Origin of the sequence: Hymenobacter montanus (assembly GCF_014699115.1) — a bacterium.
GTDB classification, from domain to species: domain Bacteria; phylum Bacteroidota; class Bacteroidia; order Cytophagales; family Hymenobacteraceae; genus Hymenobacter; species Hymenobacter montanus.
The window spans coordinates 57,672-115,342 of the sequence record NZ_JACXAD010000010.1 but is presented as its reverse complement, the minus strand read 5'-3'; the positions used below and the strand labels follow the sequence as shown (position 1 = coordinate 115,342).

Here is a 57,671-nt window from a genome sequence, read left to right as displayed (position 1 = left end):
CGCCGTTGTTGTTGCCGGTGGGCTCGTTGCTGCTGCCGTTCGCGCCATTGCCACCGCCGGTGGCGCTGCCGTTGGGCGAAAAGGCCACCGCGACTTTGCGGGCCGGCCGGGGGGTCGGTTTCACTTCCTCTTTGGGTGGCGCCGGCGTTTTGACGGGCTCTTCCGCAACGGGGCTTTCTTCCGCCTCACTCGTGATGACTTTCGCCTGCTCGGCGGGCGTGGGCGCGGGCGTGGCCGCCACGGGCTGGGGCTGCGGGTCGGGGCTGGCCACCGGCGGGCGGCTGTCGGCCCGGTTCGGCGAATTGTTGGCCGGGGCCCGGCTTTGCACATCTCCCGAGCCGGCCTCGTCGAGGCCGTAGTTTAGCTCTACGCCGTCGCCGCCCCCCAGCGCACTCAGTGGCGGGTTGGGCCCCTTAAATACGGTAAAGATGAACAGCAGCAGCAGCAGCCCATGAACCACGAGGGTTCCGATCAAGGCTTCGCGGCGGTGCGGTTCCGGATAGTCAATAGCCATTTTCGAGGTGCTGAATGGTTGAGATACTAAGATGCTGGACGCCGGAAGAATTGTTACGCTACCTACAAAAAAGAACCGTTTTCAAAAAAGAACCGTTTTCGCAGCGGCGGGTCGATCCGGCAGCCCCGCCAGAATCAACTCATTATTTACCCGCGGCCTGTTGGGCTTGGGTGGCCATCACCATTTTCAGCTTCAGGCGGTTGCCAATCTCCAGAATATCCACCAGCTTTTGGACGTTCAGGGAGTTGTCCACGCGCAGTACCACGGTGGGCTGCTCCGTGGTGGGCGCGGTGCCAATGAGGGCCACCAGCTCCGGCTCTACCGCCGCGGGATTAACGGGCTTCTTATTCACGAAATACGTGCCCGCCGCGTCGACCGAAATGGTAATGGGCTGCTTCATCACCTGCTTGCTCGACTTGGCATTCGGCAGCAGCAGCTTGATGACATTAGGATTAACCAGCGTAGAAGCAATAAGAAAGAACAACATCAGGAAGAACATGATGTCGTTCATGGCCCCGGTCTCGACGTGGGACGTGAGGCGATGACGGCGCGAAAGATTCATTTCTTATTGATGTGAAAATGTGGGTAATGTGGAGATGTGAAAATGAGCCAATGATTACTTATGTGCCTATATCAGCACATTTTCACATTACCCACATTTTCACATCTCCACATTATCCACATCAATTAATTATCCTGCAAAATATCCATGAATTCGATGGCCGAATTTTCCATCCGGAACACCATGCGCTCAACCAGGATGCTGAGCCAGTGGTAGCCGACGTGGGCAATAATGCCGACCACCAGACCAGTGGCCGACGTCACCAGCTTCACGTACAAGCCGTCGGCAACTTGAGGAATACCGAACTCTTTCGTGGCGGCAATGGAGTAGAAAATCTTGATTACCCCAATGATGGTGCCCACGAAGCCGATCATGGGCGCAATGCCGGCAATGATGCCCAGAATGCTGATGTTCTTTTCGAGGCGGGCAATTTCAATCTTGCCCACGTTTTCCACGCTGGTTTCGATTTCTTTCAGCGGCAGGCCGATGCGGCGCAGGCCTTTTTCGACCATCCGGGCCAGCGGCGAGGCCGTTTGAGCGCAGAGCAGCTTGGCCCCGGCCAGGTCGCCCTTCACCATCAGCGACCGGATGCCGTTCATGAACGAGTCGGGGTCGCCGGCGGCCCGGCGGATGGTGAAGTACCGCTCGATGATGATGTAGACGGAAAGAATGGACAGGGCCACGAGGGGCAGCATGATCCAGCCCCCCCGCATAATAAGATCAATAACGGGAACATCGGCTTGCACTACCGGAGCGGCCGTGACAGCGGTATTTACAGCATCGGCCTTGGGGGCTGCCACTTGCAAGAAGAATAGGGACATGCGAACAGTTAAAATTTCAAAGTATTATAGTCGGAATGCGTACTGACGCGCAAGCGCTGGGCTTCCCGCTGGGCCGAGGCCAGGTCGGGGTAATCAGCCGCCGTGACGCGGAAGAAGCGGCTGCCGTAGGGCGGCAGAATGATGTGCGCGGCGTGTCCGGCGCGGACTAATTCTTTACGGCCCAGCTCGGCGCGCGACAGGGTGCTATAGGCGCCCGCAATGACGTAATAACGCCCCGTGCGGGTTTTAATTGTCGTGGAGGCGTCGGCGATAGTGCTCGCCGCGGGCCGCGCCGCCCAACGCTCACCAGCCGCTTTTGATGCGCTAAGCGCTGGTTTACTGATTTTTGCTTTTGCACCAGCGCGAGCGGCAACGAGGGCCTTTTCGGTGGGTGCGGCCGCTACGGGAGTCGTTTCCGGATTGCCCGCGGCTTCGTCGGCCGGCACTGCATCGGGCTGAGTGCTGTTTTCGGGGGCAGGCACCGCCGCAGAGGCAGCCAGCGGGGTCGCTTCGGCGGAGGCCGCCGGGGGAGCGCTGGTAAAATCGTGCTGCCCCAAGGTAGCCTGCTGCGGCTCCGTTGCGGAAGTTGCCGGGGCAGAGTGGTTTTGGGCCCACACCAGCCAGGGCAGCTGCATCCGCCACTCGGCGGGCAGGTAGCCAGCAGTTGAAGCGAACTGGTAATTAACCAACAGTAACAAACTAGCAGCTAGCGTGATAACCCCCGCTGACGCCAGGCGGGCCCAGCGTGAGCGGCGCGTAGCCGCGCTCCGCAATAGCGGTTGGGAACCACGGGCGACGCTGGCGCGTACGGGGCGAACCGCTAATTCCGGCAAGCCAAAGGCGGAGGGTAACAAATTATCGGTACCGGTGTACTCAAACGCCAGGCCCCGGCCTTCGGCCCGCCGAAAAATGCCGATGCCGGGCAGCTCCGTGCGGCTGGTCTCCGCCAGCTCTTGCTGCAAGCTGGCCACGGCCGTCCGCACGGCCTCGCGGGCTTGCGCGGGAGCAAGGCCCAGTTGTTGGGTCAGGGCGTCCACCAGCAGGCCGTCGTTGCGGGTGAGGGCCTGGTTGAACGCCACCAGCTTGGTCGGCGGACTTAGCACCTGCCGGCCGGGCTGGGCCCGGGCCGGCGACATCTCGGTCACCAAGCCCCCAAATTCCGGAATAATGACGCAGTCGTGTTCACGGAGCAGGGGGCGGATGTGGTCAGCGAGGTGCATCGGAGGGTTGCTGGTTGATTATTGATGGTTGCTGGTTTGCGTAAGCCGGGCGGCCGAATCGGGGTAGTTAAGACCCCGGCGCGGTTGCCACCACCAAAATAAGGCCTTGGAAACTAGAAATCTAAAACGTAAAAGATGCTCCCCCTATCGCGTTGATGCCCTTTACGGGATATCCGTAAAAGCGCTGATACTGACGGTTGGCAAGGTTATTACCCATCACAAAGATGGATATTTTTGGCGTAATGCGGTAATCCGCGCGCAGGTTTAGGTCAATAATCGGGTCGGTGGCCCGGTAAAAGTCGGGCTGCCTGGTCGCCCCCGGGCTAGCGGCCGGCCGGTAGCTGATGCCGTAGCTGGCCGAGTAGAAATAGCCTTCCACCCCCAGCATCAGCTTATCGAACACGTTGTACGTGCCGAATACCGAACCCTGGAAGTCGGGGCGGTGGAAGGGCTCCGGCAGGTTCTTGAGCGCGTAGTTGTTGTAGTCCAGCCGCGTACCCAGGCGGAATTTCTCGGCCGCATTGTACAGTAGCTCGCTGTGGATGTTCAACACGCCCGTAGCGTTGCGGTCGTACACGAGGTCGAACTTGGTGGGGTCGAGCGCGTTGTTCAGATAGAAGTACAAGTTGCGGTCGCGGGCATAAGAGGCCCGCACGTTGAACTCCAGGCCCCGGGCCGGCGTCGACGTGAAGCCGGCGTATATGGTGGGCCCCCGGTGGGTGTCGGCCACGTTCAGGCCGCGGTTCAACCAGGGGTTTTCGGTGCTCAGGTCGTAGCGGCTCACCCGCTGCAAAGCTCCCCCTAACCCGGCGTATACCATGAATTTTTCCGGCTCCACGGTGTAGCCCAGGCGCACGGCCGGGTAAAGCACGGTTTTGCTCACGTTGGTGGTGGTATCGGAGGAGTGGCCCAGGGTAGCGCCCAGCACGAAGGCGATGCGCTTATGAATGAATTCATAGCCGGGCGTCAGCTGAATGAAGCTGCGGGTACGGGTAAAGTCGGGCGCGGCCGCCGGTCTCGCCTGAGTTCCTGGGGCGATGTCCTTGTCCGAGATAAACGAAGCGTCGGCCGCCAGGGTCACGCGGCTGGCCTCGCCCAGCGCGTAGCCTACCTTGGCATTAGCCATAAAGTTGTTCTCGGTGGCCTCGAAGCTGTCGGTCCAAAACTGATAGCCAATGCTCGCGTCGTAGGTCAGCACCTCGTCCGGGGCCCGGTTGTGGGCGTACGCCTTCGCTCCGAAGCGGTTGAAGACCTGCTTGATTTCTTTGGCTTCGGGCGTAGGAATTGGGGCCAACTGGTTGGCGGCTTTCTCGTAGCCGTAGAAGTTATACCGCTCCCGACCGAAATCCAGGGTGGCGCCGAAGGCCGCGGTACCCCGGTAGATTTCGCCCATGAGGTGGCCGCTGGTTTGGGAAACGCCGGAGTTTTTGCCGTCTATTGGCCCGTTCAGGGAGTTTACGTGCTTGATATCGAGGCCGTAGGCGTGGTCGGTATTGCGGGTGCTGTGCAAGTAGCCGCGCCCGTAGAACGTGCCGTAGTTGCCCAGGCCCAGCTTCACGAAGTTACCGGTCAGCGGCACGGGCTCTTCGGCTCGGATGGTCAGCACCTTCACCGAAGGAGCCAGCCGGTCGGCCGGCAGCTGGAAATCGGGAAAGGTATAGGTCACCTTCCGCTCGGGTTTGGGCACCGCGGGCAGCTTGATTTTATCGAAGTTGCGGGTGGCTTCGGGCAGCTGGTTCACCCGCTCCTTTACAACTTCAATCTCGGCTTCCTCAATCTGCCCGGTTTTGGGTTTGGGCTTGGTGGGCTGGGCCGTGGCGGGGGCGCCCGCCCCCACCAGCAGGGCAGCCAGCACCACCCCGGCCACTCCCCCCGAACGATGGCGGGCCGCCAGCGGGGAACTACTTATCGACAAACGCTTCATCAGCAAATGGTTTTCAGTTAAAAAATGCGCCCCGCTTAGCGTTGGGTGGCCGTATCGGCCGGGGCGGCCACGTTGCCGCGCAGGTTGGTGCGGGGCCCCGCCGGCTTGCCCTTGGGCGGCACTGGGGTGGCGGGCTTGCCGCTGGCCGGCGTTGCCGGGGCCGGCGACTTAGCGCCCCCTTTGGCCGGGGTAGCCTTGGGCGGAGCAGCCTTGGGTGGGTTGGCTTTGGGTGGAGCGGATTTGGGCGGGGCCGACTCGTCCGGCTGGTCAGCCCCCAGTGTTTTCAGGCGCTGCTTGGCTGTTTCGACAATCTCCGCCACCGGGAAGTTGTTGTCGACGATGGAGTTCAGCGTGCCGCGAGCCTGAAAGTTGTCGCCTTCGGCCGCGTAGATTTCAGCCACCAGCAGAAAGGCCCGCCCCTGCCACAACGCGTAGTTGCTGAAGTCTGAATTCACTTTCAGGGCCGCGGCCTTGGCTTCCTCGTTTTTCTTCAGCTTGAAAAGCGCTTCGGCCAGATAATACTGCGCTTCGGCCCCGTTTACATCGTTGGGGGCCGCCGTCGCGGCGGTGGTCAGCTCCGTGACAGCCTGGTCGAGGTTATTGGCTCGGAGGCTGGCCTTGCCCAGGTAGAGCAGCGCGGCATTCGTGGCATTGGCCGTGGCCCCGGCCTGGGTCCGCAGCTCTTCGGCTACGCGCCGGGTGCCGGGGTAGTCGCCGCTCTCGTACAAGCTGCGCATCTGCCCCAGCGTGGCATTGGCTACTTCGCGGCGGTTGGTGCTGGCGCCGCGCAAGCGCTCGTAGTATTTAGCCGCCGCCGTGTAGTTCTTGTTCTCGTATTCCAAGTCGGCCAGGCGGCCCACGGCACGGTTCACGAATTCGCTTTTGCCCTCGGTCACCACGTCGCGCAGGCGAGTCAGAGCCTGTTGCTTATTGCCGGTTTTCAGGTAGGAGTCCGCCAAGAAAAAGCGGGCATCGGGCCCCAGCGAGGTTTGCGGGTACTGCTTCAAGTAGGACTCTAAGCGTAGAATGGCCGGCTGGTATTTTTCAGCCAGATACAGCGATTTCGCCGCCTCGAATTCTACGCTCTCGGTGGCTTTGCTATCCGGGTTTTGAAGTTTGAAAGAGGCCAGCGCGGCGTCGAACTCCTCCGTCCGGCCCAGGGCGGCCAGGCTTTCTTGCAGGCTGTAGATGGCCTGCGAGGCGGCTTCGCTGCGCGGGAACTCGGTGAGCACGCGCTGGAAGTCGGCCACGGCTTGCTCCTGCTGCTGCAGGTTGGCATGGGCCACGCCCCGCTTCTGCAGGGCCGGCGGCACCAACGGGCTGTTGGGGCGATTAGTCAGCAGCCGCGAGAAGCCCGTGACGGCAGCCTCGTATTCGCCGGCCTCAAACGCCAGTTGCGCCTGCTGAAAGACCGCTTCTTCCGCGTAGCGGGAATTCGGGCTGGTTTTCAGCAAGGTGGCCAAGGTATTGTTGGCTTCGTCACGGCGGCCCATCAGGCCCAGCGTACGGCCCTTCTGATAGTAGGCGTAGTCCTTATCCGCAGCATTGGCCATGATGACCTTGTCGTAGAGGTCCAGCGCCTGCGGATAGCTTTTGGCCACGTAATAGGTGTCGGCCAGGCGCAGGGTGGCATCGTAGTAGTTGGGGTCCGACGGCTTGGCGTCGCTGTCGTTCAGGAAAGCCTGGAACTGCGGGCGGGCGCGGTCGTACTGCTTGGTGTTGTAGTAGGCGTAGCCGAGGCCGTAGCGGGCTTTCTGCTCGAAGTCCGCTTCCTCGGGGCTCACGCCGCCCTGCCGGGCCGTGCGAGCCGCCGCCACATAAGCCGCGATGGCCTCGGGGTAACGCTGCCCCACGCTGTAGATTTCCCCCCGCAACACTTGCGCGGCCGCCCGCAGGCCGTCGTCGGCCGGGAAGTTCAACGACTTGTCGAGCAGCGGCAGGGCCTCGCCGTAATTGCCATTGTTGTAGAGCGTGGCCGCCTGGGCGTACGCCACGCGCTGATAGGTCGCGTTTAGCTTGTCGCTCCGGTCGTCGAGGCTTTCGAGGTAAGCCAGCGCCTGGGAATAATCCGTGGACGAAAGAAAGCTGGTGCTCAGCAAATCGTCGACGGCCGCCTGGTTCTGCGAGCGGGGGAATTTCTTGCGGAAGTCCCGTAGCACGGCAATCACTTCCGGTAGATTGCCCAGCTCGTACTGCACCTGGCCCAGTTTAAGGGTGGCATTCTCGGCAATCTTTCTATCAAACGTGGCCTGGCGAGCCGCCTCAAAGGCGGTCACGGCCTGCGGCTTTTGGTTGGCCTGCACGTAGCTCAAGCCCAGGTGGTAGGCCGCGTTCTGGCCCAGCGAGTCGCGCTGCACCGCCACATTTTTCAGGCTGGCAATGGCGCCTTTATAGTCGCCCATCTTGTAATTGGCAAAGCCAATCTTGTACTGCAGCGCGGGCTCGATTCGGCCCTTGTGCGTAGCGACATACTTATCGAAGTTGGCGGCGGCTTCTTTGTACTGCTGCTTCTGGTAATAGGCATCGCCCAGCAGCAACTGAATTTCGTCGGAATTTTGCGGGGGCGGGCTATTCTGCAGGGCCTGGGAGGCATAGCGGATCAACCCATCGTAATTGCCTTCCTTGTAGTAAATCTGGGTGATGACGGCAGGCACCACCGACTTGTAGGCGTCGTTCTGCTCGGCCACGGCCAAGTCGGCGCGGGCGGCGGCGTAGTCGCCCGCCCGATAGCCGAGATAGCCGGCGTAGTAGGCGCTGGCGTATTTGTACTCACTCTCAACCCGCTTGTTCCGGTCGAACAGCAACCGGGCCTTCTCGTAATCTTTCTGCTCGAAATAGCTGTAGGCCAGCTTAAAGTCTGACTCGGCCCGCTGGGCATTCGTCAGGTTGTCGGGGGCCACTTTCTGAAAGTAGCGAATGGCCGACTCGTAGTTTTTCTGGTCGAAGTAAAACTTGCCCAGCTCGAAATACGCCACCGCAGAGCGCGGGTGGGCCGGGTGCTGCTCGGCAAAGTCCAGAATCAGCCCTTCGGCGTCGGGATGGAGCAGGTAGAGACCGCTCAGGGCAATGTAGTACTCGGCATCGGCGGTGCGGTCGCGGGCGGTGGGGCCGGCCTGGCCCATGCGCACGGGCTCAATGGCCAGGTACTGGCGAAAGGCCTCCTGGGCCGCACCGTACTGGCCGCGGTCAAACAGCTCCAACCCCTCTTGAAAAAACCGTTCGTCGGCGGCAAAAACCTGGGTTTGTTGGGCCTGGGCAGCCAACGGCGCCGTGGCACTCAGGGCGGCAGCCAGTGCCAGCCGGGGAAATAGCTTCATGTAAATACCTTGCGTGGAGGAACCGCTCGGGGCCCGAAAACTCGCCAAAAGTAGCGATAAAAGGCTGTAGGTTGCCCAGCTAACGCGGAAAGTCGGTTCTCATTGCTGCATCACCCAGCCATCGTTGGCTTGGGTTAGCACCGGGTAGCAGTTCGGTTATTCCGTCGTCGGTGGCTTGTCATAATCAAAAATCGCAGTAGTCCTCGCTGCCCGTCATCTGCGCCCAGCGCGCCGACAAGAACTTGGCGTAGGCCAGGGGCATCAGCCCGTAGGCGCCCAGTGAATGGCCGTCGTTCACTTCCACGACGAGAGTGGCCCCGGTAGCGGTACGGCCCACATCGAGGGCAAAGGCAGCGGGGGCTTCCGGGGCGTAGGCTGCCAGGGCCTGCTCCACTACCGTTGGGTCGAAGTGGGCCCGCCAGTCGCCTTTGTACGGCCGGGCGTCCAGAACGCGGCCGTAGCGCACGAAGCAGCGCCACTCGGCCACGAACTGCACGGGCTCGGCGCACCACACGGGCGTGTCTTCGTGCTGGTCGCCGCATCCGATTAGGTCGCGTACGCTACGCACCAGCACCCCGGTAAATTTCTTGGCGTCGTGCATGGGCTTCACGAATACCGGCCACTGGTTGGCATCGCTCGCCATCGCGTTGATGGTGCTTGGCCAGAGCCGACGCCCCAGGAACGGGTGCAACGAGGCCGGATAGCCCAACTCCTCGGGTACTGGCAACCCCAGCGCCCGCAGGCTGGCCCGCACAGCCGCGATGTGACCGACCACCACCTCGTCGGGGGCGTGGTCACGCACGGGCTCCGCATCGGTGTAGGGCACGATTTCCCAGCCCATTTGCCGGAAGCCGTCCAGGGCCAGATAGTTGTTGACGCTTTGGGGTAAGCCGTGGTCGAAGTGAATATGGGCCCGCATGAGGTTGGGTGTAGTTTAGTATTTTGTTGGAAGGACCGGTCCTTCGAGCAGCCCGCAGCCTTACTCCAGCACCCCCGCCGGCACGTTGTGCAAAATCAGCCACACCAGCTCCCGCAGAATCTCGCCGTCGTCCATCGAGCCGCTTTCAATGCCTTTGCTCTGGGCATCCGCCCGCCTGATTAAGTGGATGATGCCTACCACTCGCGCCACCGGGTAGGCCCGCAAGGCCTGCTGGTACTCCTTTTGGGCGAAGCTGTTCATGATGCCCAGGCTTTTGTAGACCCCATCCGGCGGGTTGGCGCCGGCCTGGTGCAGCACCAGCAGCTTGCTGAAAAAGCCGAACAGCAGGGTCAGGTTCGGGATGAGCAGGTTGGCTTTGGGGTTGGCGGCGAAGTAGCCCAGGATGCGGTTGGCCTTGAGCACATCGCGCTGCACCAGAGCTTTTTGCAATTCAAAGATGTTGTAGTCCTTGCTGATGCCGACCAGCCGCTGCACCAGCTCCTCGTCGATGGGCTGGCCGGGCTTTAAGTTCAGCACCAGCTTATCGACTTCGTTGGCCAGCCGGCCCAGGTCGGCGCCGATGTATTCGGCCAGCATGGCGGTGGCCTGCCCCGTAATCTGCTGGCCGCGCCCGCGCACGTTGGCCGTAAGCCAGGCGGGTACCTGGCTGTCGTAGAGCTTCTTGCTGGTCATGAGCACGGCCGGCGAGTCTTTGCCGCTGAGCAGCTTGCCGAGCTTCTTGCGGCTGTCCAGGGTTTTGTGCTTATAGCAAAACACCAGGACGGTACTCGGCAGGGGATTTTTCAGGTAGGCCTCCAGAAAGGGCCAGCTCCGCTCCTGCTCCAGGTCGGCCACGGTCTGGGCTTCCTTCACGATAACCACAGACCGTTCGGCCATCATCGGAAAGCGCTTGGCCTGGCCCAGGATGCCGGCCACGTCGACGTCCTTACCATAAATAATGACCTGGTTGAAGCTGCGCTCGTGCTCGGCCAGAGCGGTTTTCTCGATCAGGTCGGCCACCGCATCGATGTAATAGGGCTCTTCGCCCTGCAAAAAATACACGGGTTGAAACTGCCGCTGCTGGAGCTGCTGAAGAACGACGTCGGCGTCTTGTATCAAGTGAAGAGGGCGGAATGAAAAAGTGGCGCGGACACGAGCCGACAGAAGACCAAAATTACGGGGTTGCTACCTTTGTCGGGTCGGAAGCAGCCCGCCTGGGCCTCGCTCGCGCAATTTTCCTCACCCCTCTTTTCTCGTTCTTCCTTGGATTTTATTCCCGAACTGACCTGGCGCGGCATGTTTCACGACGCCATGCCCGGCACGGCCGAACACCTGGCGACTCACGCCCCCGTCACCGGCTATATTGGCTTCGACCCCACCGCCGCGTCGCTGCACATCGGCAACCTGGCCACCATCATGCTCCTGGTGCACCTGCAGCGGGCGGGCCACCGCCCCGTGGCCCTGGTGGGCGGGGCCACCGGCATGATTGGCGACCCCAGCGGTAAGTCGGCCGAGCGCAACCTGCTCGACGAAGCCACCCTGCGCCGCAACCAGGAGGGCATCCGGGCCCAGCTGGAGAAGTTCCTGGATTTCTCCGAAGGCCCCACCGGCGCGTTGGTGGTCAACAATTACGATTGGTTCAAGGACTTCGGCTTTCTGCAATTTCTGCGAGAAGTCGGCAAACACCTGACCGTAAACTACATGATGGCCAAGGACTCGGTGAAGCGCCGCATTGACAGCAGCGAGGATGAATTTGGTGATGGTATTAGCTACACTGAATTTAGTTACCAACTGCTTCAAGGCTACGACTTCTATCACCTTTATAAAACACTGAATTGCACCTTGCAGATGGGTGCATCCGACCAATGGGGTAATATCACCACGGGAACGGAACTAATACGCCGTCTTACGCAAGAAGTCAAAACTTCTGCTCGTGAGTCTGCTGCAACTCCTTCCCAAATCATTTTACCAGGCAGAAAATCGAAAGCCTACGCCCTCACCGGCCAGCTCATTACCAAGGCCGACGGTACCAAGTACGGCAAGTCGGAGACCGGCACGGTTTGGCTCGACCCAGCCCTGACTTCGCCGTACCAGTTCTACCAGTTCTTCTACAACGCTGACGACGCCGACGCGCCGCGCCTCATTCGGGTGTTTACCCTGCTCACCGAGCCCGAAATCCTAGCCTTGGAAGCCGAGCACGCCCAGGCTCCGCACCTGCGCACGCTGCAAAAGGCCCTGGCCCGCGACGTGACTACCCGCGTGCACTCGGCTGAGGCTACCGAAGCCGCTATTGCCGCGTCCGAGGTGCTGTTTGGCCGAGGCGGCCGCGCCGCGCTGCAAGCCTTGGACGAAGCCACCCTGCTCGATGTTTGTGCCGCCGGGGTTCCCCACATCCGCGTGCTCCGTACTACGTTCGAGGCCGCCACGGCTGTGTCGTTGCTGAGCGAAGCCACCCTGCAGAAAATCTTCCCCTCCAAGGGCGAAGCCAGAAAGATGATTCAAGCCGGGGGCGTGAGCATTAACCGCGAAAAGCTGGCTTCGACCGATTCACCGGCGGCCGAAATGCTGCTGCTGACGGGTAAGTACCTCGTGGTGCAAAAGGGCAAGAAAAATTACTTCCTGATAGAAGTAGTCTAAAGCCTCAACGTTTTGTTTGTTGGCCAAAGAAAAGGCCCCGCTGCTTGCAGCGGGGCCTTTTCTTTGGCGTAGCCAGGATTACTTCTTCTTGGCAGGAGCGGCTTTCTTAGCAGCAGCGGGAGCGGCTTTCTTAGCAGCAGGAGCGGCTTTCTTAGCACCACCAGCGGCGGCAGCACTGGCGTTCTTGGTGTTCTGCACCTCGGTGCGGAATGCCTGAGCCATCGTCTTCAGCTCCTGCATGCCTTTGCGCACGCGGGTACCAGCGGCAGCGTTCTGCTTGTCATAGAATTTCGAAAAGTCCTCTTCGAGCGACATTACGAGGTCCTTCAGTTTGCCGAAATTGTTCATTGGGGGTTGGAATTGGGGGTGAAAAATGAATACAGTGGGGGTTAAGCCGGCCCTAATATACAGGGATTTCAAATGCAAGCAAGTTTTTCACTATTTTTTCAAAACCTCATTCCCAGCTTTTGAGGGCTGTTTTTCGGAGAAAAAAGCTTGATTCCAGCAAGTAACACTAAACCTCTTAGCTTAGAATTATTCAAAAACAAACGCGCCGGCCACCCTTGCGGGCAGCCGGCGCCAAGTGCCGTAGTAAGCTTCTTTAAGCCGTTTGGGCGGCCGAGGGTATTTTGCTGTAGAGCCCCTTATCGAGCTTGCTGGCCATGGCCTCGAAGGCCTCAATGGTTTGTTGCACGTCTTCCAGCGTGTGCATGGCCGTGGGGATAAGGCGCAGCATAATCACGCCCTTGGGCACGACCGGATACACGACGATGGAGCAGAAAATGCCGTAATTCTCGCGTAGATCGAAGGTTAGGGCCGTGGCGTCCGAGATTTCACCATTCAGGAATACGGGCGTCACCGGCGACTCGGTGGTGCCAATGTTGAAGCCTTTCTCCTTGAGGCCGCTTTGCAGGGCCCGCACCACCGTCCAGAGCTTTTCCCGGTATTCGGGGTGATTGCGAATCAGCTCGAGGCGCTTCAGGGCCCCTATCACGAGCGGCATCGGCAGCGATTTAGCAAAAATCTGGCTCCGCATGTTGTATCGCAAATATTCAATCACGCTTTCCGACCCGGCCACGAAGGCTCCGATGCTCGCCATGCTCTTGGCGAACGTATAAAAAATTAGGTCTACGCCGTCCTGGCAGCCCAAATGTTCGGCCGTGCCGGCCCCGGTGGGCCCGAGCGTGCCAAAACCATGAGCATCATCGACGAAGATGCGGAAGTCGTATTTTTCTTTTAGCTTCACGATTTCGGGCAGCTTGCCGAGGTTGCCCGACATGCCGAACATGCCCTCCGTAATAACCAGGATGCCGCCGCCGGTTTCGTCGGTCAGGCGTTTGGCTCGTTCCAGCTGCTTTTCGAGGCTGGCCATGTCGTTGTGCGAAAACACAAAGCGCTTGCCTTGGTGCAGGCGCACGCCGTCGATGATGCAGGCGTGCGACTCGGCATCGTACACGATGGCATCGTGCCGGGTTACCAGCGCGTCGATGATGCTCACCACGCCTTGGTAGCCAAAGTTGAGCAGCAGCGCACCGGGCTTGTTCACGAAGTCGGCCAGCTCGTTTTCCAGCTGCTCGTGCAGGGTCGAGTTGCCGCTCATGATGCGGGCCCCCATCGGGTAAGCCATGCCGTACTCGCTGGCCCCGTCGATGTCGGCCTGCCGCACTTCGGGGTGGTTGGCCAGCCCCAGGTAGTTGTTCAGGCTCCAGGTCAGCACTTCTTTGCCGCGAAACTGCATACGGGGCTGAATTTGGCCCTCCAGCTTCGGGAAAGCGAAGTAGCCGTGGGCGTAGTGCGAATGCGAACCCAAGGGGCCACGGTTGGCCAGAATGCGGTCGAAAATATCCACTGAAAACGGAAATTTAGGTGATAAGTAAAAGCGGAGAACGGCTCGGGCGATGCTTGCTGAAATGCCGTGGAACCAGCCTAATTACAAAGATAGCCCTGGACCGCGGATGTGCATAATTTGGGCTTCACAACCAGATAATGCCCGGCCGGCTTGCTGCTAACCTCAGGTTTCGAACTTTACTTTGTGGCCTGTCATCGATAAAATCGAGTAACCGAGCCCTTCATTAAATAAACAAGCTAAGACCGTCCTGCCGGGCGCAACACCGCATCTGGCATACATCTCCCTAGTAATCAGGGCTGTTTAACCATTGGTTACTTTCTCACGCGAGCACATTCGCTCCGCTCGGCCCGACGGGTCGATTGCTAAGACGTTCTTGCCCCTCATTCCGCTAACCGGCGCCCCACCCCACCCATGAAAAAAATTACCAAGCTGCTCGTAGCCAACCGCGGCGAAATTGCCTTACGCGTCCTCCGTTCGGCTAAAGAAATGGGCATTGCCACCGTGGCCATCTATTCGGAGGCCGACCGCAACGCCCTGCACGTGCGCTACGCCGACGAGGCCGTGTGCGTGGGCCCCCCCGCCTCGGCCCAAAGCTATCTGCGCGGCGATAAAATCCTCGAAGTGTGCCAGCAGTTGGGCGTCGACGCCATCCACCCGGGCTACGGGTTCCTTTCGGAGAATGCTGGCTTTGCCCGCGCCGTGCGCGAAGCCGGGCTGATTTTCGTTGGCCCTTCGCCCGAGGCCATGGAAATCATGGGCGACAAGCTCTCGGCCAAGCAGGCGGTCAAGGCCTACAACATTCCGCTGGTACCGGGTACTGATGAAGCCATTTCCGACGTGGCCGCCGCCCGGCAGATCGCGCAGGAAGTGGGCTTTCCCATTCTCATCAAGGCCTCGGCCGGGGGCGGCGGCAAGGGCATGCGCATCGTGAACGGCGCCGACGAGTTTGAGGAGCAGATGCAGCTGGCTATTAACGAGGCAGTGTCGGCCTTTGGCGACGGCGCGGTGTTCATCGAGAAGTTTGTAACTGGCCCGCGCCACATTGAGATTCAGGTGCTGGGCGACGAGCACGGGCACATCGTGCACTTGTTCGAGCGCGAGTGCAGCATTCAGCGCCGCCACCAGAAGGTAATCGAGGAAGCACCCTCCTCGGTGCTCACCCCGGAGCTGCGCGCCCGGATGGGCCAATGCGCCGTCGACGTGGCCCGGGCCTGCGACTACACCGGCGCCGGCACCGTGGAGTTTTTGCTCGACGACCAACACAACTTCTACTTCCTGGAGATGAATACCCGTCTCCAGGTCGAGCATCCCGTTACGGAGCAGATTACGGGGCTCGACTTAGTGAAAGAGCAGATAAAAGTGGCCCAGGGCGAGCCCCTCGCCTTCGCGCAGGCCGACCTGAGCATCACCGGCCACGCCCTGGAGCTGCGGGTGTACGCCGAAGACCCGCAGAACAACTTCCTGCCCGACATTGGCACGCTCAGCACCTACGTGCGCCCCCAGGGCCCCGGTGTGCGGGTCGACGACGGCTTTGAGCAGGGCATGGACATTCCGATTTACTACGACCCGATGATTGCCAAGCTGGTCAGTTTTGGAGCCGATCGGGCCGAGGCGATTGCGCGCATGTTACGGGCCATCGAGGAGTATAAGATCACCGGCATTGAAACTACCCTGGGCTTCGGCCGCTACGTGCTGCAACACCCCGCCTTCGTCAGCGGCCACTTCGACACCAACTTCATCCGCGACCATTTCACACCCACCACCCTCGCTCCCGCCGCCCCGGATCCCGCTATGGCGCAAGTAGCTGCGGTCCTGGCCGCCATGCTGCTCAGCGAGAAGAAGCCCAAGCCGGCGGCTGCCACTGGGGCGACACCGGGCACAGAGGTTTCGGGCTGGCGGCGAAACCGGTTGGGGGTGCGGTAGAATGCTGGGCCTGGAATAAAACATTTGTTATGAGCGTCTTTCAAGTCATCAAGTCTTTATTCCAAGCTAAAAGCCCGTCGCAACCCGCGGGGCCAACAGCATTTGATACGCCCGAAGGGGATATTGATGCGCCTATCACTCTTTTTTCGCCCCGCTTAGCTGAAGGCTTTCTGAGCATAGAGGAAGAGAGTCGAAAGTTCCTGGAGCATTACGGGGACTTCACTACCTTTTTCTATCGGCCCTGTTTTGACCGTTTCTTAAGAAAAGAAGTACTGCTTTTCAGGGAGCCAGAGGGGAAAAATCTTGCTTTTTTAGATGAAGACCACTGGGCTAGGAAACACCCTTTTAACTTCCCGGGACCATTTTATTCCGGAGAGTCCGACACGTGCGGTATGGGTGTTGAGCAGGCCCCGGAGAACGTAATGAATGATGCAGACTGCTGTGAGTATGTATTCAAGCAGCCAACCTCTTATTACGAATTGCTTCGCGTGCTCGACGCAGCCGCTGTAGAGGTTTTCGACAGCTATTCCTCTAATGGAAATGAATACTGGACGTATGAGCTATGCAAAAACTGGTGGCGTAATAAAGAGCAATTGTTGAATAATCTGGCCAGCGCAGAAGTAGCAGAAATGAATAATGGCCAAGCGCAGCTATACATTGCTTATCTCAATGGACCGGCGGAAACTGACCTTCGGCGCTATTGCTACTTCCTTGAGAATGGGCAGTATCCGCAGGAGAATAGTATTGCTCTGCCAGAATTATAAACGTCACCCCGTCCAAAATTGCCCCCACCTGGCGCGAGTTTAGCGCAGCGTAACTCGTCACCACCCTTGAGGTGGACCTGCGCCTCCACTGCCGCAAAGAAGGCGGAACTGCGGATGCCAGGCCACTCCACCGAGTCGTTCTAATGCGAGGCACAGCCTCGCCCGCTAGTCGGCCTGAGTTACGCTGCGCCAAACTCGCGCCAGCAATCCTGGCAATAACCAGCAAGCCTGTTAAAGGATCAGGCTAGATTTTCCTTAATGCGCGGGTCAAACGCAAAATCCTCCCAGCCGGCAATGCGAATCTGCGCGAAGTCGGGGTGGCGGGTGTTGAGCACGTAGTTGTGCTCATGGGCGATGATAGAGGAGGGTACCCGTAGTACAGCGGCCGTTTGGCGCTGGTACCAGGCGGCACCCAGGGGTTGACAGCGGGCGTAGTGGCGCGGCATTTGCCATTCGGACGGCATGTTGACCAGCGGCAGATCTTCGATGGTCAGCGGGTCGGGAATCTCGATGCGGATAACCCGGAAGAGGTTGTTGAGGCCTTCGCCACTACGATGTACCACATTTTCGAGGCAGGCCAGCGCCCGACTGCCGGCGGCGTAAATGACCATTTGGCCCCGTAGGTTCCAGCGGCCGGGGTTGCCGGACGCGACTAGTTCGCCGGCGTATTTAGCCAGGCAGATGCGGTAGACTTCCACGGGGGGTGGTTGCTCGTTGTAGGTTGGTAGTAGCCGGTAATGGCTGTTGACGGCTTATTTAGGTATTATAATCTGCGAATATACCGAATTCCAGAACACCGGCGCCGTCCAATAAGTAACCAATAACTTAACACCGACTAAGCGAAGTCGCCATAAGCGATGCGGTTGACTTCGTCGGCTACCAGATCGATGCCGCCACTGGTTTCGAGTAGGGCGAGTGGACGTTGATTGTCCAGGCCGTAGGCGGGCTTGTCGAGCCAACGACGAAAGGCTGAGATGGTGCCAAACACCTCTGCCCCCTGACTCGACAAGGCGAGCAGCTTGAGAACCTGCTCGCTGGCGGCGGGCCCCAGGCGTTTTTTGCCTTCGCGGTAGGCACGTAGTGTTTTCGTGGTGGTGTGAAGCAAGTTGGCCAGTTCATCAGCGCTCAGTTGCAGCAGCGTGGCGACGTCGAAGGCGGTTTTGGCCGGGACGCCGGTGCGGGCTTCCATCACCAGAGCGAAGGAATCGGCCACAGTGGCTTTTAACCCAATCAATGCGGGCGTGTGAACGGCGGAGGGGTATGCAGCAGCAGCAGCCATGGGCATAAAACGAATATATTTCCCAAAGATGGGAATATTTTCCGTTAAGAACGGGAAAATATTCCACTTTGTTCCGGTTAAGTTTCCCCAAGCGGCTCGCTGGCGCTCTGCTAACAAGCCTTTATCATTGACTTACTGGTATTTATGGCAACGCAACTGAGGCTGCTTATGTAGGCACCCAGGAGTAAACTAAGACCTCGCTGTCCAGTTATTAAAGCACGAGTTGTACGAATCCAGGTTAAAATCACACCCAAATCGTACGCGTCTTTCACCTCAATAATAACCATCTTATCCCCTGACAAGATGCTCGTACCAAGAAATTGAAACGCTCAATCGTTTCGCTAGCACTCATGCACGTGGCAGGCTTTGAAGAGTTGGCAGCAGCGGGCCCGCGCTTCGCCCAAAAGCCACCAGTTAGTTATCGAGCGAAATAGGGCAGTTAGCTCAGCCGCGCTCAAGTGTGATTAGATTTAACCGTTTCGAAAACCTGCTGGTAACTCCTTGGATATCCCATCTATTCAAGCCGACCTAACACCACCCCGGGTTGAGGACTGCTACAGCAAGCTCCCCACCTCGCGCACACCCACGGGCCGGGCTACGGTGAATCCTTCGCCAAACTCGACGCCGATGATGTGGCCGAACTCCCGGGCACGGGCTTCCATGAACCGGCCAAACTCCTGGCTCGACAGGTACGTTTGCGGCTCATCGCTGGCGGGGTTGAAGAACTGGCTTTTGAAAGCCTGAATGGCCTCCCACTTTCTGGCCCAGTAGGGCGTAATGTCGACCACGAAGGCGGGCGTCAGTTGGCGGTCCTGAATGTAGTGATACACGTTTTTGGGCCGCCAGGCAGCCTGGGGCTGGCCGTCGTCGCCAAGGGTTTCGATCATGCGCAAGCCGGCCAGGAAGCAGGCGTCAGTGGCCAGCTGCGCGGCCCGGCCATGATCAGGGTGCCGGTCCTGAATGGCATTGCAAAGCACCACGTCGGGCTGATAGCGGCGAATGGCGGCGATGAGTGGCAACTGGTGCTCCCGGTCGTTGCGGAAAAAGCCATCCGGCAAGCCCAAGTTCTCGCGGATTTCGATGCCCAGGATGCCGGCGGCCGCCGCCGCTTCGGCCGCCCGAATGGCGGGCGTACCGCGCGTGCCCAATTCGCCCCGCGTGAAATCGATAATTCCCACCCGCTTACCCGCCGCCATACTGGCCAGCAAGGTACCGGTGCACGACATTTCTACATCGTCGGGATGGGCGCCCAGCGCCAAGACATCAAGCTTCATGAGATTTTGCTAAATTGATGGTTGCTCGCGGATAGTTATCCGACGTTCGGGCCAATAGCTCAGCTTTAGTAGATACCTACCTGACTGATATTGACTTCCAGCCTACTATTTAATTCGCAGCTTTCGACCCGGCTGCAAAGTTTTCATACTGGGATTCAGCTTTTTCAGGGTGCTTATCCGCACTCCGTACCGTTGGGCTACCTCCGACATCGTATCGCCCGACCGAACGTTGTGCGTAACCACCTGGCGGGCCCGCGAAGGCCGGCCGCTCCGGCTTCCCCGGCCCCGGCCGCGCCCCAGGGCCCGGCTGTAGTAGTTGAATAGCTGCGAGGTAATGGTGAAATTGTCTTTACGCAGCTTGTAATCCGGAAAATCGTACATCAAGGCCGGGTTGATGGGGTTGCCCTGGTAGCGAACCTCAAAGTGCAGATGCGAACCCGTACTCCGGCCCGTGCTACCGCCGTAGCCAATGAGCTGGCCGGCTTTCACGAACGTCCCCACCGAGACCAGCGCCTTGCTTAGGTGGCCGTAAATCGTTTCCAGGCCGTTGTAGTGACGCACCAGAATGTAGTTGCCGTAGCCGCCGCCGTCCCAGGCACTGATGCGGACGACCCCATCGAACACCGACTTCACGGAGTCCCCGGTTTCCAGGTCCAGGTCCATGCCGTAGTGCCAGCGGTACCCCCGGAACGAGAATCCCGAGGTAATAGGAGTTTTCACCAGGGGCATTTTGGCGTACCGCTGGCGGGGCGGGTCGGTCAGCTTCAGCTTAAGCGAGTCGCGGTAGCTGCGGCCGTCCACGCGGTACGGATTCACACTGTGGGTATCCCAGATGGAATAATAGCCGGCTACTTTTACCCACGACGAGTCAATGAGTACTTCCTCCGACATTTCCACGATTTCCTGGCTGCCGTTGTTCAGCGTCGAGGTGTCTTCGCTCACGATGCTGAGCGTTTTGGCCGGATTGAAATAGATGGATTTGGCGGCGTCGGAATTGTCATCGGGGAGTTCCTCGGTCTCGATAACCGTAGTAGTATCGGGCCGCACGTAGCGCATGCGCGGCGTTTTGATGCGAAAGAAGTCGGACCCACCCGCGGGCTTACCGGCCTTTGTGGCGCGCGCCCCCCTGCGGCGTTGCGCCTGGGCCGGGCTGAGGCCGGCCAGAAACAGCAAAAGCGCCAGCAACAGCAGTAAGGGGCGCCAGGCAGTGTTTTTTAGAACAGTCAAAAGCAAGCAGAAAAGGGCTGGGGCAAAGGTTCACACTTCCTTGCCCCGGGCCGTTTGGGCTGAACAAAATGGGTTAGCAGAAACGAACGGTAACGCTCGTCTTTGCTAACACGCAAATACAAGGAATTTAGTGTATGCCCGACGCCGCTAAGTAACGCTCGGCGTCGAGCGCCGCCATGCAGCCACTGCCAGCGGCGGTAACTGCTTGGCGATAGGTGTAGTCCTGCACGTCACCGCAGGCAAACACTCCATCCAGGTTGGTTTTGCTGGTGCCGGGCACGGTTTTAAGGTAGCCCTGCTCGTCGTGGTGCAGGTAAGGCTGGAAAATCTTGGAGTTAGGCTCGTGGCCGATGGCCACGAAAAAGCCCGTTAACGGAATCTCCCGCGTTTCGTGGGTCAGCACGTTCTTCACCCGCACCCCCTCCACGCTGTGCTCGCCCAGAATCTCATCGGTCACGGTGTTGAACAGCACCTCAATTTTGGGATTGTCCAACACGCGCTGCTGCATGATTTTTGAGGCTTTCATCTCGCTCTTGCGCACGATCATGGTCACCTTGCGGCACAGGTTGGCCAGGTAGGTGGCTTCTTCCGCCGCCGTGTCGCCGGCCCCGACGATGGCCACGTCCTGCCCCCGGTAGAAAAATCCGTCGCACACCGCACAGGCCGAAACCCCCGAGCCGTTGAGCCGGGCCTCCGAAGGAATCCCCAGCCACTTCGCCGAAGCCCCCGTGGCGATGATAACCGCGTCGGCCGTCAGCTCCACCGTCTCATCAATCGTGACTCGGCGCGGCTGCACCGAAAAGTCTACGGCCGTGGCAATGCCGTAACGGATGTCGGTGCCGAAGCGGGCGGCCTGCCGCTTCAGGTCTTCCATCATCTGCGGGCCGTTGACGCCGTCGGCGTAGCCCGGAAAGTTCTCCACGTCGTTGGTAATGGTTAGTTGGCCCCCCGGCTGCAGGCCCATGTACATAACCGGCGCCATGTTCGCCCGGGCAGCGTAAATGGCGGCGGTATAACCGGCCGGGCCGGAGCCGATAATCAGGCATTTAATGTGTTCAGACATTTCTAAGAGGGTAGCGCGAGGTTGCCCGTCGCACAGCGTTGAGTGAGAATGTAAAACAGCTAGCTGTCGAAAATAGCCGCAGGGCTTACATGTAGTTGTGCCAGTTGTCTAAGCGGACACCGTTTTCAAAAATCTCTATTTCAAACAGTTCGTCAACATCAGGCATTAATTGAATGTCTTTACTGTGGTGCTCAATGCGTAAAGCCCACTTGAAATTCTCAGTTGAGAATAACTTCCCGGTGAAGGTTAGTTCATTCCCTGGTAAGACCCTGAAGCGGATTGCTTCGGGCTCTAACTGAATATCAAGTGGCTCATCCCCATTCCAACAAGTAAATGTGATTGAGTTTGACATTGAAGACGAAATTCTTTGTAGGCGTTTCTCAGCGGTGCTGCTACAAAAAACCCCAACCTTACAGTCGGGGTTTTCTATTAACAAAACTAAGCAGAATTAGCCGAGGTAAGGCTTCAGCGCTTTCGAGCGCGAGGTGTGGCGCAGGCGACGAATGGCCTTCTCCTTGATTTGGCGCACCCGCTCACGGGTCAGGTTGAACTTCTCGCCGATTTCTTCCAGGGTCAGGGCGGCCTCGCCGTTCAGCCCGAAGTACAGCGTGATAACGTCGGCCTCGCGCTTGGTGAGCGTGCTCAGGGCGCGCTGCACCTCCTTGCGGAGCGAGTCGTTCATCAGGGCCATATCCGGCGACTCTTCGTCTTCGTTTTCGAGCACGTCGAGCAGACGGTTTTCTTCGCCCTGCACGAACGGCGCATCCACCGACACGTGGCGGCCACTGATTTTGAGGGTATCGACCACCTCCGAAGTAGTCAGCTCGAGTACTTCAGCAATTTCTTCGGGCGAAGGCTCGCGCTCGAACTTTTGCTCCAGCTCGGAGAAAGACTTGCTGATTTTATTCAGCGAGCCCACCCGGTTCAGGGGCAGGCGCACGATGCGGCTCTGCTCGGCCAGGGCCTGCAGGATGGACTGACGAATCCACCACACGGCGTAGGAAATGAACTTGAAGCCCCGGGTTTCGTCGAAGCGTTTGGCGGCTTTGATCAGGCCCAGGTTGCCCTCGTTGATGAGGTCACCCAGCGAAAGGCCCTGGTTCTGGTATTGCTTGGCAACCGATACGACGAAGCGCAGGTTGGCTTTGGTCAGTTTCTCCAGCGCTTGCTGGTCCCCGTCGCGGATGCGCTGCGCGAGCGTCACCTCTTCGTCGGGCGTGAGCAAATCAACCTTGCCGATTTCCTGGAGGTATTTATCCAGCGATTGGCTTTCGCGGTTGGTAATCTGCTTACTGATTTTTAACTGTCTCATGGGACTAGGTAGGAACGATATCGATGGGGTTATACGTAAGAAAAAGCCGCCCGGCTAGTCCCGTAGTCAGTGGAAGCCAACAGGCTCCCGCTGACAATAGTTCGGGACTAGCCGGTCAAGCTACGCTTTAGCTTCGCCGTTGCTGGCCGCCGCGGTCTCGGGCTTGGGCAGCAGCACCTTGCGCGAGAGCCGGTACTTACCGGTTTTCTTGTCGATTTCCACCAGTTTTACGTCGATGTCCTGCCCTACTTCCAATAAGCCTTCCAGGGTCTGAATGCGCTCGTGCGTTACCTCCGAGATGTGCAGCAGGCCGTCCTTACCCGGCATGATTTCCACGAACGCGCCGTAGGGCTGAATGCTGCGCACCTTGCCCTTGTACACCTCGCCTACTTCGGGCTGGGCCGCGATGGCGCGGATGCGGTCGATGGCGCCCTGCATGTCCTCCTGGTTGGCAGCGTAGATGCTCACGTGGCCTTTATCATCCTTCTCCTCGATGATCACCGTGGCGTTGGTATCCTTCTGGATTTGCTGGATGACTTTGCCGCCCGGTCCGATTACCGCACCGATGAACTCTTTGTCGATCAGCATTTTGTGCGAACGAGGCGTATGAGGCTTCAGGTCGGGCGCGGGGGCCGAAATGGTCTTCGCCATTTCGCGTAGAATGTGCAGGCGGCCTTCGCGGGCCTGGTGCAGCGCGGCGGTCAGAATCTCGTTGCTCAAGCCCTGGATTTTGATGTCCATCTGGCAGGCGCAAATGCCTTTCTCGGTGCCCGTCACTTTGAAGTCCATGTCGCCGAGGTGATCTTCGTCGCCCAGAATGTCGCTGAGCACGGCGTACTCCCCGGTTTCCTTGTCCTGCACGAGGCCCATGGCGATGCCGGCCACGGCGGCCGAAATCTTCACCCCGGCGTCCATCAGCGCCAGCGAACCAGCGCACACCGTGGCCATCGAGCTGGAGCCGTTCGACTCCAGGATGTCCGACACAATGCGGATGGTGTAGGGGTTTTCGTCCTCGGGCGGCAGCACTTGGCGGAGCGAGCGCAGGGCCAGGTTGCCGTGGCCGATTTCGCGCCGGCCCGCGCCCCGGTTCGGCTTTACTTCGCCGGTCGAGAAGCCGGGGAAGTTATAGTGCAGCATAAATTTCGAGAAGCCCTTGGTGAGCGGCTGATCCACGATCTGCTCATCGAGCTTGGTGCCGAGCGTGGCGGTGGTCAGGCTCTGGGTTTCGCCGCGGGTAAAGATGGCCGAGCCGTGGGCGCCGGGCAGGTAGTTAATCTCCGACCAGATGGGCCGGATTTCAGTCAGCTGGCGCCCGTCCAGGCGCACCCGCTCCTTCACCATCATGTCGCGGATGGCCTTCTTCTCGGCCGAGCCGTAGTAGCGGCTGAACATCTTCATGTCCAGCTCGGGCTGCTCCGCCAGCAGCTGGTCCAGGAAAGTCTTCTTCACCTGCGCGAAGCCCTCCTTACGGCCGGCCTTGCTGGTGTTGCCACTGCGGGCCACGTCGTACGCCCCTTGGTACACGGCGTCGTGAATGCGCTTTTTAAGTTCCTCGTCCTCCTCGTAGCGGGGATACTCGCGGGTGGGCGAGTCGGCCGTGCGGCCCACTGCTTCGGCCAGCTCTTTTTGCAGCTGCACCTGGGCCTTAATGGCTTCGTGGCCGAAGGCAATGGCCGCTACCATCTCCTCCTCGCTCACTTCCTGCATGGCTCCTTCCACCATGGCCACGGAGTCGGCAGTGGCGCCCACCATCAGGTCCATGTCGGCGCGAGCCAGGTCCGAAGTCTTGGGGTTGATGTGAAACTGACCGTCGATGCGTGCCACACGTACTTCCGAAATCGGCCCCGCGAACGGAATGTCGGAGATTGACAGGGCCGCCGAAGCCGCCAGCGCGGCCAGCGCGTCGGGCTGCACCTCTTTGTCGGCCGAGATGAGGGTAATCATCACCTGCACCTCGTAGTGGTAGTCCTTGGGAAACATGGGCCGCAGGATGCGGTCGACGAGGCGGCAGACCAGGATTTCATAGTCCGACAAGCGGCCTTCGCGGCGCTGAAACGAGCCGGGAATCTTGCCCGCCGAGCCGAATTTTTCTTGGTAGTCAACCGACAGTGGCAGAAAGTCAACGCCTTCGCGCTGACTCGGGGCCGAAACAACCGTGGCGAGCAGCATGGTATCGCCGAGGCGAACGACCACTGCACCGTCGGCGAATTTGGCCAGCTTGCCGGTTTCGATGGTAATGACGCGGCCGTCGGGCAGCGCTAAAGATTTGGTAATAGCGTGGGGTTGGGACATCAGCGGGGTTTGCTTGGAAAAGCGACAGCGGGCGAGCAGCCAAAAACGAGCGCCGTGCGCGGCCTTCGTTACTCAGGGAAACACAACAACAGCGCGCCGATGGGAAACAGTGCCCCGGGCCGACCTCGGCGCCAAACCGACCCGAACAAAAAAAGAGTAGGGAACCTTCGGTGGAAGGCTCCCTACTCTCCGACTCTGGACTTACTTACGGATGCCCAGCTCCTTGATAATTGCGCGATAACGGTTGATTTCGCGATGCTGCAGGTAATCCAGCATGCGGCGGCGCTTACCCACCAGCTTCAGCAGCCCCAGGCGGGTGCTGTGGTCCTTCTTGTGGGTCTTGAGGTGCTCGGTGAGGTGGTTGATACGGTGGGTGAACAAGCCAATTTGAGACTCGGCCGAACCGGTATCGGTTTTCACTTTTTGCAGGCTATTCTTTTCGAAGATGGCCTGCTTTGCTTCAGTAGTTAAAATCATCGGTTGATAGGTGTTACCCCGTCTTAGATTTTGAGTGGTAAAAAGGTGACTAGCTACCCCACACGTTGAGGTGCCGCAAAGGTACGGTTTTTAATGAGGAATTAATAGCGGAAACGCGAAGAATAACTCGATGAGCTAAAAAACCTTCCGGTCCGGCCCTTCACTCCTGCCCTAAGTCCCCTCCTACTCGACTGCCGGTTCCGTGATTTTGCGCAGGCCCGGGATGCCGAGTCGCCGCGGCAACTGCCGCCAGAAATCGAGCTCCAGCAGGCCGGAATCGTTGTACGCTTGGTACAGGAAGAAAAGGCCCGCGGGCAGCAGCACTAGGTTCGACAGCCACATGCCCAAGCCCACCGGCATCACGAACTCGCGGCCGTATTTCTCGCCCATAATGCTCACCACGTAGTAAATAATAAAGAAGAGAATGGACACCAGAATGGGAACGCCCAGCCCCCCCTTTTTGATGATGGAGCCCAACGGCGCCCCAATCAAAAACATCAGCAGGACGGCTACCGACTGCGAGTATTTGCGGTATACTTCTATTCGGTACAAGGCGGAGTTACGGGCCAGTTCAATCAGGCGCTCAGCGTTTAGACGGGTGAATTCCCGCACGTTACTGGCCCGGTTAATAGCCTGCTGGAGGATGGGGGTGGTAGTGGCGGACAAACGAGCGACCGGAACCTGCCAGCCCTCGACTTTGCGCTTGACGGCCTGGCCGGTGGTATCGAAGCGGAGAAAAGAATAGTAGGTGTTCGTTTGCCGGAGCAGCTGGCGGTGCTCAACTCGCATCTTCTTCTGCACCGAATCGGTGGAACGCTTCAGCTGAGGGATGTTGAGCATCATCCGGTTTTCCTTGAACAGCTCTTCTTTCGTGCGGCCTAAATCGAACGAGGCCAACGAAAACGTGACCAGGTTATGATCGAAGCCCTGGCGAATGAACGTAGCGCCGGCCCGGTCCTGGGCGTCGGGCTGCTCCACGTAATTGTGCCCGTGGAACAGCTCCAGGCCCAGATATCCACCGTTGAAGCGGGTAAACATGCGGCCCGAATCGGCGAGCATGACGGTGGCGTTGCCCGATTTCTGGGTGTGGTCGTAAATCATCACCCCGTGCAGGCGGTCGCCGTTTTCACCCGTTTTTTTGTCGACCTTGATGGTAAAGCCGGGAATGCCGTTGTAAAAAACACCTTCGCGGATATCCAGTGCCAGCTTTTGTTGCCGCACGTCCCAAAGCAAGCTGTACGCTTTAAGATTGGCCCGCGGCACGATGGTTTCGTTAAACCAGAAGGCGCCCACCGCCAGCCCCAGGGTAAGCAGCATTACGGGCCGCAAAATCCGGGTCAGGGCAATGCCCGATGCCTTAATGGCCGTTAGCTCGTGGTGCTCGCCCAAGTTGCCGTAAGTCATCAGCGAGGACAGCAGTACGGCCAGGGGCAGCGAGATGGGCACGATGAGCACGCTGAAAAAAAACAGCAGCTGCAACAGTACCCCCGTGCCCAGATCCTTGCCGATGATGTCGTCGAGGTACTTGAGCAGGGTGTGGGTGAGCAGAATAAACTGCACTACCGCGAAGGTGAGCAGGAACGGGCCCGCAAAGGCCTTCAGAATAAGCTTGTCGAGCTTTTTAAGCATGGGGTGGTATCGGTTGCTTATGGTCCGCTGTCAGGTAAAGTAACTGGCCGCCGTTCACGGTTCCCTTCTCCCAGAAAAACTGTGTACGGGCCTACCAGCCACTCGATGCCACAGCAGGGCTGACAAAGTACAACAATTAAACCAACAACTACCATTCAGCCGCCTACTTGCTCCCGCAGCTTGGCCACTAGCCCTTCCCACAGCTCCTGCTGTTCCTCGAGGTTGTTGGCCGCGGAATAGTCGATGACCCGCAGGTAGACTTCATCGGTCACCTGCGACGAGTCGAGGGTAAATTCCAGAAAATTCGCGTCGGGTGTGGGCTGCCGGTGTTCATCGAGAAAAACAAAGCGCACGGCCCGGTTCAGGCGCTGGCCCGAGATTTCGGCGTAGTGATTTTCCTGGTCCCAAATAAAGTTGAGGCGTTGGCCTTCCACGTAGCGCACGTCGTCGCAAAACCACTGCGCCAACCCCGAGGCCGTAGCCAGGTAGGGGAAAAGTATTTTGGGCGAGGCATTGATGGGAAATTCCACCACGAACCGCGTTTTGGTTTGGATATCAGACAAGGCCATACTAAATGAGAGCGAAGAGGCTCGGTCAAACCAGGGGCTGACCTCAGCCACGAGGGAGAAATACAGTGTTTTTTGCCCCAGTACCTTGCGTTGGGGCTGATTGTAGCGTTACCTTTGCACCCACAAAACCCGGCGGGGTAGCTCAGTTGGTTAGAGCACAGGATTCATAACCCTGAGGTCACGAGTTCAACTCTCGTCCCCGCTACTTCGGAAACCGTTTCAGCTACCTGCTGAAGCGGTTTTTTGTTTTGGGGCCGCTCACCAAAGCGAGTGGAACGGCATCGGTGGGCTTTTTAACCAGGGCCAATCGGCTTAGGCTGAAACCGAAAAGCCAGGACTAAAAACAAGAAAACGCTGAACCCTAGGGCCAGCGTTTTCTTGGTTAATAGCACGCACCGGCTACTACTTTATTTTTTCCACGATGCCCTGGAAAGCGGCAGGGTGGTTTAAAGCCAAATCGGCCAGCACCTTACGGTTGAGCTCGATGCCGGCCTTTTTCAGGCCGCCCATCAGCTGCGAGTACGACAGGCCGTGCTCGCGGGCGCCGGCGTTGATGCGCTGAATCCAGAGGGCCCGGAATTCGCGCTTCTTTACTTTACGGTCGCGGTACGCATACAGCAGGCCTTTTTCAACGGCGTTCTTGGCAACGGTCCACACGTTTTTGCGACGGCCGTAGTAGCCTTTCGCCAAACGCATGATTTTCTTACGGCGGTGACGCGAGGCCACGTGGTTGACACTTCTTGGCATAACCTGAGGAGTTTTTGGCAGCCGGCGCTCAGCATCTGCTGAAGCTTAACTTGCGGCCGGAAGCCTGGTGAAAATTAATTAAAAATTAAAAATGAAGAATTAAAAATTAAGGATGACGACCTGAAAGATGCGTTGTTTTAATTGAGGAATTAAAATCAAAGTTGACGACGCGGAAGGGCGCATTTTTAATTTTTAATTCTTCATTTTTAATCAAATATTAAGCATTTGGCGCACGCGGCTCATATCGGAGCTGCTCACCAGGCCGGTGTGCGTCAAACCACGCTTTTGCTTGGTGGTTTTCTTGGTAAGGATGTGTGACTTGAAGGCGTGCTTCCGCTTCACCTTGCCCGTTCCGGTGAGCGCAAAGCGCTTCTTAGCACCGGATTTCGTCTTTACTTTCGGCATTGTAGTGGGGTTGGGGGTTGGTTGTTGATTGTTGATTGCTGACCGACCAAGGGTCGGGAAGCCATCCGCAACCGGGTAAAATCTATTCCGGGTTGGTCGACGCCGACGTGGCTTCGGGGGCTTTGTCGGCGGCCGGGGCCGGTTTGGGCGCTTTCTTCTCAGCTTTGGCGTCGGGAGTTGCGGGCTTGGCCGGTTTCACGACGGCTGCCGCCTTGGGCGCGAGGTAGAGAAACATGCGCTTGCCTTCGAGCTTGGGCAGCTGTTCTACTTTGGCGAGGTCCTCCAGGGCCTGGGCAAACTTGAGCAGTAGGATTTCACCCCGCTCCTTAAACACGATGCTGCGGCCCACGAAGTGCACGTAGCTCTTGATTTTCGCGCCTTCGCGCAAAAACTCCTGGGCGTGCTTGACCTTGAAGGCAAAGTCGTGCTCGTCGGTGTTGGGGCCAAACCGAATTTCTTTAAGAACGACCTTGGTCTGCTTGGCCTTCAGCTCGCGGGTTTTCTTCTTCTGCTCGTACTTGAACTTGGAGTAGTCGATGACGCGACAGACGGGCGGCGTGGCCGTGGGAGAAATCTCAACGAGGTCGAGGTTCTGATCCTGGGCCATTTTTCGGGCCTGGTCAATTGGGTAAACACCTTGTTCGACGTTATCCCCCACGAGGCGGACTTCGCGGGCCAGGATTTTTTGATTGATTTTGAACGGCTCTTCCACCTGCTGGCGGGGCACGTACCGACGATTCGGAGCTGCTATGGTTTGGTCCTCCTGCTAAAAAAGTGGCGGCAAATAATATTTAAGGCATGTTAGGCCGGATATGGCCTGGTAATCAGCGGGCAAATATCGGCATTTATAATGGGAAAGACAAGCTCACCCAAAATAGTAATACTGACGGGTGGAAGAGGAGTTGTTGAAGGCGCACGACGGCGGCCGGCACTTATCATTCAACCACTCCCCCACCGAAAGCGGCCCGTACGGCTTTACACTTCGGTCATCTGGCTTTGCACACTTTGCACAAAAGCCTCCAAGGCCATCGAGCCCAAGTCGCCTTCGCCATGCTTGCGCACGGAGATGATGTTATCCTGGGCTTCTTTCTCACCCACTACCAGCAGATACGGGATTTTGCCCATTTCGGCATCCCGGATTTTGCGGCCAATGCGTTCGTCACGGGCGTCGACGGTGCCGCGGAGTGCGTGCTGCTCCAACTGGGCTTTTACCTCGTTGGCATAGTCGAGGTACTTATCCGAAATTGGCAAGACGATGAACTGCTCCGGGGTGAGCCACAGCGGGAAATTGCCGCCGCAGTGCTCGATGAGCACGGCCACAAAGCGCTCTAGCGAACCAAAAGGGGCCCGGTGAATCATCACCGGGCGCTGCCGCGAATTGTCGGAGGCCACGTACTCCAGCTCAAACCGCTCGGGCAGGTTGTAGTCGACCTGAATGGTACCGAGCTGCCAGCGGCGCCCAATGGCATCGCGGACCATAAAGTCGAGCTTGGGCCCGTAAAAGGCGGCCTCCCCTAACTCGGTTACCGTGTTGAGCCCTTTTTCCAGCGCGGCTTCCTGAATGGCCGACTCGGCCCGGGTCCAGTTCTCGTCGGAGCCGATGTACTTAGTCTTGTTGTTGGGGTCGCGCAGCGAGATCTGCGCCGTGAAGTCCGGGAAGTCCAGGGCTTTGAGCACGTACAGCACGATGTCGATTACCTTCTTAAACTCGTCCTTCACCTGGTCGGGCCGGCAGAAGATGTGGGCATCGTCCTGGGTAAAGCCCCGCACACGCGTCAGGCCGTGCAGCTCGCCGCTCTGCTCGTAGCGGTACACCGTGCCGAACTCGGCGTAGCGCACGGGCAAGTCGCGGTAGCTGCGGGGCTCGGTCTTGTAGATTTCGCAGTGGTGCGGGCAGTTCATCGGCTTGAGGAAGAATTCCTCACCGGGGTTGGGCGTCTTAATGGGCTGAAACGAGTCGGCCCCGTATTTCTCGTAGTGGCCGCTGGTCACGTACAGCTCCTTGCCCCCGATATGCGGCGTCACGACCGGTTGGTAGCCGGCTTTCACCTGGGCCCGGCGCAGAAACTGCTCCAGCCGCTCGCGCAGGGCGGTGCCTTTGGGCAGCCACAGGGGCAGCCCCGCTCCTACTTTATCCGAAAAGGCGAACAGCTTGAGCTCCTTGCCCAGCTTGCGGTGGTCGCGGCGCTTGGCCTCCTCCAGGCGCTCGAGGTACTCGGCCAATTCCTTGGCCTTGGGAAACGTGATGCCGTAGAGCCGGGTGAGCTGCTTGTTTTTCTCATCGCCGCGCCAGTAGGCCCCGGCCACGTTCATGAGCTTAGCCGCCTTGATGGTGCTGGTATCGGGGATGTGCGGGCCCCGGCAAAGGTCCGTAAAACCACCCTGGGTGTAGAAGGTGATGTGGCCGTCTTCGAGGTTTTCGAGCAGCTCCAGCTTGTAGGGGTCCTGCTTCTCGGTGAAATACGCAATGGCGTCGGCCTTCGAAACTTCCTGGCGGATGTAGCGGCTCTTGTGCTTGGCCAGCTCCAGCATCTTCTTCTCGATCTCGGGGAAGTCTTCGCTGGAAATGCTGCGGCCTTCGCCTAAATCGACGTCGTAGTAAAAGCCATTTTCGATGGCCGGGCCGATGGCCAGCTTCACGCCGGGGTAGAGGGCTTCGAGGGCTTCGGCCATGAGGTGGGCCGAGGAGTGCCAGTACGTGGCTTTGCCGGCTTCATCGTTCCAGGTCAGGATTTCGACTGAGGCATCTTCGGTAAACGGACGGTGCAAGTCGCGAACTTCACCGTTGACGCGGACGGCCAGGGCATTACGGGCCAAGCCTTCGCTGATGCTGGCCGCCAGGTCGTAGCCAGTCGTACCGGACTCGACCGGGCGAACCGAGCCGTCGGGGAGGGTAATGTTAAGCATAATTATTGCCTGCGATGTGCGCAAAGGAGGCGCAAGTTACGCGTCGCGAAATAAGTAAATCCGCAACTATGCGGGCCAGGCCGCGGCCCCCAACCAATTTTCCTGCATATCGGCGGCGGTATGGGGTTGTTAGCTCGCCCTAAAATTAACTCGGCGCTGCTTTCGTCGGCGCTGCCAATGCTGCCTCATGCCCACGGTCTTCTTTTCGCTGAGAATGGGCTACCCTCGTTGTTGCGGCAAGGGCGGGGCCGGCAATGCGGGTTTCCGCTTGGGCGGGGTCCACGGCTGGCGGTAATAATAGCGCGGCGTGGTCCGTAAGCTATCAGGCAGTTGAGCCTGTACCAGCTCACTGGTTTTCCAGACCTTGAAGGTCCAGTGCGTATTGCCGGGGTTTTCGGCGACCAGCAACCGGTAGTGGGCCAGCGCTTCCTTAAGCCGATGCTGCGCTTCCAGGTTTTCCGCGAGCAGGGCGCGGGCCTGGGGCAGGCGCGCGTTACGGCGCAGCGCCCGGCTGATGTGCTGAATAACCGCGACCGGCTGACGTGCTTTGGCCGCGGCCAGACCTAGGCGGTAATCGGCGCGGTAGACGGTGGTGTCCAGGGCCAGGGCCCGGCGATAATACCACAGGGCGCTATCCTGGCTACCCCGCAGCTCCAGCTGGCGGCCATAGTCGTAGCACAACAAGCCGGAGGTAGTGTCGAGCTTCATGCCGAGGGCCGCGTAGCGAGCGGCATCGTTGGGCAGCCGCCAGGCATTCAGCAGAAACGCCAGTTGATGCAGAATTTCGGGCTCGCGCGGGTCCTGGGCCAGCGCATCCTGTAGATACTGAACGGCAGTAGTTGTGTCGGCAGTGGCAGCGTAAGCGAGGCCTTTATAAAACAGGGCCGCGGGTTGGTTGGGGTCGAGGCGCAGGGTCCGATCGAGGTTGTCGAGGGCGGCGGCGTAATTATGCGCCGCGAGGTGGGTTTCGCCCACCAGCAAGGGCAATTCCGGCCCCGAATAACCGTATTCGGCAGCCTGCCGGGCCGCGGCCAGCGCACTCTGCAACTGGTTCAGGGCCCGGAAGGCCCGCGCTTGCAGAAAATACAGGCGGCTATCGGCATCGTCGATTTCCAGGGCTGCCTCTATATCGGTCAGGGCGGCGCGCGGCTGGCTGGCGGCCAAGCGCAACGTGGCGCGGCGGGCCAACAGAGCCTTATTGCGCGGCTCCCGGGCCAGGGCACCATTCAGCTCATCCGCTTGCACGCGCGGGCCGCTTTGCACCGTGGCTAGGTTCACGAGCGTATCGGGCCGCTCGGCCGGCTCGGAATGGCAAGCCGCTAGCCCCATCAGCACCAACGGCGTTGCAAGAAGCGGGAATAACCGAAAATAAACCATTGAGAAAGCGATTATTTCTGCAAAGAAAAAAGATACCGGCTCGGCCGGCTATGGTCCAGCAAAGCCTGGTGCTTACAACGCGTTCGTAGCAAACGTAGTAGGTGCTGATTTCAGCTCCGTAACTGAGCAGTGCGGGCAAGCTCACCGGGCTTCCTTTTTGCCGAGGGTATCCGGCGGCGGCTTCGGGCCATTCGGGTCGGGGCTGACGGTGGGCGCCTCCTCCTGAGCCGGGTTTCGGCGCTGGTGGCGGGCTGCCGCGCGCAGGAGCGGCGGCAGCATTTGGCGGCAAAGTCGGCTTACGACCAAGTCTTCGCTGGTAACAGGCGGAATCTTCTCGGCTTCCCGCAGCACTTCGATAGCGCGCTGGCGGCGCCCCTGATAGCGACACATCCGGGCCAGGTCGTAGCAAAACTGGATATTTTGCGGAGCCAGCTGGCGCGCTTTCTCCAGGGCCGCCATTGCCTCGCGGCTGCTGCCCCCCTCGGGCACGCCGCCCAGCACGAGCTTGCTATACACCCGCTCGAGCAAGTTGTAGTGCGCCACGCGGTACTGCCAACGCCCGCGCAGCTGCCAGGCTTCCGGCAGATCGGGCCGGCGTTCGGTGGCGAGGTACACGTGCGAGCGCAGGTTGCGAAAAGCCAGGAGCCGGGCCCCGGCCCGGTACAGGGAGGCTTGGTTAAACAAGGCCAGGGCCACGGCGTAGTTGCTTTCGCCGCCTTCGGGCTGGATTAGCAGGGCCCGTTCGGCGTATCGACGCGCAGCGTCGAAGTACGCGGCCTTGCGGGTTTCGTCGGAGTAGCGCCCCCCGATTCGGACGCTGAGCACGGCGGCGCGCCACAAAGCCAGGTAATGGCTGGGCACGGTTTTCAGCACATCCTGGTACAGGGCCAGCGCTTCGGAGTCTTTAAACTCACTGCTGAGGCTAGCTGCCCGCGTCAGTTTGGCCTGTACGGCCGGCGGGTCGGCGGGCACCGCTTTGCTGGCGGGCTTGGCGACGGGAGCCGCGACGTGGTTCGGGCGATGCCGTATTTGCCCGGCGGCGGGTGGCACCGCCAGGCTCCAGAGCAGCCCCCCCACTACCCAGCACCGCCACGGCCGGAGAACGAGCGTAAGGCACAACTGGATTACAACGAGCATAGGGGCAAAGAAACGGAGCGAGCGGAGTTAAGAGCGCGGCGGAAACGCCGACCTAAAGTTGGCATTCGCTCCGCTCTTAACTATGTCACCGCTCATTTTTATCCCTTAAAATAAGCCCAACTGGGCCTTGGGCCGCTTGAGTAGCTCGCGGGCCTGGGCTACTTCCTCGGCCGTGATGTCGACCGCCCCGGTCGGCTCCGGGCGCGGCCGCGCACTCCCATTCTCGCCCGGCTTGGACGCGGGCGCGGTTGCCCGTCGCTTGGCTACTTCGCGGCGCGGCGGCTCGGGCCCTTCGTCGGTGAGCAAGGTCAGGGCGTGGATTTTGAAGTAGTTGAGCTTATTGCCCATTGCTTTCCAGCCTTTCACGTCGATGAACTCGTGCAGGGCAATTTTCTCGGTTTCCTTGTCGGCTTTTTTATCCCGCTGAATTTTGATTTCCACCAGCGGCTCGGGGTGAGCGGTTGCGGCCAGCAGCTTCGAGCCCTTGGTTTCGGGGATAAAGGCGAAGCGCTTGTCGAGCGTGCTGGTTTCAATTCGGAAACGCTTGACGTAGTGAACCTTCGTTTCTCCTTCTAAGTAAACCGTGCTCACCACGGTGTCGGCTTCCAGCTTGCGCAGCAGCAGCATGTTGGGCACATCGAAGTGCAAGGCGGGATCGGGCGCTTTCAGCTCGTAGCTGCCGTCTTTGTACACCACCAGCACCGTGTTCTCGGTATCAAAGGTGCCCAGGTAGCGGCCGTGGCCGGCGGTGTTGAGGCGGCCCACCACGCTATCGAAGAAAATCTCCCGGCCGCCCAGGGTCGAATCGCCCAGGGTTTTCTGCGTAATCTTCTTGATGGGCTGCTTGGTCACGATGTTGCCCATGGAGCCTTTGCCCTTGATGCTGAGCTCGGCAAAGTCGAAGTCGAACTGCTTGACCCGGGCGGGGGCTTTGTCGCTGAGCTGAATGCTCACAATTTCCGACTCCGAGTTGGGGTTGGCGGTCAGGTACAGGGTTTTGGTGCCCTTGGTGCCCTTGGTCAGGTCGTACGTTCGGTCGCGGGTGATGCCCGACACCAGGAAGCGTTTGGCGAAGCTGATGCCCGAAGCACCATCCAGGTACACCATGTTGTACACCAGGCGGTCGTCGTTCTTATTGTAAACGCCCACGTGCAGGATGTCGCGGCCCACAAAGGTTTTTTCCGCAATTTTCGTCACCGTGAACGTGCCATCGCGCTTAATGGCGATGATGTCGTCCAAATCCGAGCAGTCGCACACGAACTCGTCTTTTTTCAGGCCATACCCCACGAAACCGTCCACGCGGTTCACGTACAGCTTCTGGTTGGCGATGGCTACTTTCTGGGCCGTCACCACGTCGAAGGTGCGGAGCTGGGTTTTGCGCTCGCGCCCGGCCCCGTACTTCTTCAGCAGACCTTCGAAGTAGTGAATGGCGTAGCGGGTGAGGTTGGCGAGGTGGTCGGCCACTTCAGCCAACTCCGCCTCCAGGCGCTGGATGTACTCATCGGCCTTGAAGCCGTCGTACTTGGAGATGCGCTTGATGCGGATTTCCGTCAGGCGCGTCAGGTCGTCTTCCGTAATTGCGCGGCGCAGCACGAGGCGCTGGTCGTCGGCCCGGGCCTTCTCCCCGGCGATGCGCACGAACTTCTTAAGGCCCTTGTCAATGGTTTCGAGAATGTCGGCCCAGGTTTCGCATTCCTCGATCTTGCGGTAGATGCGGTTCTCAATAAAGATTTTCTCCAGGGAAGCGTTGTGCCACTTCTCGTGCAGCTCATCCTGGCGGATTTCCAGCTCGCGCTCCAGCAGGCGGACCGTGGCCTTGGTGCTGCGGCGCAGCACGTCCTCCACCCCCACGAAGCGCGGCTTCTCGTCGATGATGACGCAGGTATTGGGCGAAATGCTGATTTCGCAGTCGGTGAAGGCATACAGCGCGTCCATGGTCAGGTCGGGCGAGACGCCGGCGGGCAGTTGCACCTGAATCTCCACCGCGGCCGCCGTGTTATCGACCACCTTCTTAATCTTGATTTTGTTGGCTTCCGAAGCCTTCACGATGCTTTCCATCAGCGCCGTGGTGGTGGTGCCGTAGGGAATGTCGCGGATGATGAGCAGGGTTTTGTCGACCTTTTCGATAGTCGCCCGCAGGCGGATCTTGGCGCCGCGCATGCCCGAGTTGTAGTGCGTCACGTCGCACAGGCCCCCGGTCGAGAAGTCCGGAAACAGCTGCACGTCTTTGCCCCGCAGCACGTCGATGCTAGCCTTGCACAGCTCGCGGAAGTTGTGGGGCATAATCTTGGTGCTCAAGCCCACGGCAATACCTTCTACGCCCTGGGCGAGCAGCAACGGGAACTTTACGGGCAGCGTGGTGGGCTCGCGCTTGCGGCCGTCGTAGCTCAGCTGCCACTCGGTGGTATCGGGGTTGAACACCACGTCGAGCGCGAACTTCGACAGGCGGGCTTCGATGTAACGGGGCGCGGCGGCTCCGTCGCCGGTGCGCACGTCGCCCCAGTTGCCCTGGGTTTCAATGAGCAAGTCCTTTTGGCCCAGGTTCACCATAGCGTCGGCGATGCTGGCGTCGCCGTGGGGGTGGTATTGCATGGTTTGGCCAATGACGTTAGCCACCTTGTTGAAGCGGCCATCATCCATCTCCTTCATGGCGTGCAGAATGCGCCGCTGCACGGGCTTGAGGCCATCCTCGAGGGCGGGCACGGCCCGCTCCAGAATCACGTAGGAGGCGTAGTCCAGAAACCAGTTCTGGTACATGCCCTTCACCGTGGTCACGTCGTGAATGGTTTCGCCGGGGGCAAACTTGGGCTCCTCCTCGGTTTCGGGTTCAACGATTAATTCGGGAGCAGGCGGGGCCACCGCACCGAACAAGTCGGCCGCCGCAGCTAATTCGCCGGCTTCGGCCTGGTCCTGGTCCGCGGAACTGGTAGCTTCTTCGGGGTCGGCCCCGGCGGACGAGGAAGCCGTTAGGTCAAAATCTACCGAATCACCGGGCTGCAAATAATGGTGGTCGGAAGAATCGGGAGTGGGAGTATCGAGAGTAGCCACGAGGGAAACGAAAGAAGTCGGCGAACTGCCGTCAAAAATACCAGAATCAGCGCGGAGCGCCGTAAATCACAATCAGTAGCCGGGCCGGAAAGTTCCCAAAATATTTAGCCATCAGGTAAGCCAGGCCCGCTTGGGTCAGGAATACAAAGCGGCTAATCCTTCAAATTACGGCAATTATTCATTGGCACGCAAACTAAAAATAATAGCCAAACTTTTTATCGGCCCCTCGGCCTAAAGCTTGGCAGCAGATTCTTTTGATAAAAACAAAAAAAGCCCGAGCCAAAGGCTCGGGCTTTTCCGGAATGTGCCGACTAGTCTACCCCTAGGCGGCGATTCAAACCTACGGAGAAAATTAAACATGACCAAAATTCAGGGCCCAAAAGCTTGTAATTTTTTTTCTTTTTCGTTCACTCTACCAGGTTAACCCGTTCAAAAGCAATCTTTTGTTACTTTCTATGATTAAATTGAATCTTGGCCAGAAATTTTCTGGTCCGTTAAAGTTTACTGAGCAAAGCCTTTCGATTGCTTAAGTGCCGATTCGCCCAAGCCTGAATGCTAGCTCCTGGCGGGCGCAGCAAAGCAGAAAGCTCCGTTCACGCTTCGCAGACTATTATCCTGAGCAAGCTACCCCACAGGACCAGCGCTTTCGAATAGACCCATGATCAGCTATTTGACCCGAATGATAAGCGCGGTTTTGGTTAGACAACCAAGGCTCCGTTTGGTAGTTACCAAACGGGCCTTGGTCGCCCGCTCTATTCGGTTTCCACTATCTCGGCCACGGGGAGCACGTCGCTGGTTATCAAATCCTTTTCAAGGCGCAGGTTATCAATGATAAAGTTCTGACGGTCAGGGGTGTTTTTTCCCATGTAGTACGTCAGCACTTGCTGAATGCTACGGTCGGATTGTAGGATAACTGGCTCGAGCTTGATGTTTTCGCCGATGAATTTGCCGAACTCCTCCGGCGAGATCTCGCCCAGGCCCTTAAAACGGGTGATTTCGGGATTGCGGCCCAGCTTACGCATGGCGGCCTGCTTTTCCTGCTCGTTGTAGCAGTAAATGGTTTCTTTCTTATTGCGGACGCGAAACAGCGGCGTTTCGAGGATGAACACGTGGCCGTTGCGCACCAGATCGGGGAAGAACTGGAGAAAGAAGGTGAGCAGCAGCAGGCGAATGTGCATGCCGTCGACGTCGGCATCGGTGGCCACCACCACGCGGTTGTAGCGCAGGTGCTCGATGCCTTCCTCGATGTTGAGGGCGTGCTGCAACAGGTTGAGCTCCTCGTTTTCGTACACGATTTTCTTTTTCAGCCCAAAGCAGTTCAGTGGCTTGCCGCGCAGGCTGAACACGGCCTCCAGCTCCACATTGCGGCTTTTAGTGATGCTGCCCGAGGCCGAGTCGCCCTCGGTAATAAAGAGCGTGGTGAGCAGCTCTTTTTCGGCCCCATCCTTGGCGTTTTCGCCCAGGTGGAAGCGGCAGTCGCGCAGCTTGCGGTTGTGCAGGTTGGCTTTCTTGGCGCGCTGGTTGGCCAGCTTTTTCACCCCCGCCATGTCCTTACGCTCGCGCTCGCTCTGCTCGATGCGCTTGCGCAGGTTTTCCTTGGCCACCGGGTTTTTGTGCAGGTAGTTGTCGAGCTGCTCCTTCACGAAGTCCAGGATGAAGCCCCGCACCGTGGGGCCATCTTCGCCCATATTGGTTGAGCCCAGCTTGGTTTTGGTTTGCGACTCAAACACGGGCTCCTGCACCCGCACCGAAATGGCGGCGATGATGGACGCGCGAATGTCGGCCGCGTCGTACTCCTTGCCGTAGTGCTCGCGCACGGTTTTCACCACCGCCTCGCGGAAAGCCGCCAGGTGAGTGCCGCCTTGGGTGGTGTACTGCCCGTTCACGAAGGAATAGTACTCCTCACCGTAGTCGTTACCGTGGGTCATGGCCAGCTCAATGTCCGGCCCTTTCAGATGGATGATGGGATAGCGCAGGTGCTCAACGTCGGCCTTGCGGGCGAGCAGATCGAGCAGCCCGTTTTCGGAGTAGTATTTTTGCCCATTGAAGTTGATGGTCAGCCCGGCGTTGAGGTAGACGTAGTTCCAGATCTGATTTTCGAGGTACTCCGGAATGAAGCGGTAGTTCTTGAAAATCGTGTCGTCGGGCTGAAAGGCGACCAGTGTGCCGTTGCGCTGGCTGGTTTTCTGCGGCTTCGGGTCGTGCACCAGCTTGCCCTGGGCAAACTCGGCCGACTTCATCACCCCATCGCGCACGCTCTGCACCAGGAAGTAGCCGCTCAGCGCGTTCACAGCTTTGGTGCCCACCCCGTTGAGGCCCACCGATTTCTGAAACACTTTGGAGTCGTATTTGCCGCCCGTGTTGATCTTGCTCACCACGTCGACCACCTTGCCGAGCGGGATGCCGCGCCCGTAGTCGCGCACCTGCACTCGGGAGTCGGAAATCTTGATGTCGATGGTCCGGCCGTGGCCCATCACGTGCTCGTCGATGCAGTTATCGACTACCTCCTTCACCAGCACGTAGATGCCATCGTCGTACGCGGAGCCGTCGCCCAGCTTGCCGATGTACATGCCGGGCCGCAGGCGGATGTGCTCGCGCCAGTCCAGCGAGCGAATGCTGTCTTCATTATAGCCGTGGTCGGCGACTTTCGTCTGTACTTCCGGAGCGTCAGTCAATAGTTCTTTGTTCATTGGGGCAACTGTTGTCCAGTTTTGCGGTAAAATAACGCAGAAATAAGCGGGGGGGCAAGAAATATTGCCAGTTTGTTTAGTATCGCCCCGCTAATTAGTTTAGCTTTCAACACCGTTTAGGAGGCCGGGGTTCACCCGCTGGGATCCGGCCCGCCACATTCCTCTTCTTCTCTTCTCTCGCATGTTTCCTCCGCTCCTCAACCGAGTAACGCCGCGCTCCCACCCTGGCCAGCAACCCTCGGCGGCCCCCGAAGCCAAGCTGGCGCCGGCCGTGCACTACACCTTCCTGCTCATTGGGCTGTCGCTCCTGGTGTTTGTGCTGCACCGGCTCGACGGCATTCTGCTGCCGCTGTTTTTTGCGGCCCTGCTCGCCACCCTGCTCCTGCCCATGGTCACTAAGCTCGAACGCTGGCGGTGGCCCCGGGCCCTAGCCATCATCGCCGCCATTTTCCTGCTGGTAAGCGGCATCGTGGGGCTGTTCATTGTGTTTGGCACCCAGATAATAGATCTGAAAGCGGAGCTGCCCCTGATTCAGCAGAAGCTGGTGGTATTCCTGGACCAGGGCCAGCGGTGGCTGCACGACCGGTTTGGGATGCGGGTGATGAGTAAAGACGAGCTCATCGACTCCTCGCTGAGCTCGGCCAAGAAGTCGGCCGGCGGCTTTCTGGGCAGTACCATCAGCACTACCGCCGGCGTGCTGAGCGTGCTGACCCTGATTCCGATCTACATTTTTTGCTTTCTGTACTACCGCGACCACATGCGGCAGTTCATGTTCCGGTTTGTGGCGCCGGATAAGCGCACGAGCGTGCTGCACACCATGGACAGCATTCAGACAGTGGTGCAGGCGTACATCTCCGGGCTGCTCACGGTCATCGTCATCGTGTCGGTGCTCAACGCCATCGGCCTGCTGCTGCTGGGAGTGAAGTTCGCGGTCTTTTTTGCCATTTTCGCTTCCGTACTCGCCGTTATTCCCTACATCGGCATTATGATTGGCGCCACCATCCCGGCGCTGATTACGCTGGTAGAAACGGGTTCCCCGGCGAAGGCGGCGGGCGTGGTGGGGGTGTTCGTGTTCGTGCAGTTCCTGGAAGGCAACTTCATTACCCCCACCATTACCGGCTCCAAGGTGAGCATTAACCCCATGGCGGCCATCATAGCCCTTATTCTCGGCGGCGAGTTGTGGGGCACGCCGGGGATGATTCTGAGCATTCCGCTGATTGCCGTGCTGAAGGTGGTATTCGACGCGAACAAGACCACGGCACCCTGGGGCTTCCTGCTCGGCGACGTGACCGACGGCGAGGATACCCCCAAAGACAAATCCGACGACAAGCCCGGCTTGCTGAGCAAGTTCTGGCACATGCTCAAGCGGATCTGAGCCGGGCCCGCCAGCCTTTTTAATGCAACCACGGCGGCCCCTTGGCAGTATACGTTAGCCTACATTCTTTTCTTTCCATATAATTCTTACAAATCCATGACTACGAACACCGAAACCGCCGCCCGCGCTTATAACGATCTGGTCGAAATCAACAAAACCGGCGCCAAGGGCTACCAGGAAGCCGCCGAAGGGGTAAGCAACCCCCAACTGAAATCAGAACTAAGCCGGCTTTCTCAGCAGCGGGCTCAGTTTGCGTCGGAGCTGACCCAGCAAGCCAGCCAGCTTGGCTTGAATATCGAGAATACCAACACTGTTGAAGGCCTGCTCACCGATGCCGCCGCCGCCGTGCACCACGGCTGGATCAACATCAAATCGGCCATCACCGGCCAAAACGACACCGCCATTCTGGGCGAGTGCGAAACCGGCGACTCCGTAGCCCTGCAAGCGTACGAAACGGCCCTCAAGTCGGCCAACCTGCCCGCTGAGGTTCAAAGCGTGCTTCAGCAACAGCACGGCCAAGTGTTGCAAGCCAAAAACTGGATAACTCAACAGAAAGCACAAGCGAAATAGTACCGGCGCTCAGCCAATCGTGAAAGGCAGCCCTTTTGGGGCTGCCTTTTTTATGTGGTGCCCGGTGCGGCTACGAGTGGCTAGAACGGCGGGCAGACTGCGCCACCGCGCCCGTAAGGCCCCTCACCCCTAGTTCAGGCAAACCAGCTTTATTTCTTGAAGGGCACGACGGCCTTCTAAGGAACACCCATCCCAGTGCCAGTGCTAATGGTTTAGATGGTTCAGAAAAAGCGCGTGTTTTCTGCCAGTCTGCTTACCTTGGTGAAAGTGCAAAAAGCCCACTGCGCTAGCGGTTACCTCAAAGTTGACAGTGCCGCAACCTTATGCCGGGCTACGTTTGTTAGCTTTCTTACCGACCACCTTCCCTCGCCGCGCCTTGTACGCCATTATCGACCTTGAAACCACTGGCGGGCAGCCCACTCAGGACCGCATCACCGAAATAGCCATTTACCTCCACGACGGCGAAAAGATCGTGGATGAATACGCTACCCTGCTCAACCCCGGCCGGGGCATCCCGCCTTTTATCACCCAACTCACGGGCATCACCAACGATATGGTGAGCGACGCGCCCAAGTTTCACGAGGTGGCCCGCAAAGTGGTGGAGATGACCGAAGGCTGCGTGTTTGTGGCGCACAACGTGCGGTTCGATTACTCGTTTCTGAAAAAGGAGTTTGCTGATCTCGGCTATAACTACTCGCGCAAAACCCTGTGCACCGTGCGCCTGAGCCGGTCGCTCATTCCCGGTCAGCCCAGCTACAGCCTGGGCAAACTCTGCCAGAACATCGGCATTCCGCTCGAAGGCCGGCACCGGGCCGCCGGCGACGCCCACGCCACGGCCCTGCTCTTTGGCCGGCTCCTGAAAATTACGCAGGAGAGCGAGGCCGGGCCAAACGGGACGCCCGAAGCCGATACCCTGGCCCGCGTGGATGCGCTGGCCCCGGCTGGTCGACGGCCCGACGGCACCAAAGCGCCCTCCGCCAAGCGCGTGGCCGCCGTGCAGGAAGCCATCCGCACGGCCCTGATACCGCCGCTCGTATCGCCGGCCCTGGTGGCTAGCCTGCCCCAGGCCACGGGCGTGTACTACTTCCACAACGAGGCCGGCGAGGTAATTTACGTGGGCAAGAGCATTAACATCTACAAGCGCATTCAGCAGCACTTCGCCGTGGATGTGAAGTCGCGCAAGAGCCTGGAGTTCAAAAACTCCATCGCCGATATCACCTGGGAGCTAACCGGCTCGGAGCTGGTCGCGCTGCTCTATGAGTCGCACCTGATCAAGCAGCTAAAGCCCGCCTACAACCGGCAGCAACGGCGCTCGGTGTTCCCGGCCGGCATCTACCTGCGCATCGACGAACAGGGCTACAAGCGCCTGGCCTACGGCCGGGCCGATGCCCGCAACGCCGAAATTCCCATCATTGCCCTTGGCAATCAGTTCAAGGCCCAGGGCTTCCTGTACCATAAAGTAGCCAAGTACAACCTCTGCCAGAAGCTCTGCGGCCTCTACAAAACGCAGGGTGGCTGCTTCGACTATCAGGTGCACCGCTGCCAGGGGGCCTGCGTGGGCCAGGAGCCCCCCGAGAGCTATAACCTACGCGTCGACGAGGCCATCGACAGCATCAGCTACGAGCACGAAACGTTCGTCGTGATCGGCGCCGGCCGCACCGAGCTGGAAAAGAGCATCGTGCTGGTGGAGAACGGGCGCTACCAGGGTTTCGGGTACGTCGACGAGACGTTTTCGGCGCGCAAGCTGGCTGATTTCCGGGAGGTGATTCAGCCGTATGCCGACAACAAGGACATCCAGCAGATTATCCGGCAGCACCTGCGAACCAAGCACAAGGGCGAGCGGGTGAAGGTGTTTGGGTAAGGGGGGTGCGGCCCCCGACGAACGATTCATGGGCGGCGGTTGGGCTTGCCATCGTAGTTTTGTGGAAGCGTTGATCCAGCGCTTGCTTTCTTTATGCTCTTCAACAGCTACGTTTTCCTGTTCGTTTTTCTACCAATTTTACTCGGTGTCTATTACGGGGTGTTGCGGACCATCAAAGCCCGCAATGCCTGGCTCACGGTGATGAGCTACGTCTTTTACGGCTGGTGGAATCCCCTCTTCTGCTTGCTGATGATGGCCTCGACGGCTTCGGACTACGTCATTGGCAAACACCTGTACCGGGCCGAGACCGAAAGCCGACGCAAGCTGCTGATGACGTTGACCATCATCGTAAACTTGTCGGTGCTTGGCTTCTTCAAATATTACAATTTTTTTGCCGGTACCCTCAACGGCATTTTTACCTGGCTGCACCTGCCTATTTACGCTCCCATCCTGGCCAACCTGGTATTACCCATTGGCATCAGCTTTTACACGTTCGAGTCGTTATCCTATACCATTGATATTTACCGCCGGGAAGTAAAGCCGGCCAATAATATCATTGATTTCTTTTGCTTCATTTCGCTGTTCCCGCATCTTATCGCGGGGCCCATCATGCGTTACGTGGACCTTGACCGTCAGCTCAAGGACCGGGAGCATTCGGAGGGCAAGTTTGCGGTGGGAATTGTTTTTTTCGTGACCGGTTTGCTCAAAAAGCTCGTCATTGCCGACAACGTGGCTCCCCTAGCCGACGCCGTATTCAACGCCAAGACCGGCACGACGGTACTCGACGCCTGGTTGGGCAGCTTAGCTTACACCATGCAGATCTACTTCGATTTCTCGGCCTATTCTGATATGGCCGTGGGATTGGGCCTGATGATTGGCTTTGAAATCATCCAGAATTTTAATTCGCCCTACCAGTCCACGAGCGTGCAGGATTTTTGGCGGCGCTGGCACATTTCCCTGTCCAGCTGGCTGCGCGATTATTTATACGTACCGCTGGGTGGCAACCGCAAAGGCAAGTACCGCACCTACCTCAACCTCATTTTAGTGATGCTGCTGGGTGGGCTCTGGCACGGCGCGGGCTGGACGTTTATCTTTTGGGGACTTTACCATGGGGTATTGCAAGCCATTGAGCGGGCACTAGGAGTACGTCACCCCTTGAAACAACTGCCCGTTTGGGGCCAACGATTCGCAACGTTCCTGCTGGTACTCGTGGGGTGGGTATTTTTCCGGGCTACCGACTTTAACATTGCCCTGCGCATCCTGGGCAACATGGTCGGCTATGCAGGCAACCAGCCAATTACTCCGCTGCACTTAGCGCGTCCGATCAGCCTGCTGTTTTTGGCATTCGCGACAGTAGTTTCTATGACCTATCCAAATCTATGGAACCAGCCGGTTCGCTTGAATTTTCGCACGGCAATGGTTTATGGCCTCGGCTTGGTTGGCAGCATCATCTTGATTATGACCCGCCAAAATAGCCCGTTCCTCTACTTCCAGTTTTAATAAGTTTTTTTCGTGCGTCGTCATTGGAATAGGTTTTACTCGCGAGCCCGAGCGATATTTTTTGGTCCTCCCTACCATGCTGCTGACCACTCGGCGCTTAGCCCAAAAGGCTCTGCTACGGGGATTCGCTTAGTATTAATCGTAAGTGGAACGCTGTGGCTTAGCCTGGTCTTATTTGATAATCTAGCCAGGCCCTGGCAACGCCGCCCCAAGAGCTGGCAGTTTTTTCAAGGTTCTCGGGAATTAAATGAATCTCCTAATCAGCCCCTTCAGCGTGATTTCACCCGTACCAAAGGCGATTTAGGCCGCGACTTGGGCGTAGCTAGCCTGTCCCGCTACTATTCGGCGGCCGAGGACAGCACCCCCGTCTACCTTGAAACCGATGAGCAGGGTTTTCGTATCGTGCGCTCCTCAGCACCATTCACCGCCGTTTTATGCGGAGATTCCTTCTCTAATAATAACTCGTTCGCGGATAGCCTGGCCCGCGTAACTGGTTTATCGGTTGGCAATCAGGCCATCGAAGGAAGAGGAACCCTGACAATGGCTCGCTTCCTGGAAGACCAGCCTGCACCTTATCGCCAGGCAAAATTAGTGATTTGGGAGAGCACTCAACGTGCTAAAATTGATGCATTTACCGAGCTGTCTGAACGGAGAAAATCACTCCGTCTATCAGACCAGCATCGCTGGCAATGGCGGGAGTCGTTGTTATGGCCAGCTAATCTCGACGTGTATCTGAGCGGTAGTTCGCTCTTAAAGCCCCTGATGGATAAAATACAGAAAGAGATTAAGTGGGCGTTGCTAAAAAAGCATACCGACCTCATCATCCTGGGAAGACGCGACTTGCCAGCCGGTGTAGCGCCCATGCTTTTTCTAGGCTCGGATGAAGCCATCCGGCCGCGAAAAACGTCGCAAAGCGAGCTGGATAGCATTGCTACTTACATTGCGGCAATCGATCAGGAACTTAAGGGGCGCGGACAACACCTTATTTTCACCGTCGCTCCCGAAAAAAGTGTAGTCTACCCAGATCGGCTCCCGCCTGGTCTGACTCCCCGCACTAATTATATTACCGGGCTTAATCAGGCCTTACAACAGCACGGCGTACACGTGGTAGACCTGAGCCAAGGCTTGCGGGAAGCAGCGCAGGCACAACCTAAAACCCTCTACTACTACGCCGCCGACACTCACTGGACGCCCAAAGGCATGCAGTTGGCCTCCCGAATTATCGCGGATAGTCTCAAGCGGTGGAACTTCACCGTCGCACCTTTCGCTCAGCGCTAATGCATTTCACGAATTACTCTCCGCCATCATGCCACCCAAGGTCGCATTAACAAATACAATCGTAGAATTATACAAACCAATGCTACGCAGGGTAAGTGAACGACTACAGCTGACTACTCCTGTACGCGGGTAATTTTACCCCAACCGGATCCGAATTACGCCTCGTTAAACCCGGGCCTGCCGCTATATAATTCCAGCCCACTGTCGTGCTCCACCGCCATTTTCTCATCCACAAGCCCTATGGCTACCTGAGCCAATTCGTCGGCGAGCCGAAAAAGAGGAAGCTGGGGGAGCTTCACGATTTCCCCGTCGGCATTATGGCCATTGGCCGCCTCGACGAAGACAGCGAAGGCCTGCTCCTGCTCACCACCGATGGCAGGATGAGCGAATACGTCCGCAGCAAGAAGATTGAAAAGGAATACTACGCCCAGGTTGATGGGCTCATCGATGACGAGGCCCTTACCCAACTGCGGGCTGGCGTCGAAATAGGCATTCACAACGTGCGGTACCAGACCAGCCCCTGCGCGGCCGCCCGGCTGGACCCGGCGCCGGATTTCGCGCCCCGTACTCGCAAAATCCGCGACGACCGGCACGGGCCCACCAGTTGGGTGTCCATCACCCTCACCGAAGGCAAGTACCGACAGATCCGAGAAATGACGGCGGCCGTGGGCTTCCCTACCCTGCGCCTGATCCGGGTGCGGGTGGGCGCCATGCAGTTGGGCAACCTGGCCCCGGGCGCAGTGGTCGAAGTAGCTGATTTCGGCGTTGAGCAACCGTTATTGTCAGCAGCTTCGACACTGGAGTAGGCTCGGTCTCTTTCGCACAAAAAGCTCAGTGGGCTCGCTCCGGCAACCTTGCCTTAGGCAAGAGCAAGGCAAAAACATCAGGCTTTCCTGGTTATAGGGAATGCCCAAGATGGCCTTCAATCAGCAGCGGCCCTCCCGACCCGACGAGCTACGGGCGTACGCTCTGAACAAGCTTTTGAGTAGTAGGCCCGTAAGGCAGCATCAGACGAGGAATTCAAAGCCACCTATTCGACCGGTATTTTGTGAGCCTCTGATCTTCATTTGAATTATTTCTGGCAAAATCGTGATGCATGCATAACACTTTCCGCTATTTGTCGTATCTTTGCCCAGGAATTACACTTAGGTCATTTCCTCTTTATTCATGAAAAAGACCACCGCATTATCGTTTTCGTCGCTGCTGCTTTTAGGTGGCGTGAGCTACCTGGCTGCCAAACTGGCCGACCTTGACTTGACCTTCTTCTTTCACGGCGACGACGACCAGCATCTCTACTGCTAGCCTCGTTTTATCGCCCTGCTGCTCCCGCAGCCAACAATTCAGTAAAAGCCCGGCCGCCTAGCCGGGCTTTTTTGGTGGGCCTGGCGGCCATTCCGACCGGGTTTTTGGGTTCGGCCCGGCTTTTGGAACTTTGCCTCGACAACGGCGTAACCCGTCCGGCTGGGCTTCCACTGGCAGCTGGTGGCGGCTCACCTTGCCTCAATCCGGCAGCGAGCCAACTCCGCATTCACCCCTTCACCCTATCACCCCCTGGTTTTATGAACCTCGATTCCCACCAAGCTCAAGTGAGCTACATCATCGGCCGCGACCTGGCCCGCAACTTCGCCCAGCAGGGGCTTGAACTGGACGTTGACACCCTGGCCGGGGCGCTGAAAGAAGGCCTCCAAGGCCTCCCCAGCCGCATGACCCAGGAGCAGATGCAGGCCGCTATGCAGCAACTGCAGGCGCAAATGAGTGCCGATGATGACCAAGCAGACCAAGACCCCAACGCCATGAATAACAACAAAGCCGAAGGCGAAGCCTTCCTCGCCCAAAATGCCGCCAAGTCGGGCGTGATCACCCTGCCCAGCGGCCTGCAATACGAGGTAATCACGCAGGGAACCGGCCGCAAGCCCACCCTGGGCTCGTCGGTAACCACGCATTACCACGGCACCCTGATCAACGGCACCGTGTTCGATAGCAGCTACCAGCGCGGCCAGCCCGCCACGTTCCCCGTTAACGGCGTGATTGCCGGCTGGACGGAGGCGCTGCAACTCATGCCCGAAGGCTCGAAGTACCGCCTCTACATCCCCTCCGACTTGGCGTATGGCAAACGCGGGGCGGGCCGCGACATCCCCGGCGATACGGCCCTCATCTTTGATGTGGAGCTGGTAAAAGTGAATAACTGAGCAGCGGCCGTGGCTTTGCCGCTACCAGCCAGCGCGTTCACACGCACTGCCGCGCCCACCTGGGCGCCCGCGACGTTTACCCTGGCCCTGGCTGAGCCCGCGACCGACGCCGGAGCCCAGCTATCAACCAACGCCCCAATTGTGGCCCCGGAAGCTTCTTCCGGGGCTACCTTTGAGGTCCCCGGCCCGGGCGAAGGCACCGTCCCCCCGGCCGGGGGGTCCCCACCGCCGCTCCTGCCCTTGCACAGTGCCGATGGGCGGGTAAGCTTGACCGAAACCATGCTCACCGTGCGGGGACAGTCGTTTTTGCTGTTGGAATTAGAACGCGCCGAACTCACGCCCGTGCGCTGGATTTTGTGGTACCTGCTGGGTGGGCTGGGCTTGGCAGCGGTCATGATTGCCTTTTTGCAAAACTGGCTGCGCACCGGGCCAGCCATGTTGGGTATGGCCCTGACGGCCCTGCTCCTGGCTTACGGGCACCGCGGCACCAACCGCCTGCGCCTGTACCGGCTGGGCCGCGAAATGGTTAATTTCGCCCTGCCCGGCGAAACCCCACCCTGGCAGCAGTTGACGGCGGAAATCAACCGCCGCATCTTCCGGGTGCACGACCAGGCCGCGCAGGAGGCGGCGGCGCTGCTCGCCGCCGCCGATGAGGCGACTCGCCTGGCGGCGCAGGCGGCTCAAGGGGCCGGGGAGGCAGCCCTCCCAAATTCGGCTGATGATTCGCTACCGGTCGGCTAGCGCCGCTTTTAGCCGTCGCCGTAAGTGTATTTCAAGTGTATTCCGCTGGCTTAGCTGCTACCTTCGCGCCCCGGCAGTTTCTTTGTAGCCCTCAACCGCTGAGTACCGACTTTAACATCCCGCATGGATTCTAAACATTCGCACACCGCTGTTTCCAGCGCCGGGCTGCTCATTGCGCTCGGCATTATTTACGGCGACATTGGGACCTCGCCCCTCTACGTGATGTCGTCCATCCTGAAGAGCGGCCGGGTGCCTGACCTGATTGATGCCCATCTGGTATTGGGGGGGATTTCCTGCGTCATCTGGACGCTGACTTTGCAAACTACCGTCAAGTACGTGCTGCTGACCCTGAATGCGGATAACAACGGCGAAGGCGGCATTTTCTCGCTTTATGCCCTGGTGCGGCGGCGGGGAGCCTGGCTGTCGGCGGTGGCCATCATTGGGGGCTCGGCGCTGCTGGCCGACGGGGTGATTACGCCACCCATCTCGGTGGCCTCGGCTATTGAGGGGCTGCGGGCCGTGTCGCCCCACATCCCCACGGTGCCCATCGTCATTGGCATTATTGCGGGGCTGTTCTTGCTGCAAAGCTTTGGGACGCAGATTGTGGGCAAGGCCTTCGGGCCCATCATGCTTCTGTGGTTCAGCATGCTAGGCGTACTGGGCGTTGCTTGGATCATCCAGAACCCCATTATTCTCAAGGCTTTTAATCCGTATTATGCCTATGACCTGCTGGTGCGCTACCCGGGCGGCTTCTGGCTATTGGGGTCGGTGTTCCTGTGCACGACCGGAGCCGAGGCTCTGTACTCCGACCTGGGCCATTGTGGCAAAGGCAATATTCGCCTGAGCTGGATTTTCGTAAAAAGCACCCTCCTGCTCAACTACCTGGGCCAGGGCGCTTGGCTGCTGCAGCACGAGGGCCAGCCGCTCGACGGCCGCAATCCGTTCTATGCGCTCATGCCCTCGTGGTTCCTGCTCATTGGCATCGGCATCGCCACCATTGCGGCCATTATTGCCTCGCAGGCCCTTATCACGGGTTCGTTTACGCTGGTTGCCGAGGCCATTCGCCTGAACATGTGGCCCAAGGTGAAGCTCAACTACCCCACCGACGTGAAGGGGCAGCTCTACGTGCCGAGCATGAATCGGCTGCTGCTGCTGGGCTGCATCGGGGTGGTGCTGTACTTCCGCGAGTCAACCAACATGGAAGCGGCTTACGGCCTGGCTATCACCCTAACCATGCTGATGACGACCATTCTGCTCACGGTATGGCTGCGCTCAAAGAAAGTTGCGGTTCCCCTGGTCGTTGGTTTCGCGGCAGTATATGGCCTTATCGAGGGAGCTTTCCTGATTGCTAACATGCGCAAGTTCCCGCACGGCGGGTGGGTGTCGTTGGCCATTGGCGGCACGCTGGTGGGCATAATGTACGTGTGGCTCAAAGCCTTCTACATTAAGCGCCGCCTTACCGAATTCGTGCGCCTCCAACCCTACGTGGATGCCCTTAAGCAGCTTAGCAACGACGAATCCATCCCCAAATATTCTACCCACCTGGTGTTTCTCACCTCAGCGGAGCGCAGCTCGGAGATTGAGCAGAAAATTATCTACTCCATCTTCCAAAAGCGCCCGAAACGAGCTGACATCTACTGGTTTATCCACGTCGATACCACGGATGAACCGTACACCATGGAGTACAAAGTGACCGAAGTCGCGCCCGACGACGTGTTTCGCATCAATTTCCGGCTGGGCTTCCGGGTGCAGCAGCGGATCAACCTCTACTTCCGCAAGGTGATCGAGGACCTGGTGCGTAACAAGGAGGTCGACATCACCTCGCGCTACGAATCGCTGAACAAGCAGCACGTAACCGGTGACTTCCGCTTCGTGGTGCTGGAGAAATTCCTCAGCGTCGAAAACGACTTCCCCACCGTCGAGAAGCTGGTGATGCAGGCGTATTTCTACATCCGCCAGTTCATTGCTTCGGAAGACCAGTATTTCGGGCTTGATACCTCGTCGGTGAAGGTCGAGAAGGTGCCGCTGGTGATTGCGCCCGTACGCGAAGTGGCCCTGAAGCGCATTCGATAAGCCCCGCGGGGCTACCGGCATTTAATAAATTAAGCCGAATTATTTAGAGCAATTATTAGGTCAGCGTTCAGGACTCAGCGGCTGAAAACCTCACCCCCGACCCCAGTTCGCTTCATGCGCGAAGCCGCAGGAGAGGGGAGCCAGACGTTATAGACACGAACCGGAAAATGGCTCTAGGTTTAGCCCTCGAATAATAAAAAAAGCTCCTTGCTGGTAGCAAGGAGCTTTTTTTATGCGTACCTGCGCCTACTTGGTGGGCCCCAGCCAGCGGGCCAGCACGCGCTGCTGGGCGGCGCTTGGGCTGGGCAGGGGCTGCACCTTAAACTTGCGGTCGGGGTTAGCCAGCATTTTCAGCTTCAGGTCGCGCGTGAGGCCATCCCGGCGCACTTGGAGTGTGACTTCGGTACCCGCCGGAGCACTTTTCAATTCCAGCGTACCGCTGCTGGCCCCCGCCACGGGCGCCAGGTTTCCCTCGCCGGGCGCGACGCCGTTAATTTGCAGGATCTCGTCGTTTACGTTGAGGCCGCCCGTCCAGGCCGCCCCGTCGCGCACTACCCCGGCCACCAGCAACCGGCCGGTACGGGTCGAAAGCGTCGCTCCCAGCGTGCCGTCGGGGCTGAGCGGAGCGCTGCTGAGGGCCAGCCCGGCGTAGCCCAGGGCAGTAGCATAATCGAGCGGCTTGGTGCCGTACACACTGCTGCGGAAGAACTCGTCGTAGCGACGACCCGCGACGGTGGCCACGGCATCCTGAAATTCCTGGTCGGTAAAGCCTCGGCCGGCCTTTTTGTAATACGTGTCGTAGAGCAGACGGAACACGTCGTCGAGGTGCTTCTCTCCTTTCGTGGCCTCGGCAATGTTCAGGTCGAGGACGGTGCCAATAAGGTCGCCCTTGGAGTAATAGCTAATTTGAGCATTGCTGGAGTTCTCATTGGGGCGATAGAACTTAATCCAGGCGTCGAAGCTGGCGTCGGCGGCCGACTGGATGCGGTTGCCGGGGGTATTTTCCACTTCCGTTATCGCATTGCCCAGCTTGCCCAGGTACTCGTCGCGGGTGAGAACTCCAGCCCGCTCGTTGATGAGCTTGGAGTAGTACTCCGTCATGCCCTCGCTCACCCACAGCATGTTGGTGTAGTTCTCCTGGTCGTAATTAAACGGCCCCAAGGCCACCGGGCGGATGCGCTTCACATTCCAGAGGTGAAAGTACTCGTGCGCCGCCAGGCCCAGAAACGACTTGTAGCCGGCCTCGGTGCCGTACGCGGTGCGCGTTACTTGCAGGGTAGTTGAATAGAGGTGCTCAAGCCCGCCCCCGCCGCGCTCCAGGTTGTGCACGATGAACAGGTAGTGGTCGAGCGGGTTTTGGCCGACCACGCGGTGGGCTTCCTCACACACCTTTTTCAGATCAGCCACCAGCTTGGTTTCGTCAACGGTGTAAGTGCCGTACATGGCTACCTGGTGCGGGGTGCCATTGGCCGTAAACTCCAGCACTTTCTGGTTGCCGATTTCCATGGGCGAGTCGGCCAGCTCGTCGTAATTGGCCGACTTGTAGGTGAATTTCTCCGGGCCCGGGCGCAGGGCGGTGCTCACCTGCGTCCAACCGGCCGCCGGCTGCACTACCACCGTGCTGCCCAGTCCCTTGTTCTCGGCCGGGTACATGAATACGCTGCTGCCGTTCAGGTAGCCGTGGTCGGCGTCGACGAAAGAGGTGCGCACCGTGAGCTCGAAGGCGTAAACCCGATAGCTGAGCTGGAAGCTGGCCTGTTTAGGGTGGCGAACACGCCAGGTGTTTTTATTGATCTTCTCCACGGCCAGGGGCTGGCCGGCGGCGGTGCGCGCCTGTAATCCCTCCACATTCTTCGCAAATTCACGGACCAAGTACGAGCCCGGGGCCCACACGGGCATTTTCACATCGGTGTAGTCGGCCGGAAAGCCGCCCAGCTCCATTTTTACCTCGAAGTAGTGGGTTTGGGGGGCGGGCATGGCCAGCGTGTAGCGCAGGGTGGGCGCCACGGCCACGGGGAGCGCACTAGCGGGCGGGCCGGCCGTTAGCAGCGCCAGGGCCACGGAGCAAAGGTGTACTTTTGATTTTCTGAGCATTGACAAACAGTTAAAATGAATCAGGGGCGCAAAGTAAGCCCGCGCTACGCGCTCCAACCTAGCGACCCCTTGGGACGTTGAGGTTAGGGTGGCGCTTAACCGTACCGGCGCCGGCCTGGCAAGTAGAATAAGTATGCGCTTCGTATGGCTGGTTTTTGTGGGATTAGCGGCGGCCATGGTCTTGATTTTGCCCCGACTGAATCGGCCGGCGTCCCTTTCCCGGCGGACGGCGGGAACTTCGACACAACCAACGGCCGCGCCCGCCAGGTCGATTTCGGCCGGGGCCGCTCTGCGCGGCGACGTTCAAGCCCCGGGCGGCCCAACCCGGTCCGATAGCGTGGTGGCGTTTGGGCTGGCGCAGCGGGGTACGCCCTACGCCTACGCCGGTAGCTCCCCGCTCACGGGGTTCGACTGCTCCGGGTTTATCCGGTACACGTTTGCTCGCTTTCGGATAGCGGTGCCGCATTCCACGGCGCTGCTTATTGGGGTGGGCCGGCCCGTGGCGCGCCACGAGGCCCAACCCGGCGACATCGTGGTTTTTACGGGCACGGATACCACCAGCACTACGCCCGGCCACGCGGGCATTGTGGTGTCGGACCGGGGGGAGGTACCGCTGCGGTTCGTGCACGCCTCCTCGGCCCGGCGGGAGCCCGGGGTGAAGGTGAGCCAAGTGGAAGGCACCGACTACGAGCGGCGCTTTATGCAGGTACGGCGCGTGCTGGAGCCGGACCCTAACACCACGCCCTAGCGCGGCGGGTGCGGAGGGGAAATGACGCTGGCGGGCGGCTGGGCCCGTAGCTAACTGGTTTCGCGGCGGCGAGGCGGGCCCGGCCCAAGCCCCCACACGATGAGCCCGGTGGCTCTTGTACTAACGCTACCGCTAACGCAACGATGCCCGGTCCGCCTCTGCCATCCCACTAAAGGGCAGCTGGGCAAACCGGGCATCTAATCCTTCAAATCTTACCAAGCGGCGCAACTGGGGTACAGTTCCGGCGTCACTTTCAAGAGTAAGACCTGGCCGAATGTGGGAAGCCTTAGGAGCTACCCCACGAAGCTGTTGTTAGGCGCGTACTGCGGTGAAGCGTACGACATTCGACAGGCTTGGCAGGATTTGTTTGGGACTACTAGACATTTTGTACCTCCTTTCTTTACGTTCGACATAACCCCGCTCGCGCGGCCCAGCACATTAGGGTTGCTTGAACGGGGCCGTAGCACTCACTACTGGACGGTAAAGTTAATAGCCGGCACGAAGGTTCAAAGTTCAGGGCCCTTATTTCGGTCAAACTGACCTTGATTGGGGCTTGCAACCTGATTCCCAGGCTTAATTATTTTGCCCGCTAGGACGCTACTGCCCATAATCCGGCGGGTGGCCCGAACTTGGCCGTAAACTTGCCATAAAGGGCTGAAGGTTGCCGGTAGGTGCTCCGGGAATTTTCCTTACCTTTTCCACAAAACCAACTCTCTCCTTTAGGAAATGAAAAAAACACTGTTCTTATTTGTTGCCCTGGTGCTAGGCATTGCCCGCATGGCCTCCGCCCAAACCATGTCTCCACTCGGGATTTGGACGAACTCGGAGAAGAAGGCTACGTTTGAAATCTACAAATGCGGCGACCTCCTATGCGGCAAAATCGTGACCCTGACCTTGCCCAACGACCCCGCTACCGGCAAGCCTAAAACCGATGCCCAAAACCCGGACCCCAAGCTCAAAAGCCGCCCGCTGCTGGGCTTGGTGTTCATGCAAGGCTTTAAGTACGACGACGAGAACAAGTGGGATAACGGCAAAATTTACGACCCCAAAAGCGGCAAAACTTACTCCTGCTACATGAAGATGGAGAATGCCAACACCATGGAAGTGAAAGGCTACATTGGCTTCTCCCTCATCGGCAAGTCGCAGACCTGGACCCGGGTGAAATAATGTAGAGCGCCGCGACGGGCTCAACGCACGGTAGCAAGGCCGGTTTCCCGATGGGAGCCGGCCTTTGTTTGCAGCAAACAGGCCAACCGCAAGCGGGCCCGAATTTCCCGTACTTGATGCTCGAGGAATTGGCGGTTTTCGTCCAGTTTCGGAGCCACAAACTATTTGGCCAAGCTCGTGTTTGGACTCTATTAACTTCCCCCGTTTTGTTTGACTTCATCCACCACCTGTTTCGCCCTAAAGCGGCAGCTCCGAAAACCTGGCACACCGTGACTTTGTCGCCGGCCCAGGTGCAGCGCCACGCGGCCTGGGTTGAGCAGTGCGTATTTCTGAATTGGCTCGGGCCGTACTTCAAAGCATACCACCTCCGCAAGGGTGGCGCGGCGGGGGCCCGCGGCCTGCGGGTGCAGTTGCTGCAGGAAAGCGGCTGCCAGGGTGCGCTGCTGCACTACGACCCGTCCATCGGCCCGGGCAATTTTCGACATTTTTACGAGCACCTGGGCGAGCGCATCCTCGCCCTGGGCTACCACCGCGCCTGCGCGGATCAGTGCACTCAGCACCACGCCAACCACACGGCCACTACCCTCAAGCAGCTCTACAAGCCTAACCCGGTCGATTGCCCTAAAACGGGGCACTGCGACCAACGCTTTGGTCTGATTACGGTGGATCTGGTGGCCATGAACCAGCAGCCCGTGTTTATCCGCCTGATGAGCAACGCCGTGCGGCAGCCTGGTTTCACGGCCCCGGGCTCGTTTGATGAGCTGCTGAAATGCCTGCTTGATGCTCCCCCGGCTGACGCGGCTACCCAAGCGCTGGTACGCGAGTATTACGACCTCTTTTAAATGACCGAACCCGGCCTTAACGGACGCTAACCCAGACTAGCCAGTGAATAGCGGACCAGTTGCTGCGGATAATGCCCTCTTCCGGACCTAAAAAAGCCGCTCTACAATGGAGCGGCTTTTTTAGGTCCGGAAGAAGAAAACGCCGAGAAGAAAACTTTACTCGCGAACAAACTGCCCCTGCCCCAATAATTCCCGACCCGAGCCGAGCAGTTGCAAGTGGTACAGGCCCGGCGCCAGTGCGTGGGTGTCGAGCTGAGGGGAGCCGGTCCGCACCACCTGACGCAACACCCGGCGCCCGGTTGCGTCCAGGACTTCGGCGGTGACTTGGGCAGCGGGCAGCGCGGCCAGCCGTAGCTGGTCGTGGCAGGGGTTAGGATACAAGGTCAGGGGGGTTATTCCGGCGGCTGAGCGACTGCTGGTCAATGTATTGTCGCGAACGGGGGCCGGGCCGGGCAGGTCGAGAATCCACTGGTTGGGGTCGATGGCGACGCTCGTGACTGTACCAGCCACCGCGAAGCTGAAGGTTTCGGAAACCTGCCCCTGATGCCGGCGCACGGTTTGGGTGCTGCCGTCCGAGAAAGTGAGCAGGTAGTCGACGTCGGTATCAAAAAACGGCGTGGTTGCCGGCACCGACGCCTCCTCATTGACGCGCAGCACGAAGGTATTGCCCACTTGGTTCCACCGGGCCTGGAACGTGGGATAGCCTTTGCCCCGGAACCACTGCTGAAAGAAATATTCCAGGGGCCGGCCGGCCTCGCCCTCGAATACGCGCTGCAAATCGGCCGTCCGGGCCGCGGACCCACGATACAGGGCCTGGTAGGTACGAAGCGCCCGAAAGAACTTGGTATCGTCGTTCAGTAAATAGCGTAGCATGTGAACGACGGCCGCACCTTTTTTGTAGGTCAGGCTATAACTAAAAATTCGGCGGGTGTTCGTGGTGTCGGATACGTAAATGCTACCCGCATCAGTCTGAGCGGCCTGATGGGCGGAGTTCATCCAGCCGCGGGCATCGGCCGGACTGCCCGAGGATTGCAAGTAAAGGTACTCTCCGTAGGAAGCAAAGCCTTCGTTGAGCCAGATGTCCGCCCAGCTGGCGCAGGTTACGTTATCACCAAACCACTGGTGAAACAGCTCGTGGGCCGTAAGCAGAGGCGAGAACCCATCCTGCGTGGTCATGGTTTGGTGCTCCATGCCGCCGAAGATGGGCGCCATGGAGTAGCCGTACTTCTCATCGGCAAAAGGATAGCGACCCACCAGAGCGGAGAAGTTCTCGATCATGCCCGGAGTCAGGTCGATACGACTTTTCCAATAGTCGAGGTACGCCTGGTTGTAGACGTAGTTGACAATGGG

General features: G+C 58.9%; 45 protein-coding genes, 1 tRNA gene and 2 pseudogenes (2 of these 48 cut by a window edge). 17 read left to right on the top strand and 31 right to left on the bottom strand.

The annotated features are described in order from the left end of the window. The 8 genes from IC235_RS10735 to holA all read right to left on the bottom strand — a co-directional run. On the bottom strand, positions 1–514 hold the 5' portion of the coding sequence (locus tag IC235_RS10735; protein ID WP_191005179.1) for a hypothetical protein. Its footprint begins 368 nt before the window's first position; 514 of the gene's 882 nt are visible here — the first part of the coding sequence; it begins with the start codon at positions 512–514; its stop codon lies off the left edge, out of view. 142 nt (positions 515–656) lie between these two features. Further along, positions 657–1,076 carry an ExbD/TolR family protein gene (locus IC235_RS10730; protein ID WP_191005178.1) on the bottom strand — a complete coding sequence of 140 codons (420 nt, stop codon included), beginning with the start codon at positions 1,074–1,076 and terminating at the stop codon, positions 657–659. 125 nt (positions 1,077–1,201) lie between these two features. Next, positions 1,202–1,897: a MotA/TolQ/ExbB proton channel family protein gene (locus tag IC235_RS10725; protein WP_191005177.1), complete on the bottom strand. Its 696-nt coding sequence runs from the start codon at positions 1,895–1,897 to the stop codon at positions 1,202–1,204. Between the two features lie 8 nt (positions 1,898–1,905). Further along, positions 1,906–3,117, bottom strand: coding sequence for an HU domain-containing protein (locus tag IC235_RS10720; RefSeq protein ID WP_191005176.1), 1,212 nt, complete (start codon positions 3,115–3,117; stop codon positions 1,906–1,908). Between the two features lie 121 nt (positions 3,118–3,238). Further along, positions 3,239–5,041, bottom strand: a complete 1,803-nt coding sequence (locus IC235_RS10715) for a TonB-dependent receptor (RefSeq protein WP_191005175.1) — start codon at positions 5,039–5,041, stop codon at positions 3,239–3,241. Positions 5,042–5,076: 35 nt separating this feature from the next. Then, the gene (locus IC235_RS10710; RefSeq protein WP_191005174.1) at positions 5,077–8,358 is read right to left on the bottom strand and encodes a tetratricopeptide repeat protein; all 3,282 of its coding nucleotides are present in this window, start codon (positions 8,356–8,358) and stop codon (positions 5,077–5,079) included. A gap of 184 nt (positions 8,359–8,542) precedes the next feature. Further along, on the bottom strand, positions 8,543–9,277 hold the full coding sequence (locus tag IC235_RS10705; protein WP_191005173.1) for an ATP-grasp domain-containing protein: 735 nt from the start codon (positions 9,275–9,277) through the stop codon (positions 8,543–8,545). 60 nt (positions 9,278–9,337) lie between these two features. Then, complete coding sequence (gene holA / locus IC235_RS10700) at positions 9,338–10,396, bottom strand: DNA polymerase III subunit delta (RefSeq protein ID WP_191005172.1); 1,059 nt, start codon at positions 10,394–10,396, stop codon at positions 9,338–9,340. Positions 10,397–10,540: 144 nt separating this feature from the next. Here holA and tyrS point away from each other — a divergent pair, with 144 nt between their 5' ends. After that, complete coding sequence (gene tyrS / locus IC235_RS10695; protein WP_191005171.1) at positions 10,541–11,914, top strand: tyrosine--tRNA ligase; 1,374 nt, start codon at positions 10,541–10,543, stop codon at positions 11,912–11,914. A gap of 174 nt (positions 11,915–12,088) precedes the next feature. On the opposite strand, the pseudogene IC235_RS22605 reads toward tyrS, so the two are convergent. Continuing rightward, positions 12,089–12,262, bottom strand: a pseudogene (locus tag IC235_RS22605) (histone H1); the annotation flags it as partial. 253 nt (positions 12,263–12,515) lie between these two features. Then, a complete protein-coding gene (locus tag IC235_RS10685) occupies positions 12,516–13,763 on the bottom strand; it encodes an aminotransferase class I/II-fold pyridoxal phosphate-dependent enzyme (RefSeq protein WP_191005169.1) in 1,248 nt (415 codons plus the stop codon). A gap of 411 nt (positions 13,764–14,174) precedes the next feature. On the opposite strand from IC235_RS10685, the gene accC reads away from it, so the two are divergent. Further along, a complete protein-coding gene (accC, locus tag IC235_RS10680) occupies positions 14,175–15,686 on the top strand; it encodes an acetyl-CoA carboxylase biotin carboxylase subunit (RefSeq protein WP_191005168.1) in 1,512 nt (503 codons plus the stop codon). Positions 15,687–15,715: 29 nt separating this feature from the next. Next, a complete protein-coding gene (locus tag IC235_RS10675) occupies positions 15,716–16,450 on the top strand; it encodes a hypothetical protein (protein WP_191005167.1) in 735 nt (244 codons plus the stop codon). Positions 16,451–16,689: 239 nt separating this feature from the next. Here the strand turns inward: IC235_RS10675 and IC235_RS10670 are convergent, their stop codons facing one another. From IC235_RS10670 to IC235_RS10620, 11 genes are all read right to left on the bottom strand, one after another. Beyond that, positions 16,690–17,148, bottom strand: a complete 459-nt coding sequence (locus IC235_RS10670; protein ID WP_191005166.1) for an RES family NAD+ phosphorylase — start codon at positions 17,146–17,148, stop codon at positions 16,690–16,692. Between the two features lie 137 nt (positions 17,149–17,285). Next, positions 17,286–17,729 (bottom strand): type II RES/Xre toxin-antitoxin system antitoxin, encoded by a 444-nt coding sequence (parS, locus tag IC235_RS10665; protein ID WP_191005165.1) that lies wholly within the window; start codon positions 17,727–17,729, stop codon positions 17,286–17,288. Positions 17,730–18,283: 554 nt separating this feature from the next. After that, on the bottom strand, positions 18,284–19,003 hold the full coding sequence (gene bshB1 / locus IC235_RS10660) for a bacillithiol biosynthesis deacetylase BshB1 (protein ID WP_191005164.1): 720 nt from the start codon (positions 19,001–19,003) through the stop codon (positions 18,284–18,286). A 105-nt stretch (positions 19,004–19,108) separates the two neighbouring features. Next, entirely contained in the window at positions 19,109–20,230 is a 1,122-nt protein-coding gene (locus tag IC235_RS10655) for a M23 family metallopeptidase (RefSeq protein ID WP_223847210.1), read from the bottom strand. Positions 20,231–20,357: 127 nt separating this feature from the next. Beyond that, on the bottom strand, positions 20,358–21,293 hold the full coding sequence (gene trxB, locus IC235_RS10650) for a thioredoxin-disulfide reductase (RefSeq protein WP_191005163.1): 936 nt from the start codon (positions 21,291–21,293) through the stop codon (positions 20,358–20,360). Positions 21,294–21,378: 85 nt separating this feature from the next. Then, positions 21,379–21,645 (bottom strand): hypothetical protein, encoded by a 267-nt coding sequence (locus IC235_RS10645; protein WP_191005162.1) that lies wholly within the window; start codon positions 21,643–21,645, stop codon positions 21,379–21,381. 96 nt (positions 21,646–21,741) lie between these two features. Continuing rightward, positions 21,742–22,605 carry a sigma-70 family RNA polymerase sigma factor gene (locus tag IC235_RS10640; RefSeq protein ID WP_035566352.1) on the bottom strand — a complete coding sequence of 288 codons (864 nt, stop codon included), beginning with the start codon at positions 22,603–22,605 and terminating at the stop codon, positions 21,742–21,744. A 120-nt stretch (positions 22,606–22,725) separates the two neighbouring features. After that, on the bottom strand, positions 22,726–24,897 hold the full coding sequence (gene pnp, locus IC235_RS10635) for a polyribonucleotide nucleotidyltransferase (protein WP_191005161.1): 2,172 nt from the start codon (positions 24,895–24,897) through the stop codon (positions 22,726–22,728). Positions 24,898–25,098: 201 nt separating this feature from the next. Continuing rightward, positions 25,099–25,374: a 30S ribosomal protein S15 gene (rpsO, locus tag IC235_RS10630; RefSeq protein ID WP_191005160.1), complete on the bottom strand. Its 276-nt coding sequence runs from the start codon at positions 25,372–25,374 to the stop codon at positions 25,099–25,101. A 183-nt stretch (positions 25,375–25,557) separates the two neighbouring features. Continuing rightward, on the bottom strand, positions 25,558–27,003 hold the full coding sequence (locus IC235_RS10625; RefSeq protein WP_191005159.1) for an LptF/LptG family permease: 1,446 nt from the start codon (positions 27,001–27,003) through the stop codon (positions 25,558–25,560). A 155-nt stretch (positions 27,004–27,158) separates the two neighbouring features. Then, complete coding sequence (locus tag IC235_RS10620; RefSeq protein WP_223847209.1) at positions 27,159–27,566, bottom strand: START-like domain-containing protein; 408 nt, start codon at positions 27,564–27,566, stop codon at positions 27,159–27,161. Between the two features lie 137 nt (positions 27,567–27,703). Between IC235_RS10620 and IC235_RS10615 the strand changes: the two genes are divergently transcribed. Continuing rightward, positions 27,704–27,777: transfer RNA gene (locus tag IC235_RS10615), tRNA-Met, on the top strand. A 197-nt stretch (positions 27,778–27,974) separates the two neighbouring features. On the opposite strand, the gene rplT is transcribed toward IC235_RS10615, so the two are convergent. From rplT to IC235_RS10575, 8 genes and pseudogenes are all read right to left on the bottom strand, one after another. Continuing rightward, positions 27,975–28,319 (bottom strand): 50S ribosomal protein L20, encoded by a 345-nt coding sequence (gene rplT, locus IC235_RS10610; protein ID WP_092669126.1) that lies wholly within the window; start codon positions 28,317–28,319, stop codon positions 27,975–27,977. 210 nt (positions 28,320–28,529) lie between these two features. Beyond that, positions 28,530–28,724: a 50S ribosomal protein L35 gene (gene rpmI, locus IC235_RS10605; protein ID WP_191005158.1), complete on the bottom strand. Its 195-nt coding sequence runs from the start codon at positions 28,722–28,724 to the stop codon at positions 28,530–28,532. A gap of 193 nt (positions 28,725–28,917) precedes the next feature. Next, a pseudogene (gene infC / locus IC235_RS10600) lies at positions 28,918–29,475 on the bottom strand (translation initiation factor IF-3); the annotation flags it as partial. Positions 29,476–29,699: 224 nt separating this feature from the next. Next, on the bottom strand, positions 29,700–31,631 hold the full coding sequence (gene thrS, locus IC235_RS10595) for a threonine--tRNA ligase (protein WP_191005157.1): 1,932 nt from the start codon (positions 31,629–31,631) through the stop codon (positions 29,700–29,702). A gap of 219 nt (positions 31,632–31,850) precedes the next feature. After that, complete coding sequence (locus tag IC235_RS10590) at positions 31,851–32,960, bottom strand: tetratricopeptide repeat protein (protein ID WP_223847208.1); 1,110 nt, start codon at positions 32,958–32,960, stop codon at positions 31,851–31,853. A 189-nt stretch (positions 32,961–33,149) separates the two neighbouring features. After that, on the bottom strand, positions 33,150–34,145 hold the full coding sequence (locus IC235_RS10585) for a tetratricopeptide repeat protein (RefSeq protein WP_191005155.1): 996 nt from the start codon (positions 34,143–34,145) through the stop codon (positions 33,150–33,152). Positions 34,146–34,250: 105 nt separating this feature from the next. After that, the gene (locus IC235_RS10580) at positions 34,251–36,980 is read right to left on the bottom strand and encodes a DNA gyrase/topoisomerase IV subunit A (protein ID WP_394355264.1); all 2,730 of its coding nucleotides are present in this window, start codon (positions 36,978–36,980) and stop codon (positions 34,251–34,253) included. A gap of 965 nt (positions 36,981–37,945) precedes the next feature. Further along, complete coding sequence (locus tag IC235_RS10575) at positions 37,946–39,883, bottom strand: DNA topoisomerase IV subunit B (RefSeq protein ID WP_191005154.1); 1,938 nt, start codon at positions 39,881–39,883, stop codon at positions 37,946–37,948. A gap of 181 nt (positions 39,884–40,064) precedes the next feature. On the opposite strand from IC235_RS10575, the gene IC235_RS10570 reads away from it, so the two are divergent. The 10 genes from IC235_RS10570 (at position 40,065) to IC235_RS10530 (ending at position 51,470) form a co-directional block, all read left to right on the top strand. Further along, a complete protein-coding gene (locus IC235_RS10570; protein ID WP_191005153.1) occupies positions 40,065–41,258 on the top strand; it encodes an AI-2E family transporter in 1,194 nt (397 codons plus the stop codon). Positions 41,259–41,354: 96 nt separating this feature from the next. After that, positions 41,355–41,828 carry a PA2169 family four-helix-bundle protein gene (locus IC235_RS10565; RefSeq protein WP_191005152.1) on the top strand — a complete coding sequence of 158 codons (474 nt, stop codon included), beginning with the start codon at positions 41,355–41,357 and terminating at the stop codon, positions 41,826–41,828. Between the two features lie 337 nt (positions 41,829–42,165). Beyond that, positions 42,166–43,689, top strand: a complete 1,524-nt coding sequence (locus IC235_RS10560; RefSeq protein WP_223847207.1) for an exonuclease domain-containing protein — start codon at positions 42,166–42,168, stop codon at positions 43,687–43,689. Positions 43,690–43,782: 93 nt separating this feature from the next. Then, positions 43,783–45,189 carry an MBOAT family O-acyltransferase gene (locus IC235_RS10555; RefSeq protein WP_191005151.1) on the top strand — a complete coding sequence of 469 codons (1,407 nt, stop codon included), beginning with the start codon at positions 43,783–43,785 and terminating at the stop codon, positions 45,187–45,189. Between the two features lie 12 nt (positions 45,190–45,201). After that, complete coding sequence (locus tag IC235_RS10550; RefSeq protein WP_191005150.1) at positions 45,202–46,467, top strand: alginate O-acetyltransferase AlgX-related protein; 1,266 nt, start codon at positions 45,202–45,204, stop codon at positions 46,465–46,467. 206 nt (positions 46,468–46,673) lie between these two features. After that, positions 46,674–47,273, top strand: a complete 600-nt coding sequence (locus IC235_RS10545; RefSeq protein ID WP_191005149.1) for a pseudouridine synthase — start codon at positions 46,674–46,676, stop codon at positions 47,271–47,273. A 361-nt stretch (positions 47,274–47,634) separates the two neighbouring features. Then, on the top strand, positions 47,635–47,769 hold the full coding sequence (locus tag IC235_RS22465; RefSeq protein ID WP_262892815.1) for a hypothetical protein: 135 nt from the start codon (positions 47,635–47,637) through the stop codon (positions 47,767–47,769). A gap of 257 nt (positions 47,770–48,026) precedes the next feature. Beyond that, positions 48,027–48,656: an FKBP-type peptidyl-prolyl cis-trans isomerase gene (locus tag IC235_RS10540; protein ID WP_191005148.1), complete on the top strand. Its 630-nt coding sequence runs from the start codon at positions 48,027–48,029 to the stop codon at positions 48,654–48,656. Positions 48,657–48,665: 9 nt separating this feature from the next. Beyond that, positions 48,666–49,397: a hypothetical protein gene (locus tag IC235_RS10535; RefSeq protein ID WP_191005147.1), complete on the top strand. Its 732-nt coding sequence runs from the start codon at positions 48,666–48,668 to the stop codon at positions 49,395–49,397. 123 nt (positions 49,398–49,520) lie between these two features. Beyond that, positions 49,521–51,470, top strand: a complete 1,950-nt coding sequence (locus tag IC235_RS10530) for a KUP/HAK/KT family potassium transporter (protein ID WP_191005146.1) — start codon at positions 49,521–49,523, stop codon at positions 51,468–51,470. A gap of 246 nt (positions 51,471–51,716) precedes the next feature. Here IC235_RS10530 and IC235_RS10525 read toward each other — a convergent pair whose 3' ends face one another. After that, a complete protein-coding gene (locus tag IC235_RS10525) occupies positions 51,717–53,564 on the bottom strand; it encodes a M61 family metallopeptidase (RefSeq protein ID WP_223847206.1) in 1,848 nt (615 codons plus the stop codon). 133 nt (positions 53,565–53,697) lie between these two features. Between IC235_RS10525 and IC235_RS10520 the strand changes: the two genes are divergently transcribed. From IC235_RS10520 to IC235_RS10510, 3 genes are all read left to right on the top strand, one after another. Continuing rightward, positions 53,698–54,312 carry a C40 family peptidase gene (locus tag IC235_RS10520; RefSeq protein ID WP_223847205.1) on the top strand — a complete coding sequence of 205 codons (615 nt, stop codon included), beginning with the start codon at positions 53,698–53,700 and terminating at the stop codon, positions 54,310–54,312. 726 nt (positions 54,313–55,038) lie between these two features. Further along, positions 55,039–55,479 (top strand): DUF2147 domain-containing protein, encoded by a 441-nt coding sequence (locus IC235_RS10515; RefSeq protein ID WP_191005144.1) that lies wholly within the window; start codon positions 55,039–55,041, stop codon positions 55,477–55,479. A gap of 206 nt (positions 55,480–55,685) precedes the next feature. Further along, positions 55,686–56,321 (top strand): hypothetical protein, encoded by a 636-nt coding sequence (locus tag IC235_RS10510; protein ID WP_191005143.1) that lies wholly within the window; start codon positions 55,686–55,688, stop codon positions 56,319–56,321. A 156-nt stretch (positions 56,322–56,477) separates the two neighbouring features. On the opposite strand, the gene IC235_RS10505 is transcribed toward IC235_RS10510, so the two are convergent. After that, positions 56,478–57,671 carry the 3' portion of a M1 family aminopeptidase gene (locus IC235_RS10505; protein WP_191005142.1) on the bottom strand. The gene runs 888 nt beyond the window's last position, so the window shows 1,194 of its 2,082 coding nt (coding positions 889–2,082); the start codon falls outside the window, past its right edge; it ends in the stop codon at positions 56,478–56,480.

Bases quoted from the DNA above. Each gene is read 5' to 3' on its own strand.
- pnp (WP_191005161.1), bottom strand. From the start codon at position 24,897: ATGTCCCAACCCCACGCTATTACCAAATCTTTAGCGCTGCCCGACGGC.
- bshB1 (WP_191005164.1), bottom strand. From the start codon at position 19,003: ATGAAGCTTGATGTCTTGGCGCTGGGCGCCCATCCCGACGATGTAGAA.
- IC235_RS10715 (WP_191005175.1), bottom strand. From the start codon at position 5,041: ATGAAGCGTTTGTCGATAAGTAGTTCCCCGCTGGCGGCCCGCCATCGT.
- rpmI (WP_191005158.1), bottom strand. From the start codon at position 28,724: ATGCCGAAAGTAAAGACGAAATCCGGTGCTAAGAAGCGCTTTGCGCTC.
- IC235_RS10705 (WP_191005173.1), bottom strand. From the start codon at position 9,277: ATGCGGGCCCATATTCACTTCGACCACGGCTTACCCCAAAGCGTCAAC.
- rpsO (WP_191005160.1), bottom strand. From the start codon at position 25,374: ATGATTTTAACTACTGAAGCAAAGCAGGCCATCTTCGAAAAGAATAGC.
- rplT (WP_092669126.1), bottom strand. From the start codon at position 28,319: ATGCCAAGAAGTGTCAACCACGTGGCCTCGCGTCACCGCCGTAAGAAA.
- IC235_RS10645 (WP_191005162.1), bottom strand. From the start codon at position 21,645: ATGTCAAACTCAATCACATTTACTTGTTGGAATGGGGATGAGCCACTT.
- IC235_RS10530 (WP_191005146.1), top strand. From the start codon at position 49,521: ATGGATTCTAAACATTCGCACACCGCTGTTTCCAGCGCCGGGCTGCTC.
- trxB (WP_191005163.1), bottom strand. From the start codon at position 21,293: ATGTCTGAACACATTAAATGCCTGATTATCGGCTCCGGCCCGGCCGGT.
- IC235_RS10525 (WP_223847206.1), bottom strand. From the start codon at position 53,564: ATGCTCAGAAAATCAAAAGTACACCTTTGCTCCGTGGCCCTGGCGCTG.
- IC235_RS10720 (WP_191005176.1), bottom strand. From the start codon at position 3,117: ATGCACCTCGCTGACCACATCCGCCCCCTGCTCCGTGAACACGACTGC.
- IC235_RS10570 (WP_191005153.1), top strand. From the start codon at position 40,065: ATGTTTCCTCCGCTCCTCAACCGAGTAACGCCGCGCTCCCACCCTGGC.
- IC235_RS10555 (WP_191005151.1), top strand. From the start codon at position 43,783: ATGCTCTTCAACAGCTACGTTTTCCTGTTCGTTTTTCTACCAATTTTA.
- IC235_RS10515 (WP_191005144.1), top strand. From the start codon at position 55,039: ATGAAAAAAACACTGTTCTTATTTGTTGCCCTGGTGCTAGGCATTGCC.
- IC235_RS22465 (WP_262892815.1), top strand. From the start codon at position 47,635: ATGAAAAAGACCACCGCATTATCGTTTTCGTCGCTGCTGCTTTTAGGT.
- IC235_RS10625 (WP_191005159.1), bottom strand. From the start codon at position 27,003: ATGCTTAAAAAGCTCGACAAGCTTATTCTGAAGGCCTTTGCGGGCCCG.
- IC235_RS10710 (WP_191005174.1), bottom strand. From the start codon at position 8,358: ATGAAGCTATTTCCCCGGCTGGCACTGGCTGCCGCCCTGAGTGCCACG.
- IC235_RS10575 (WP_191005154.1), bottom strand. From the start codon at position 39,883: ATGAACAAAGAACTATTGACTGACGCTCCGGAAGTACAGACGAAAGTC.
- thrS (WP_191005157.1), bottom strand. From the start codon at position 31,631: ATGCTTAACATTACCCTCCCCGACGGCTCGGTTCGCCCGGTCGAGTCC.
- IC235_RS10730 (WP_191005178.1), bottom strand. From the start codon at position 1,076: ATGAATCTTTCGCGCCGTCATCGCCTCACGTCCCACGTCGAGACCGGG.
- IC235_RS10725 (WP_191005177.1), bottom strand. From the start codon at position 1,897: ATGTCCCTATTCTTCTTGCAAGTGGCAGCCCCCAAGGCCGATGCTGTA.
- parS (WP_191005165.1), bottom strand. From the start codon at position 17,729: ATGGCTGCTGCTGCTGCATACCCCTCCGCCGTTCACACGCCCGCATTG.
- IC235_RS10565 (WP_191005152.1), top strand. From the start codon at position 41,355: ATGACTACGAACACCGAAACCGCCGCCCGCGCTTATAACGATCTGGTC.
- accC (WP_191005168.1), top strand. From the start codon at position 14,175: ATGAAAAAAATTACCAAGCTGCTCGTAGCCAACCGCGGCGAAATTGCC.
- IC235_RS10640 (WP_035566352.1), bottom strand. From the start codon at position 22,605: ATGAGACAGTTAAAAATCAGTAAGCAGATTACCAACCGCGAAAGCCAA.
- IC235_RS10675 (WP_191005167.1), top strand. From the start codon at position 15,716: ATGAGCGTCTTTCAAGTCATCAAGTCTTTATTCCAAGCTAAAAGCCCG.
- IC235_RS10585 (WP_191005155.1), bottom strand. From the start codon at position 34,145: ATGCTCGTTGTAATCCAGTTGTGCCTTACGCTCGTTCTCCGGCCGTGG.
- IC235_RS10540 (WP_191005148.1), top strand. From the start codon at position 48,027: ATGAACCTCGATTCCCACCAAGCTCAAGTGAGCTACATCATCGGCCGC.
- IC235_RS10520 (WP_223847205.1), top strand. From the start codon at position 53,698: ATGCGCTTCGTATGGCTGGTTTTTGTGGGATTAGCGGCGGCCATGGTC.
- IC235_RS10590 (WP_223847208.1), bottom strand. From the start codon at position 32,960: ATGGGGCTAGCGGCTTGCCATTCCGAGCCGGCCGAGCGGCCCGATACG.